At 72.4% G+C, this 56,393-nt stretch carries 53 protein-coding genes and 1 riboswitch (2 of these 54 only partly in view); of the genes, 37 read left to right on the top strand and 16 right to left on the bottom strand.

The genetic code is table 11. The annotated features are described in order from the left end of the window. From ACFYZS_RS31105 to ACFYZS_RS31005, 21 genes are all read left to right on the top strand, one after another. Positions 1 to 1,655, top strand: the 3' portion of a protein-coding gene (locus ACFYZS_RS31105; RefSeq protein ID WP_389019754.1) for an AGE family epimerase/isomerase. The gene continues 166 nt to the left of window position 1, outside the view; the window shows 1,655 of its 1,821 coding nt (coding positions 167–1,821); its start codon lies off the left edge, out of view; it ends in the stop codon at positions 1,653 to 1,655. 37 nt (positions 1,656 to 1,692) lie between these two features. Beyond that, complete coding sequence (locus ACFYZS_RS31100) at positions 1,693 to 2,055, top strand: STAS domain-containing protein (protein ID WP_389019751.1); 363 nt, start codon at positions 1,693 to 1,695, stop codon at positions 2,053 to 2,055. Continuing rightward, positions 2,052 to 4,187 carry a glycogen debranching protein GlgX gene (glgX, locus tag ACFYZS_RS31095; protein ID WP_389019748.1) on the top strand — a complete coding sequence of 712 codons (2,136 nt, stop codon included), beginning with the start codon at positions 2,052 to 2,054 and terminating at the stop codon, positions 4,185 to 4,187. Before ACFYZS_RS31100 ends, glgX begins: the two co-directional genes overlap by 4 nt. Before the next feature lie 65 nt (positions 4,188 to 4,252). Further along, positions 4,253 to 4,564 (top strand): STAS domain-containing protein, encoded by a 312-nt coding sequence (locus ACFYZS_RS31090; protein WP_030157520.1) that lies wholly within the window; start codon positions 4,253 to 4,255, stop codon positions 4,562 to 4,564. Between the two features lie 6 nt (positions 4,565 to 4,570). Continuing rightward, a complete protein-coding gene (locus tag ACFYZS_RS31085) occupies positions 4,571 to 5,035 on the top strand; it encodes an ATP-binding protein (RefSeq protein WP_389019745.1) in 465 nt (154 codons plus the stop codon). After that, a complete protein-coding gene (locus ACFYZS_RS31080) occupies positions 5,017 to 6,285 on the top strand; it encodes a PP2C family protein-serine/threonine phosphatase (protein ID WP_389019742.1) in 1,269 nt (422 codons plus the stop codon). The genes ACFYZS_RS31085 and ACFYZS_RS31080 overlap by 19 nt, the downstream gene beginning before the upstream one ends. After that, positions 6,285 to 7,028 (top strand): MinD/ParA family protein, encoded by a 744-nt coding sequence (locus ACFYZS_RS31075; protein ID WP_030157526.1) that lies wholly within the window; start codon positions 6,285 to 6,287, stop codon positions 7,026 to 7,028. The genes ACFYZS_RS31080 and ACFYZS_RS31075 overlap by 1 nt, the downstream gene beginning before the upstream one ends. Positions 7,029 to 7,097: 69 nt before the next feature. Beyond that, positions 7,098 to 7,838 carry a type 1 glutamine amidotransferase domain-containing protein gene (locus ACFYZS_RS31070; RefSeq protein ID WP_389019740.1) on the top strand — a complete coding sequence of 247 codons (741 nt, stop codon included), beginning with the start codon at positions 7,098 to 7,100 and terminating at the stop codon, positions 7,836 to 7,838. Between the two features lie 32 nt (positions 7,839 to 7,870). Further along, entirely contained in the window at positions 7,871 to 9,355 is a 1,485-nt protein-coding gene (locus tag ACFYZS_RS31065) for an aldehyde dehydrogenase family protein (RefSeq protein ID WP_389019737.1), read from the top strand. A 48-nt stretch (positions 9,356 to 9,403) separates the two neighbouring features. Continuing rightward, positions 9,404 to 10,018, top strand: a complete 615-nt coding sequence (locus ACFYZS_RS31060; RefSeq protein ID WP_389019734.1) for an NADPH-dependent F420 reductase — start codon at positions 9,404 to 9,406, stop codon at positions 10,016 to 10,018. After that, complete coding sequence (locus ACFYZS_RS31055) at positions 10,003 to 10,575, top strand: (2Fe-2S)-binding protein (RefSeq protein ID WP_389019733.1); 573 nt, start codon at positions 10,003 to 10,005, stop codon at positions 10,573 to 10,575. Before ACFYZS_RS31060 ends, ACFYZS_RS31055 begins: the two co-directional genes overlap by 16 nt. Before the next feature lie 5 nt (positions 10,576 to 10,580). Then, a complete protein-coding gene (locus ACFYZS_RS31050; RefSeq protein ID WP_389019731.1) occupies positions 10,581 to 12,986 on the top strand; it encodes a xanthine dehydrogenase family protein molybdopterin-binding subunit in 2,406 nt (801 codons plus the stop codon). Further along, the gene (locus ACFYZS_RS31045) at positions 12,983 to 13,807 is read left to right on the top strand and encodes an FAD binding domain-containing protein (RefSeq protein WP_389019728.1); all 825 of its coding nucleotides are present in this window, start codon (positions 12,983 to 12,985) and stop codon (positions 13,805 to 13,807) included. The genes ACFYZS_RS31050 and ACFYZS_RS31045 overlap by 4 nt, the downstream gene beginning before the upstream one ends. Positions 13,808 to 13,832: 25 nt before the next feature. Further along, positions 13,833 to 15,095: an MFS transporter gene (locus ACFYZS_RS31040; RefSeq protein WP_389019725.1), complete on the top strand. Its 1,263-nt coding sequence runs from the start codon at positions 13,833 to 13,835 to the stop codon at positions 15,093 to 15,095. Continuing rightward, on the top strand, positions 15,092 to 16,606 hold the full coding sequence (locus ACFYZS_RS31035) for an ATP-binding protein (RefSeq protein ID WP_389019723.1): 1,515 nt from the start codon (positions 15,092 to 15,094) through the stop codon (positions 16,604 to 16,606). The genes ACFYZS_RS31040 and ACFYZS_RS31035 overlap by 4 nt, the downstream gene beginning before the upstream one ends. 15 nt (positions 16,607 to 16,621) lie before the next feature. Continuing rightward, positions 16,622 to 16,963: a nuclear transport factor 2 family protein gene (locus ACFYZS_RS31030; protein ID WP_389019721.1), complete on the top strand. Its 342-nt coding sequence runs from the start codon at positions 16,622 to 16,624 to the stop codon at positions 16,961 to 16,963. 140 nt (positions 16,964 to 17,103) lie between these two features. Then, complete coding sequence (locus tag ACFYZS_RS31025) at positions 17,104 to 17,751, top strand: TMEM175 family protein (RefSeq protein ID WP_389019718.1); 648 nt, start codon at positions 17,104 to 17,106, stop codon at positions 17,749 to 17,751. A gap of 71 nt (positions 17,752 to 17,822) precedes the next feature. Then, positions 17,823 to 19,148 (top strand): IS701 family transposase, encoded by a 1,326-nt coding sequence (locus tag ACFYZS_RS31020; protein ID WP_389019716.1) that lies wholly within the window; start codon positions 17,823 to 17,825, stop codon positions 19,146 to 19,148. Further along, positions 19,148 to 20,308 (top strand): XdhC family protein, encoded by a 1,161-nt coding sequence (locus ACFYZS_RS31015; RefSeq protein ID WP_389019713.1) that lies wholly within the window; start codon positions 19,148 to 19,150, stop codon positions 20,306 to 20,308. The genes ACFYZS_RS31020 and ACFYZS_RS31015 overlap by 1 nt, the downstream gene beginning before the upstream one ends. A 145-nt stretch (positions 20,309 to 20,453) precedes the next feature. Then, a complete protein-coding gene (locus tag ACFYZS_RS31010) occupies positions 20,454 to 21,896 on the top strand; it encodes a GuaB1 family IMP dehydrogenase-related protein (protein ID WP_030871741.1) in 1,443 nt (480 codons plus the stop codon). A gap of 207 nt (positions 21,897 to 22,103) precedes the next feature. After that, the gene (locus ACFYZS_RS31005) at positions 22,104 to 22,685 is read left to right on the top strand and encodes a sigma-70 family RNA polymerase sigma factor (RefSeq protein ID WP_389019710.1); all 582 of its coding nucleotides are present in this window, start codon (positions 22,104 to 22,106) and stop codon (positions 22,683 to 22,685) included. Here the strand turns inward: ACFYZS_RS31005 and ACFYZS_RS31000 are convergent. From ACFYZS_RS31000 to ACFYZS_RS30970, 7 genes are all read right to left on the bottom strand, one after another. Then, positions 22,619 to 25,429, bottom strand: coding sequence for an ATP-binding protein (locus ACFYZS_RS31000; RefSeq protein WP_389019707.1), 2,811 nt, complete (start codon positions 25,427 to 25,429; stop codon positions 22,619 to 22,621). The two genes, ACFYZS_RS31005 and ACFYZS_RS31000, sit on opposite strands and share 67 nt — an antisense overlap. A 77-nt stretch (positions 25,430 to 25,506) precedes the next feature. After that, positions 25,507 to 26,742 carry a histidine kinase gene (locus ACFYZS_RS30995; protein ID WP_389019705.1) on the bottom strand — a complete coding sequence of 412 codons (1,236 nt, stop codon included), beginning with the start codon at positions 26,740 to 26,742 and terminating at the stop codon, positions 25,507 to 25,509. Next, positions 26,739 to 28,523 (bottom strand): cation acetate symporter, encoded by a 1,785-nt coding sequence (locus tag ACFYZS_RS30990; protein ID WP_389019702.1) that lies wholly within the window; start codon positions 28,521 to 28,523, stop codon positions 26,739 to 26,741. Before ACFYZS_RS30990 ends, ACFYZS_RS30995 begins: the two co-directional genes overlap by 4 nt. A gap of 115 nt (positions 28,524 to 28,638) precedes the next feature. Beyond that, complete coding sequence (locus ACFYZS_RS30985) at positions 28,639 to 28,914, bottom strand: hypothetical protein (RefSeq protein WP_389019699.1); 276 nt, start codon at positions 28,912 to 28,914, stop codon at positions 28,639 to 28,641. A 163-nt stretch (positions 28,915 to 29,077) separates the two neighbouring features. Beyond that, positions 29,078 to 29,923, bottom strand: coding sequence for a LytR/AlgR family response regulator transcription factor (locus ACFYZS_RS30980; RefSeq protein WP_389019697.1), 846 nt, complete (start codon positions 29,921 to 29,923; stop codon positions 29,078 to 29,080). Positions 29,924 to 30,066: 143 nt separating this feature from the next. Further along, positions 30,067 to 31,020 (bottom strand): SCO0930 family lipoprotein, encoded by a 954-nt coding sequence (locus tag ACFYZS_RS30975; protein ID WP_389019938.1) that lies wholly within the window; start codon positions 31,018 to 31,020, stop codon positions 30,067 to 30,069. A gap of 124 nt (positions 31,021 to 31,144) precedes the next feature. Continuing rightward, a complete protein-coding gene (locus ACFYZS_RS30970) occupies positions 31,145 to 32,176 on the bottom strand; it encodes a GDSL-type esterase/lipase family protein (RefSeq protein ID WP_389019694.1) in 1,032 nt (343 codons plus the stop codon). Between the two features lie 335 nt (positions 32,177 to 32,511). Here ACFYZS_RS30970 and ACFYZS_RS30965 point away from each other — a divergent pair, with 335 nt between their 5' ends. Both ACFYZS_RS30965 and ACFYZS_RS30960 read left to right on the top strand, forming a co-directional pair. Then, positions 32,512 to 33,984 carry an amino acid transporter gene (locus tag ACFYZS_RS30965; protein WP_389019691.1) on the top strand — a complete coding sequence of 491 codons (1,473 nt, stop codon included), beginning with the start codon at positions 32,512 to 32,514 and terminating at the stop codon, positions 33,982 to 33,984. Positions 33,985 to 33,994: 10 nt separating this feature from the next. Then, positions 33,995 to 34,450: an Lrp/AsnC family transcriptional regulator gene (locus tag ACFYZS_RS30960; protein ID WP_007262967.1), complete on the top strand. Its 456-nt coding sequence runs from the start codon at positions 33,995 to 33,997 to the stop codon at positions 34,448 to 34,450. 76 nt (positions 34,451 to 34,526) lie between these two features. Here the strand turns inward: ACFYZS_RS30960 and ACFYZS_RS30955 are convergent, their stop codons facing one another. Beyond that, positions 34,527 to 34,844, bottom strand: a complete 318-nt coding sequence (locus tag ACFYZS_RS30955; RefSeq protein WP_389019688.1) for a WhiB family transcriptional regulator — start codon at positions 34,842 to 34,844, stop codon at positions 34,527 to 34,529. A 113-nt stretch (positions 34,845 to 34,957) separates the two neighbouring features. Further along, the gene (locus ACFYZS_RS30950) at positions 34,958 to 35,674 is read right to left on the bottom strand and encodes a GNAT family N-acetyltransferase (RefSeq protein ID WP_389019685.1); all 717 of its coding nucleotides are present in this window, start codon (positions 35,672 to 35,674) and stop codon (positions 34,958 to 34,960) included. Positions 35,675 to 35,834: 160 nt separating this feature from the next. Between ACFYZS_RS30950 and ACFYZS_RS30945 the strand changes: the two genes are divergently transcribed. The 4 genes from ACFYZS_RS30945 to ACFYZS_RS30930 all read left to right on the top strand — a co-directional run bounded on the left by ACFYZS_RS30945 (position 35,835) and on the right by ACFYZS_RS30930 (position 39,212). Further along, positions 35,835 to 35,945, top strand: coding sequence for a putative leader peptide (locus ACFYZS_RS30945; RefSeq protein ID WP_389019682.1), 111 nt, complete (start codon positions 35,835 to 35,837; stop codon positions 35,943 to 35,945). Between the two features lie 176 nt (positions 35,946 to 36,121). After that, positions 36,122 to 36,496, top strand: coding sequence for a hypothetical protein (locus ACFYZS_RS30940; RefSeq protein ID WP_389019680.1), 375 nt, complete (start codon positions 36,122 to 36,124; stop codon positions 36,494 to 36,496). Positions 36,497 to 36,665: 169 nt separating this feature from the next. Next, complete coding sequence (locus ACFYZS_RS30935) at positions 36,666 to 37,466, top strand: carbon-nitrogen hydrolase family protein (protein WP_389019677.1); 801 nt, start codon at positions 36,666 to 36,668, stop codon at positions 37,464 to 37,466. A 48-nt stretch (positions 37,467 to 37,514) separates the two neighbouring features. Beyond that, a complete protein-coding gene (locus ACFYZS_RS30930) occupies positions 37,515 to 39,212 on the top strand; it encodes a flavin monoamine oxidase family protein (RefSeq protein ID WP_389019674.1) in 1,698 nt (565 codons plus the stop codon). A gap of 81 nt (positions 39,213 to 39,293) precedes the next feature. On the opposite strand, the gene ACFYZS_RS30925 is transcribed toward ACFYZS_RS30930, so the two are convergent. The 3 genes from ACFYZS_RS30925 to ACFYZS_RS30915 all read right to left on the bottom strand — a co-directional run bounded on the left by ACFYZS_RS30925 (position 39,294) and on the right by ACFYZS_RS30915 (position 42,713). Next, positions 39,294 to 39,935, bottom strand: a complete 642-nt coding sequence (locus tag ACFYZS_RS30925) for a DUF5995 family protein (RefSeq protein ID WP_053693960.1) — start codon at positions 39,933 to 39,935, stop codon at positions 39,294 to 39,296. Positions 39,936 to 40,027: 92 nt separating this feature from the next. Beyond that, a complete protein-coding gene (locus tag ACFYZS_RS30920) occupies positions 40,028 to 41,434 on the bottom strand; it encodes a uracil-xanthine permease family protein (protein ID WP_389019671.1) in 1,407 nt (468 codons plus the stop codon). Positions 41,435 to 41,498: 64 nt separating this feature from the next. Next, complete coding sequence (locus tag ACFYZS_RS30915; RefSeq protein WP_389019668.1) at positions 41,499 to 42,713, bottom strand: MFS transporter; 1,215 nt, start codon at positions 42,711 to 42,713, stop codon at positions 41,499 to 41,501. Between the two features lie 55 nt (positions 42,714 to 42,768). Between ACFYZS_RS30915 and ACFYZS_RS30910 the strand changes: the two genes are divergently transcribed. Beyond that, on the top strand, positions 42,769 to 43,926 hold the full coding sequence (locus ACFYZS_RS30910; RefSeq protein ID WP_389019666.1) for an ROK family protein: 1,158 nt from the start codon (positions 42,769 to 42,771) through the stop codon (positions 43,924 to 43,926). Between the two features lie 19 nt (positions 43,927 to 43,945). Here the strand turns inward: ACFYZS_RS30910 and ACFYZS_RS30905 are convergent, their stop codons facing one another. From ACFYZS_RS30905 to ACFYZS_RS30890, 4 genes are all read right to left on the bottom strand, one after another. Continuing rightward, positions 43,946 to 44,935 (bottom strand): CorA family divalent cation transporter, encoded by a 990-nt coding sequence (locus ACFYZS_RS30905; protein ID WP_389019663.1) that lies wholly within the window; start codon positions 44,933 to 44,935, stop codon positions 43,946 to 43,948. Then, positions 44,932 to 45,702 carry an SDR family oxidoreductase gene (locus tag ACFYZS_RS30900; RefSeq protein ID WP_389019661.1) on the bottom strand — a complete coding sequence of 257 codons (771 nt, stop codon included), beginning with the start codon at positions 45,700 to 45,702 and terminating at the stop codon, positions 44,932 to 44,934. Before ACFYZS_RS30900 ends, ACFYZS_RS30905 begins: the two co-directional genes overlap by 4 nt. A gap of 30 nt (positions 45,703 to 45,732) precedes the next feature. Further along, positions 45,733 to 46,716: a sigma-70 family RNA polymerase sigma factor gene (locus ACFYZS_RS30895; RefSeq protein WP_389019658.1), complete on the bottom strand. Its 984-nt coding sequence runs from the start codon at positions 46,714 to 46,716 to the stop codon at positions 45,733 to 45,735. A gap of 101 nt (positions 46,717 to 46,817) precedes the next feature. Further along, complete coding sequence (locus ACFYZS_RS30890) at positions 46,818 to 49,217, bottom strand: chitinase C-terminal domain-containing protein (RefSeq protein WP_389019655.1); 2,400 nt, start codon at positions 49,215 to 49,217, stop codon at positions 46,818 to 46,820. A gap of 277 nt (positions 49,218 to 49,494) precedes the next feature. Continuing rightward, positions 49,495 to 49,624: riboswitch (FMN riboswitch) on the top strand. 258 nt (positions 49,625 to 49,882) lie between these two features. Between ACFYZS_RS30890 and ribD the strand changes: the two genes are divergently transcribed. The 9 genes from ribD to ACFYZS_RS30845 form a co-directional block, all read left to right on the top strand. Next, the gene (ribD, locus tag ACFYZS_RS30885) at positions 49,883 to 50,971 is read left to right on the top strand and encodes a bifunctional diaminohydroxyphosphoribosylaminopyrimidine deaminase/5-amino-6-(5-phosphoribosylamino)uracil reductase RibD (RefSeq protein WP_389019935.1); all 1,089 of its coding nucleotides are present in this window, start codon (positions 49,883 to 49,885) and stop codon (positions 50,969 to 50,971) included. Further along, a complete protein-coding gene (locus tag ACFYZS_RS30880) occupies positions 50,972 to 51,595 on the top strand; it encodes a riboflavin synthase (RefSeq protein WP_389019652.1) in 624 nt (207 codons plus the stop codon). It abuts the gene before it with no gap. Further along, positions 51,592 to 52,245, top strand: a complete 654-nt coding sequence (locus ACFYZS_RS30875) for a nicotinamide mononucleotide transporter family protein (RefSeq protein WP_030157585.1) — start codon at positions 51,592 to 51,594, stop codon at positions 52,243 to 52,245. The genes ACFYZS_RS30880 and ACFYZS_RS30875 overlap by 4 nt, the downstream gene beginning before the upstream one ends. Continuing rightward, entirely contained in the window at positions 52,242 to 53,537 is a 1,296-nt protein-coding gene (locus ACFYZS_RS30870; protein ID WP_389019648.1) for a bifunctional 3,4-dihydroxy-2-butanone-4-phosphate synthase/GTP cyclohydrolase II, read from the top strand. The genes ACFYZS_RS30875 and ACFYZS_RS30870 overlap by 4 nt, the downstream gene beginning before the upstream one ends. 70 nt (positions 53,538 to 53,607) lie before the next feature. Continuing rightward, positions 53,608 to 54,093: a 6,7-dimethyl-8-ribityllumazine synthase gene (gene ribH, locus ACFYZS_RS30865; protein ID WP_030871826.1), complete on the top strand. Its 486-nt coding sequence runs from the start codon at positions 53,608 to 53,610 to the stop codon at positions 54,091 to 54,093. Between the two features lie 35 nt (positions 54,094 to 54,128). Beyond that, the gene (locus ACFYZS_RS30860; RefSeq protein WP_030157590.1) at positions 54,129 to 54,410 is read left to right on the top strand and encodes a phosphoribosyl-ATP diphosphatase; all 282 of its coding nucleotides are present in this window, start codon (positions 54,129 to 54,131) and stop codon (positions 54,408 to 54,410) included. A gap of 75 nt (positions 54,411 to 54,485) precedes the next feature. After that, positions 54,486 to 55,334, top strand: coding sequence for an ATP phosphoribosyltransferase (gene hisG, locus ACFYZS_RS30855; RefSeq protein ID WP_389019644.1), 849 nt, complete (start codon positions 54,486 to 54,488; stop codon positions 55,332 to 55,334). A gap of 52 nt (positions 55,335 to 55,386) precedes the next feature. After that, the gene (locus ACFYZS_RS30850; RefSeq protein ID WP_389019641.1) at positions 55,387 to 55,851 is read left to right on the top strand and encodes a PH domain-containing protein; all 465 of its coding nucleotides are present in this window, start codon (positions 55,387 to 55,389) and stop codon (positions 55,849 to 55,851) included. Between the two features lie 327 nt (positions 55,852 to 56,178). Then, positions 56,179 to 56,393: the 5' end (the start) of a hemolysin family protein gene (locus tag ACFYZS_RS30845; RefSeq protein WP_389019639.1), read on the top strand. Its footprint extends 1,255 nt past the window's final position; only the first 215 of its 1,470 coding nucleotides appear in the window; the start codon lies at positions 56,179 to 56,181; its stop codon lies off the right edge, out of view.

The following is a 56,393-nucleotide window of genomic DNA, read 5'->3' as shown; positions in this document are numbered from 1 at the left end:
CGTACATCGACGCCTCCGGGCACATCGACGAGATGCTCTCGCCCGGGCGGTTCCTCTTCGTCTACGGCGTCCACTACCCGGAGCACGGCGGGCGCTTCGACGCCAAGCGCCTGGTGTTCCTGGGCCGCGGCGCCGAGGACTACCGGTTCGAGGAGCCCAGCTGGTGGGTCAAGCAGATCGAGTCGCTGGCCGACTTCTACAAGCGGGCGCAGTTCGGCGAGGGCCCGGTGGACTTCACCGAGTACCGCACCGAGATCCGGCTCGGCGGCGACAAGACCGCCAGCCACGTCCAGGAGACCGACACGATCTCCCGCCTGGTCTACGGCATGGCCTCGGCCTACCTGCTGACCGGCAAGGACGAGTACCTGGAGGTCGCCGAGCGCGGCACCGAGTACCTGCGCAAGCACATGAGGGTCGTGGACAGCGAGGAGGACGTGGTCTTCTGGTACCACGGCATCAGCGTCGACGGGGACAGCGAGCGCAAGCTGTTCACCTCGGAGTTCTCCGACGACTACGACGCGATCCCGATGTACGAGCAGATCTACGCGCTGGCCGGCCCGATCCAGACGTACCGGGTCACCGGTGACATCCGGATCAAGAACGACGCGGACGCCACCATCCGGCTGTTCGACAAGTTCTTCCTGGACCGCGAGCAGGGCGGCTACTACTCGCACATCGACCCGATCCTGTTCAGCGCGGACCACGAGTCCCTCGGCGAGAACGCCGAGCGCAAGAACTGGAACTCGGTCGGCGACCACGCGCCCGCGTACCTGATCAACCTGTACCTGGCGACCGGCGAGCAGAGGTACGCCGACTTCCTCGAGTACACCTTCGACACCATCGCGGACAAGTTCCCGGACTACAAGAACAGCCCGTTCGTCCAGGAGCGCTTCTTCCGCGACTGGTCGCACGACACCGCGCACAGCTGGCAGCAGAACCGCGCGGTCGTCGGGCACAACCTCAAGATCGCCTGGAACCTGATGCGGATGAACTCGCTGAAGGCCAAGCCGGCGTACGAGGACCTCGCCAAGAAGATCGGCGAGATCATGCCGGCCGTCGGCAGCGACGTCCAGCGCGGCGGCTGGTACGACGTCGTGGAGCGCGTGAAGGACGGGAACCAGGAGACGTATCGTTTCGCCTGGCACGACCGCAAGGCCTGGTGGCAGCAGGAGCAGGCGATCCTCGCCTACCTCATCCTGAACGGCACGGTCGGCGGCGACGCCTTCCTGCGCGAGGCCCGTCAGGCGGAGGCCTTCTACAACACGTTCTTCCTCGACCACGACGAGGGAGCCGTCTACTTCAACGTGCTCGCCAGCGGTACGCCGTACCTGCTCGGCACGGAGCGGCTCAAGGGCAGCCACTCGATGTCCATGTACCACTCGGCGGAGCTCTGCTACCTGTCCGCCGTCTACAACAACCTGCTGATCAACAAGCGGGAAATGGACTTCCACTTCAAGCCCGACCCGACCAACCTGCCCGACCGCGTGCTGCGGGTCTCTCCCGACCTGCTGCCCGCCGGCTCCGTGCAGATCGCGTCCGTCGAGATCGACGAGAAGCCGTACCGGGACTTCGACGCGGACGGTCTGACCGTCAAGCTGCCGGACGTCCAGGGGCGGGTCAAGGTCAAGGTCCGGCTGCGCCCGGTGACTTCATAGCGCTCAACGGGGGGCGCCCCGACTAGAGGGGAAAGCAATGTCTCTGAACGTCAAGGAACGCCGCAACAAGGGCGGTACCGTCCTCGTCGCCACCGGCGAGATCAACAGCGAGACCTCCGGACAGCTGCTGCAGGCCCTGCTGCCGCTGGTCCGCGAGGGCCGGCCGCTGCGCATCGACCTCACGGCCGTCACGTACGTGTCCAGCGCGGGCCTGCGCACCCTGCTCGTCGTCTACCGCGAGGCCCAGCACTCCGGTGTCGCCGTCACCCTGTACGGGGTGAGCGAGGAAGTCCGGTTCGTCATGTCGGCCACCGGCTTCCTCGACTTCTTCGAGACCGGCGAGGCCGCGGCCGCGCAGTCCAAGTCCAAGTCGGCCCTCAAGACAGCGGTCGCGCGATGACCGAGGCCCGGTCCGAGCAGGTGCTGCGCGTCGACGCGTACCCGACCCACGAAGTGGGCGGGTACCGCGTCCGCGCCGGCAAACCGTTCCCCTTCGGGGCCAACGTGGTCCCCGGCGGGGTCAGTTTCTCCGTCTACTCCGACCAGGCGACCTCCATGACCCTGGTCATCTTCAAGCGCGGAGAGCCCGAGCCGATGGCCGAGCTGGAATTCCCCGAGGAGTTCCGCACCGGCAGCGTCTTCGCCATGACGGTCTTCGGCCTCGACCACGAGAACATCGAGTACGGGTACCGGGCCGACGGCCCCTACGACCCGGTCTCCGGGCACCGCTTCGATGCCCGCCAGGTCCTCTCCGACCCCTACGCCCGGCTGATCTCCGGCCGCGACGTGTGGGGCGTGGAGCCGGACCGCAGCCGCGGCTACCAGTACCGCTCGCGGGTCTGCCTCCAGGACTTCGACTGGGGCGACGACACACCGCTGCGGCTGCCCGCCGAGGACCTCGTCGTGTACGAGACCCACGTGCGCGGCTTCACCCGCCACCCGTCCTCGCAGGTCACCGCCCCCGGCACGTTCGCGGGGCTGCGGGAGAAGATCCCGTACCTCAAGGAGCTCGGGGTCAACTGCATCGAACTGCTCCCGGTGTTCGAGTTCGACGAGAGCGACAACATGCGCTCCAACCCGGAGACGGGCGAGCACCTCTTCGACTACTGGGGCTACAACACCGTCTCGTTCTTCGCGCCGAAGGCGGGCTACGCGGCCACCGGACGCTACGGGATGCAGGGCGACGAGTTCCGCACCCTGATCAAGGACCTGCACGCGGCCGGCATCGAGGTCATCCTCGACGTCGTCTTCAACCACACCGCCGAGGGCAACGAGCAGGGGCCGACGATCTCCTTCAAGGGGCTCGACAACGCCACGTACTACATGCTCACGCCGGAGGGGTACTACTTCAACTTCAGCGGCACGGGCAACACGGTCAACTGCAACCACCCCGTCGTGCGCAACTTCGTGCTCGACTGCCTGCGCCACTGGGTCGCCGACTACCACATCGACGGCTTCCGCTTCGACCTCGCGGCCATCCTCGGCCGGGCCCTGGACGGCACTCCGCTGCCCAACCCGCCGCTGCTGGAGCTGCTCGCGTACGACCCCGTCCTGCGGCACACCAAGCTCATCGCCGAGGCCTGGGACGCGGGCGGCCTCTACGAGGTCGGCAACTTCCCGGCGTACGGGCGCTGGGCCGAGTGGAACGGGAAGTACCGCGACACCGTGCGCAGCTTCCTCAAGGGCGACCCCGGGGTGACCGGGGAGCTGGCCACCCGGATCGCCGGCTCGCCCGACCTGTACTCCACCCGCGGCACCTCCGCCTCGGTCAACTTCCTCACCGCCCACGACGGTTTCACCCTGGCCGACCTCGTCTCGTACAACGACAAGCACAACGAGGCGAACGGCGAGGGCAACAACGACGGGGCCAACGACAACAACAGCTGGAACTGCGGCGCCGAGGGGCCGACCGACGACCCCGAGATCAACCGGCTGCGCACGCGCCAGATGAAGAACGCGATCGCCATCCTCATGACCAGCCAGGGCATCCCGATGCTCCTGTCCGGCGACGAGGTGGCCCGCACCCAGCAGGGCAACAACAACACGTACTGCCAGGACAACGAGCTGTCCTGGTTCGACTGGGACCAGGTCGACGAGAACGCCGAACTGCTCCGGTTCACCCGGGAGATGATCGCCTTCCGCGGGCAGCACCGCGAACTGCGCTCCACCTCCCACCCCACCGGCCAGGTCCGCGAGAGCCTCGGACTGCCGGACATCAGCTGGCACGGCGAGCGGGCCTGGCAGCCCGACTGGTCGGCGGAGAGCCGGCTGCTGGCCGTGGCCCGCTGCGGCACCGGGGACGACGACGTGGTGTACGTGGCCATGAACTCGCACTGGGAGGCGCACGACCTGGAGCTGCCCGCGCTGCCGCACGGGCGCAGCTGGCACCTGTTCGCGGACACCGGGGCCGAGGCCCCGCACGACATCCGCACCCCGGGCGGCGAGCCCGAGCTGGAGAACGCCGGGAAGTACCTGATCGGTCCGCGCTCGGTCGTGATCCTGGTCGGCCGGACGCCCGATCCCGAGCTCTAGCCCCGGCCGCACCCGCGCCCTGATCCCACCGAACGCTCCAACCGCAGCGCCGAAGGAGACCTGACATGCCGCTTTCCGTGTCCCTGAGCATCGAGGGCGACACCACCGTGATCGAGCTGGCGGGCGAGCTGGACGCCAAGACCGCGCCGGACTTCCACCAGACCATCGAGAAGGCCGCCGGCCACGGCACCGGCACGGTCGAGATCAGGATGGCCGGTGTCGGCTACATGGCCAGCGCCGGACTGCGGTCCCTGGTCTTCGCCCAGCAGAAGGTGGCGAACCACGTGACCATCAAGGTGGTCGGCGCGATCGAGCCCGTGTCCCGGACCATCCGGACGGCCGGGCTGGACCGCAGCATCGTCCTCTCCGATGAGTGAAATCGCATGAGTGACATGGTCGAACTGGCGAGGACGCCCGCAGAGCTGGAGGTGCCCGCCACGCTGGGGGCACTGGGCGACATCGCCGCGTTCGTCCTGCGGCTGGCCGGCCGGGCGGGCCTGGGCAAGGGGCCCGCGTACCGGATCCGGCTGGCCGTGGACGAGCTGGCCACGAACATCGTGATGCACGGGTACCGGGGCGGCGACGGACGGATCACCGTCCGCGGCCGCTCCGGTCCCGGCCGGGTGCAGATCTCCCTGGCGGACTCGGCACCCGCGTTCGACCCCGTCGAGGGCTGTCTGCCCCCCGCCCCCGGGATTCCCCCCGAGCGGCGCAGGATCGGCGGACTCGGCATCCACCTGGCGCTGACCAGCGTGGACGAATTCAGCTACGTACGCAGGGACGGCCGCAACATCAGCACGCTGACTGTGAACGCTGAGGGGACGGACCCATGCCCTCCACGACCGTGATCATCCTCGACGAGTACCCGCCGCCTCCGCTCGAACTGCTCGACGCGCTCCGCTCGATGGACGCGGAGCTCGTCGCCCGCACGCTGACGGAGCTGCGGAACGGGCCACTGGACGAGCTGCCCGTCGCCGACGTGCTGCTCGCCCCGGCCGAGGCCGACGGCGAATCGGTGCGCCTCGCGGTACGGCGGCTGCGCCGCTGGGCCGGGGCGCCCATCGTGGTCGTCTGGACGGTGACGGAGTTCGCCGCCCTGGAGGAGCACGTCAGGCTCGGCCACGACTACCTCGTACCGCCCTTCCTGCCCGCCCTCGTGGGGGCCCGGCTGCACAGCTGCTCGGAGCGCGCCGGTCTCGGGCGCACCCTGCGCGAAGCCGACGCCCGCGCCGAACTCATGGGCTACGAGAAGGAGCTGGAGATCGGCCGGGAGATCCAGGCCGGCTTCCTGCCCGAATCGCTGCCGGTTCCGGAAGGCTGGGAGATCGACGTCCGCTTCCGGCCCGCGCGGCAGGTCGCCGGGGACTTCTACGACGTCTTCGAGATCTCCCGCGGCCGCCGCCTGGCCTTCGTCGTCGCCGACGTCTGCGACAAGGGCGTCGGCGCCGCGCTGTTCATGGCGCTGATCCGCTCGCTGCTGCGGCACACCGCGGAGAACAGCGGCCTGCAGCACCTGGTGGCCGCGGGGCGGGCCGGAGGCAGCCGGCGGATCCCGGTGGTCGGCGCGACACCGCTGCTCAACGCGGTCACCGCCACCAACGGCTACCTGACCCGCAACCACCTGAGACAGGGCTACTTCGCCACCCTGTTCTTCGGTGTGCTCGACCCGCTGACCGGCAGCCTCGTGTACATCAACGGGGGCCACAACGCGCCGCTCCTGCTGCGCGCCGAGGGCGGCGATCCCCTCGCCCTGGAGGTCACGGGACCCGCCGTCGGGGTGCTGCCGGACTGCGTGTACACACTCGGCTACGCCCAGCTGAACCCCGGCGACACCCTGTTCGTGTTCACCGACGGAGTGCCCGAGGCCCGCTGCCCCGACGGCAGCTTCCTCGGTGACGAGCGGATGCTGGAGCTGCTCGCCGGCCCCCCGGTGAGCGGCAGGGAGGTGGTCGACCTCATGGACACCGCGGTACGGGAGCACACCGGAACGGCCGAACAGCACGATGACGTCACCATGCTGGCCCTGCACCGGCCACGTGCGGCGCGGGGGCCGCACGCGGACCGGACCAAGGCCGCGGGCCGTACGGCGGTGGCCTGATGGCCCGGACCATCGTGGTGCACTCGCACCGCGGGGGTACCGGCAAGTCCTCGGTACTGGCGAACCTGGCCCTGCTCATCGCGGGCGAGGGGCGCCGGGTGGGGGTGGTCGACACGGACATCCAGTCGCCCACCCTGGACCTGCTCTTCCGGCTCGGCCCGGGTCCCTCCCTGGCCGACTACCTGCTCGGTCGCTGCGAGATCGAGTCCACCGCCCAGCAGGTCGGCGTGCCAGGGCTGTACGTCGTACCGGCACGGACCGGCACGGCGGCCCTGCGTGAACTCATGACCAGCGGATACGACGTGGGGCTGCTTCCGGAGGGCTTCGACCGGCTGGTGGAGTGCTACGCGCTCGACGTGCTGCTGCTCGACACCCACGCCGGGCTGAACAACGAGTCGGTCACCGCCATGGCGAGCGCCGACGTATTGATGATCATGGCCCGGGCCGATCGGATCGACCTCTCGGGGGTCGAGGAGACCATCGCCCTCGCCGGGCGACTGGCCTGCCGGCGGGCTCTGGTCATGAGCATGGCCCCCGAGGGCATCGACGGGGAGCGGATCCGCCGGCGTGCGGAGGAGGTGTACGGCGCCCCCCTGGCCGGAATCCTTCCCTATGTGCCGGAAATGGCCGCCCTGTACGGCGAGCGCATATTCGCAGAAGCCCATCCCGACCACCCCCTGGTCGGTGAATTCCGCACCATCATCTCCGCGTTGGACGCACCTCACGAAGTATCGCGCGCCTGACGCTCCCCCCTTACGCCCCCTGCGGGGGGCGTGTTGAATCGGCAGCGATTCCAGAACAAGGAGAGAGTCATGAAGATTCTCGTCGTCATGACGGCCAAGGCAACGCTCCACCTCTTGGACGGGGAACAGCACCCCTCGGGTTTCTGGGCCGAGGAATTCGTCGTTCCCTACACCCTCTTCAAGGCCGCAGGCCACACCGTGGACGTGGCGACGATCGGGGGCCAAGCCCCCACGGTCGACCAGACCAGCATCGACCCGCAGTTCCTCCAGTGGGTCCGCCCCGAGGGCTCGCCGAACGAGGACGCGGCCAACGCCGCCGAGTACGTGAGAGTCGTCGAGAGCACCCCCCAGCTCAAGAACCCCCTCGCTCTGGAATCCCTCGGAGAGAAGGACATCGCCGAGTACGACGGCATCTACGTCAGCGGAGGCCACGGCGCGATCGGAGACCTGCCCCACTCCGACGAGCTCGCCCAGATCCTGCGCTGGGCCCTCGCCCAGGACAAGCCGCTCGCCACGGTCTGCCACGGCCACACCTCGCTGCTCGCGCTGCGCGACGGCGAAGGCCGCTGGCCGTTCGAGGGCTACCGGATGACGGCCTTCTCGCACAGCGAGGAGATGGTCACCAACATGGCCGGCCGCCTGCCGCTGATCCTCGAGGCCGAGCTCACCCGGCTCGGCGCGCGCTACGAGAAGGCCGAGAAGATCTGGGACTCGCACGTGGTCGTGGACCGCAAGCTCACGACCGGCCAGAACCCGTACTCCTCCAAGGCCCTTGCCGAGACGTTCCTGCAGCAGCTCGCCAAGGGATAGATCGCCCCCGCATCCGACACCGGAAGGCAGCCATGACCAAGCGCGCGCTCAGCGACCAGCCCTTGGCCAACCCCGGGAAGCTGTTCATCGGCGGCACATGGGTACCGGCCCAGGACGGCCGTACCGAGCCGGACATCAGCCCCGTGGACGGCCAGGAGATCGTACCGGTGGCCCAGGCGGCCGCCGCCGACGCGGACGCGGCCGTGGCCGCCGCCCGCCAGGCGTACGAGGAAGGTCCGTGGAGCAGACTGTCCGCCCAGGAACGCGCGCTGCGGCTGAACCGGGTCGGCGAGCTCATCGAGCGCGACCTGGAGGAGATAGCCCTGCTGGAGACGGTGGACATGGGCAAGCCGTTCGCCTTCTCCAGCACGGTCGACGCGCCCATGGCCGCCCAGCTCATGCACTACTACGCCGGCGCCGTCACCCGGGTCGACGGCTCCTCGCGGGCCCCGGCCGGCGGGCAGCTCGCGTACACCCTGCGCGAGCCGCTGGGCGTGGTCTGCGCCATCACCCCGTTCAACTTCCCGCTGCTGCTGTCGATGACGAAGATCGCACCGGCCCTGGCGGCGGGGAACACGGTCGTCCACAAGCCCTCCCCGGCCACCCCGCTCACCGCCCTGAAGATCGCCGAGCTCTTCCAGGAGGCGGAGATCCCGGACGGCGTGCTGAACGTCATCACCGGGCCGGGCGTGGAACTGGGCGAGACCCTCACCGGCCACCCCGACATCGACAAGATCGCCTTCACCGGCTCCACCGCGGTCGGCCAGACGATCATCCGCAAATCGGCCGGCACCCTGAAGAAGGTGACGATGGAGCTCGGCGGCAAGTCCGCCAACATCGTCTTCGCCGACGCCGACCTGGACGCCGCCGAGGAGCTCGCCTTCTTCGGCATCTACTACAACAAGGGCGAGATCTGCACGGCCGGCTCGCGCCTGCTGCTGCAGCGCCCCATCCACGACGAACTGGTCGAACGCCTGGTGAGCCGGGCCGCCGCCCTCAAGCCGGGCGACCCGCGCGACCCGGAGACCCTGTTCGGCCCGCTGGCCCACCGCGGCCAGTTCGAGAAGGTCAGCTCGTACATCGAGGTCGGCGAGAAGGAAGGCGCGATCCTGCGCACCGGCGGGACCGGCTGGACCCCCGAAGGGGCCTCCAGCCAGGGCCTGTACTTCCTGCCGACGATCTTCACCGGTGTCGACAACGGCATGCGGATCGCCCAGGAGGAGATCTTCGGCCCGGTCCTGTCGATCATCCCCTTCGACACCGAGGAAGACGCGATCCGGATCGCCAACGACAGCGCGTACGGGCTCGCCGCGGGGGTCCACACCAAGGACCTGCGGCGCGCCCACCGGGTGGCCTCCCAGATCAAGGCCGGCACGGTCTGGGTGAATTGCTACAACCAGTACGACCCCTCCGTGCCGTACGGCGGCTACAAGGCCTCCGGATACGGGCGCGAGTGCGGACCGGAATCCCTCGAGAGCTACACGCAGACCAAGTCGGTCTGGATCGGCATGGACTGAGTGCCCGGCCGGCTGACCGACTGAGCGACCGACGGAGTAGGAGCGGCAATGCGCACAGGCATCATCGGCACCGGGCGGATCGGGTCCACCCTCGCGCGGATCCTGGTGGCGGCCGGGCACGAGGTCTTATTGGCCAACGCCCGCGGCCCCCGATCCATCGGCCCCTTACTGGCCGAACTGGGCCCGGCGGCCTCGGCGGCGCACCCCGCCGAGGCCGCCGACCAGGCCGAACTGCTGGTGCTGATGGTGCCGTACGCGAGCGTCCGGGGGCTCCTGCCGTCCGCGGCCGTACAGGACAAGGTGCTGGTGGACGCCACGAACGCGTTCGGCGGCGGCGGCAAGCCCGCGGACCTGGGCGGCCGCGCCTCCAGCGAACTGGTCGCCGAGTGGTATCCCGGTGCCCGGGTCGTGAAATCCCTGAACACCATGCATTTCGAGACACTCGCCGTCGCTGGCACAGTGGAGGGCGAACGCCTGGCCCATTTCACGGCGGGCGACGACGAGAAGGCGAAGGAAATCGTCGCGGGAATCATCGCGGATTTGGGATTCGCGCCCGTCGACACCGGCTCGCTGCACTCCGGAGGAATTCTCCAGCAGCCCGGCGGGCCCCTTTTCAACCGGCCGCTCACGGAAGCGCAGGCGCTGGCATGGATCTCTCACTGAACGTGAACGGAAGACCCGAGCAGTTCTCGGCCGAGCCGAACGAACTGCTCGTGGAACGGCTCCGCGACGGCCTCGGGCTGACCGGCACCAAGGTCGGCTGCGACACCGGCCAGTGCGGCACCTGCGTCGTCCAGCTCGACGGACGCTCCGTCAAGAGCTGCCTGATCCTCACCGCTTCGGCCGCCGGCTCCCGGGTGACCACCATCGAGGGGGTCACCACGCGCGGCGGCGAACTCAGCGGCCTCCAGGAGGCCCTGCGCCAGGAGCACGGGACCCAGTGCGGTTTCTGCACCCCCGGCATGGTGATGGCCCTCGGCGAGCTCGTCGAGAACACCGCGGACCGCGAGGCGCCCACCGAGCCCGAGATCCGCGAGTGGCTCACCGGCAACCTGTGCCGTTGCACCGGCTACCACAGCGTCGTACGGGGCGTGCAGCGCGCCTGCTCCGCCGCCCGGACCGAGATGCCCGAGGAGATCGGCGGGAGCGCCGCCGTCTCCGCGTCCGCCGGCCCCGAGCCGGCCTCCGTGTCCGCCTCCGCGTCCGGCCGGGAGGGGTGAGACGGATGACCGCAGTGACGGGGGAGACACCCCTGCAGGGATCGGGCCTGCTCGGGCAGCCGCTGGACGCCCGCGAGGATCCGCAGCTGCTGCGCGGCGAGGCGAAGTACGTGGCCGACATCGACCTGCCGGGCACCGCCCACATGGCGATCCTCGGCAGCCCGGTGGCCCACGCGAAGATCCTCTCGATCGAGACCAAGGCCGCGGAGCAGATGCCCGGCGTGCTGAAGGTGGCCACGGCGGCCGACTTCACCGACGTGATGCCGCTGCCCTGCATCTGGATCCCCGGCGGGGTCGAGAGCCACTTCCCGCCCCACCCCTACGGACTCCCCGGCGCCCGCCCGGTCCTGACCGGCGACGCGGTCCGGCACGTCGGCGACCCGATCGCCGTGGTCGTCGCCGAGACCCCGCGCCAGGCCGCCGCCGCGCTGGCCGCCATCGCCGTCGAGTACGAGCCGCTGCCCGTGGTCACCCGGGCCGACGCGGCGCTCGCCGAGGGCGCGCCCCAGCTGCACGAGGCCGTACCGGGCAACCTGAACGCGTACTGGACCTGCGGCGACAAGGAGCGCACCGAAGCGGCCCTGGCCGAGGCCGAGGTCACGGTGGAGCTGGACCTGGTCAACCAGCGCACGATCAACAGCCCCATCGAGCCGCGCGGCGCCGTCGGCGACTACAACGCCGCCACCGACGAGTACACGCTGTACGCCTCCACCCAGGGCCCGCACAACCACCGCTTCCTGCTCGCCGCGCTGGTCCTCGGCATCCCGTTCAACAAGCTCCGGGTGATCGCCCCGACCGTCGGCGGCAGCTTCGGCACCAAGGGGTACCTGTACCCCGACATGGCGCTGGTCCTGCTGCTCTCCAAGGCGCTCGGCCGCCCCGTGAAGTGGGTGGACACCCGCACCGGGCTGATGAACTCCACCGTCCAGGGCCGCGACCACCGCCAGCACGTGGTGCTCGCCGGCACCCGCGACGGCCGGATGACCGGCCTGTGGGCCACCAGCTACGCCAACCTCGGCGCGTACCCCTCCACCATCGGCCCCGGTGTCGCCACCGCCCTGATGGGCCGCTCGATCAGCGGCATGTACGACATCCCCGCCGCCTTCTGCGAGGTGTACGCCGCCTTCACCAACACCGTCTCGCTCGGCGCCCAGCGCGGCAGCGGGCGCGCCGAGGCGGCCTTCCTGATGGAGCGGCTCGTCGACCGGTTCGCCTCCGAGATCGGCATGGACCCGGCCGCCGTCCGGCGCAAGAACCTGGTGCCGAACGAGAAGTTCCCGTACGACAACGGCCTCGGCTGGACGTACGACTCCGGGGACTACCAGCTGAACTTCGACAAGGCGATGGAGCTGTCGGGCTACGCCGACATGCCCGCCCGCAAGGCCGAGGCCCGCACCCGCGGCAAGCGCCTCGGCGTGGGCATCGCCACCTACGTCGCGATCTGCGGGGTCGGCCCCTCCACCCGGATGTCCCAGGAGGGCATGCTCGGCGGCACCTGGGAGAGCGCGAACATCCGCGTCCACCCGACCGGCGAGGTCGCCGTCACCGTCGGCTCGGCCTCCACCGGCCAGAGCCACCACACGGTGTTCGCGCAGGTCGCCGCCGACGAGCTGGAGATCGACCCGGCCCTGGTCCAGGTGTACGAGGGGGACACGCTCAAGGCCCCGTACGGGCAGGGCACGTACGGCTCGCGCTCCTACAGCATGGCCGGGCCCGCCGTCGCCCTCACCGCCCGGAAGGTCAAGGCGAAGCTGGTCAAGGCCGGGGCCGTGTTCCTCGGCGTCCCCGAGGACAAGGTCGTCTACGCGGGCGGCAAGGTCTACGAGGAGGGCAACGAGGAGAACGCCAAGACCTTCTCCGAGATGGCGATGGCCATGTGGTACGGCTGGGGCCTGCCCCACGAGATCGAACCCGCCATCGACGAGACCACCCACTTCGACCCGCCGGACTTCAACTACCCCTTCGGCACGCACGTCGCCGTCGTCGAGGTGGACGAACTCACCGGCGAGACCGCGGTGGTGGCCTACACCGCCGTCGACGACGCCGGCCACATCGGCAACCCGAAGATCGTCCTCGGACAGATCGAGGGCAGCATCACGCACGGCCTGGGCCAGGCGCTGATGGAGGCCGCCGTATACGACGAACAGGGGCAGCTGCTCAGCTCCGACCTGACGAAGTACGCCCTGCCGCGCGCCGCGGACGTGCCGTTCTTCACGCTCGACAAGACCACCACGCCCACCCCGCACAACCCGCTGGGCGCCAAGGGCGCCGGCGAGATCGCCACCGTGCCGCCCGCCGCCGCCGTCGTCAACGCGGTCGTCGACGCCCTGTCCGACCTGGGCGTGCAGCACATCGACATGCCGCTCACCCCCGAGAAGGTCTGGCGCCGCCTGAGAGGGGAAGCCCAGTGATCCTCGCCGAGTTCGACTACGTCCGGCCCGTCGGCCTCGAAGAGGCCCTGACCCTGCTCTCCGGCACCCGGGGCGCCCGGGTGCTGGCCGGCGGCCAGAGCCTGCTGCCCGGGCTGCGCACCGGGGAGGACACCGCCCGGCTGCTCGTCGACGTACGCCACCTCGAAGAACTCCGCGGCATCGAGCGGACGGCCGACGGGATCCGGATCGGCGCGCTGACCACGCTCGCCGAGCTGGCCGCCCACCCGGTGGTCCTCGCCGAGGCCCCGGAGGTGGCGGCCGCCGCCCGGGCCAACGGGGACCCCCAGGTCCGCAACCTCGGCACCGCCGGCGGCAATCTCGCCGCCGGAGGGCGCGCCACCGATCTGCCGGTCGCGGCCATCGCCGCGGACGCGCTGGTCGAACTGGCCGGACCCGGCGGGCGCTGGACCGTGGCCGCAGAGGAGTTCGCCGTCTCCGGGACCCCGGCCGCGGCCGTGGTCACCGCACTGCTGGTGCCCGCCGCAGGGCGGGCCGCCGCCTTCGAGAAGACCGCCGACCGGGCCACCCGCTACCCGGTCTGCGCCACCGCCGTACGGATCACCCCCGAGGGGCCGCGCATCGCGGTCACCGGGGCCACCGCCCACCCGCTGCGGCTGCGGGGGGTCGAAGACCGGCTGCGCGGGGGCCCGTACACGACCGAGGCCGTGCTCGCGGCCTTCCGCGCCGAGCCCAGGGAGCTGTTCGTCCCCGGGCGCGGCACCTCGGCCGAATACCTCGGCCACCTCGCGGGGGTGCTCGCCGCCCGCGCGCTGCAGAGGGCAGACCAGGCCCTCGCCTGACCGCCCACCAGGGGGAGTTGACGCAGTGGCCGAATTGTCCAGGACGACCACGGGGGTTCCGGCCGGGCCGCCCGCCCAGGCGGCCGCGGCCCCCAGAGGCTCCGGCTTCTGGGTGGTCGGGGCGGTGCTCGTCCTGCTGATGCTCTCCTCGTCCGTGCCCTCCGCCCTCTACGTGCTCTACCAGCAGAGATGGGGGCTCTCCTCCGGCATGATCACGGTGGTCTTCGCCCTGTACGCCGTCACCGTGCTGATCGGGCTCCTGCTGTTCGGCTCCCTCTCGGACACCCTGGGCCGGCGCCCCGTACTGGGCGTCGGCCTGGTCCTGGCGATGGTCTCCATGGGGCTGTTCGCCGGGGCGCAGGGGCTCGGGCTGCTGCTCGCCGCCCGCGCCGTGCAGGGGCTCGCGGTGGGTCTGGCCACCGGGGCCATGGGCGCCGCCCTCCTCGAACTCGCCCCGCGCTCGCGGCCGGCGCTCGGCGCCCAGGTCAACAGCGCGGGGCCGACCGTGGGGATCGGGCTCGGCGGGATCGGGGCCGGGCTGCTCGTCCAGTACGCCCCCGCCCCGACCGTGCTCAGCTACCTGCTGCTGGTCGCCGCCTTCGCGGTGACGTTGGTGGGGGTGCTCAGGATGCGTGAGAGCGCTCCCGAGGCGCGCTCCGGCGGCCGGATGCGCATCAGCGCGCACCGGATCCACGTCCCGGCCGCCGTGCGGGGCCGGTTCGCGGTCCTCGTCCTGACCATCGTCGCCGTCTGGTCGGTCGGCGGCTTCTACCTCTCGCTCGGGCCGCACCTGGCCCTCTCGCTGCTCGGCAGCTCCAACTACCTGGTGGGCGGGGCCACCGTGGCGCTGCTCGCGGGCGCCGCCACCGCGGCGCAGCTCCTGCTGGGCCGCGTCGAGGCCCTGCGCACCGCGGTCCTCGGCCTGTGCGGGCTGCTGGCGGGGCTCGGCCTGGTCCTGCTCGCGCTGGGGCTGCGCTCGGCCCCCGTGTTCCTCGTGGGCACCGCCGTACTCGGCGGCGGCTGGGGCGCGGCCTTCCTCGGCTCCTTCCGGGCGCTGAGCACGCTCGCGGAGCCGGCGCACCGCGGCGAACTGACCGCCGCGGTCTACGTCTTCGCGTACCTCGCGATGAGCGTGCCGGCGGTGCTCGCCGGCATGCTCACCAACATCCACGGCCTGCACCGCACCTCGGTCGGCTTCATGGCCGCCGTCGCCGGGGTGTGCGCGCTGGCCCTGTTCGTCACGCTGCGGCTGGCCGCCCGCACCCGGGCCGAAGGGAGCACGGCATGAAGGCTGCCGACATGAGCACCGCGGAGCTGCGGTCGGCCCTGCTCGGGCTGGAGATCTTCGCCGGGCTCACCGAGGACCAGCTGGACTGGCTGGTCTCGGTGTCCGAGCCCCGGGTGCTCGCCGACGGGGAGGTCCTGTTCCGGGACGGCGAGGAGGCCTCCGGCTTCCACGTCCTGCTCGCGGGCGGGCTGGTCGTGACCAAGGTCGTGGACGGCCGGGAGGAGGTGCTGACCCGGCACTCCACCGAGGAGGAGAGCGCCGCCGCCGAGGAGCACGACGGAAAGCCCTCCGCCGCGCACCGCTTCACCGGTGAGCTGCCGCTGCTGACGGACGGGGCGTACGTGGCCACCGCCGCGGCGAGCGGGCCGGCGACCACCGTCGTCGCGTACCCGAAGCCGGTGTTCTTCGAGATGCTCACCCGCTGCCACGGGGTGGCGGCCGTCCTGATTCCGGTACTGGCCTGGCGGATCAAGTCCTCGGAGGTGCAGGCCCGCAAGCGGGCCACCGTCGAGGCGCTGGGCACCCTGGCCGCCGGCCTCGCGCACGAGCTGAACAACCCGGCGGCCGCCGTGGCCCGGGCCGCGCAGGAGCTGGCGCCCGCCCTGGAGGGCCTCACCCGGACCGCCCAGGCCTGGGGGGCCGCGGCCACGGGCCCGGAGCGCTCCGTGTTCGACCGGCTGGCCGAGGAGCTCGACAAGCTTCCGCCGCCGGCCACCACCGACCCCTTCGCCCAGGCCGACGCCGAGGAGGAGATCGCCGACTGGGCCGAGGAGGCGGGCACCGAGCGGCCCGGGCTGCTCGGCTCGGGGATCTCGGACCTCGGGCTGGAACTGGGCTGGCTGCTGGAGCGGCTGGAGGGGGTCGGGGAGCCGGCCCTGCCCGCCGCCCTGGACCACCTGGCGGCGCTGTTGGAGATCCGCTCGCTCGCCGCGGAGTTGCGCGCGGCGGGTCCCAGGATCTCCCAACTCGTCGCCGCCACCCGGGATTACGCCAATCTCGACCGGGCACCCGAACAGCGCTTCGCGGTGGCCGACGGGATCGAGAACACGCTGGTCGTCCTGCGTGCCAAGCTCTCCGGGATCACCATCGTGCGCGCGTACGAACCGGATCTGCCCGAACTGACGGGCTATCCGAGCGAGTTGAACCAGGTGTGGACCAACCTGGTCGACAACGCCGCCGAGGCCATGGAGGGCGCCGGCACCCTCACCCTGCGGGTGCGCGCCGAAGGCGTCTGCCTGGTGGTCGAGATCGCCGACACCGGGCGGGGCATCCCGGAGGAATCCCTGCCGCGGATCTTCGAACCCTTCTACACGACCAAGGACGTGGGGAAGGGCACGGGCCTCGGGCTGCACCTCAGCTACCGCATCGTGACCCAGCGCCACCACGGCTCGATCACGGCCCGCTCGCGTCCCGGGGAGACCCGGATGGTCGTCCGGCTGCCGCTCACCACGGCCGCCGCCTGCGCCGAACCACCTGATGAAGCCACTTCCGACCGCTCCACCACCAGTTGAACGAATGGAGTCGACATGGCCAAGTACGACATCTCCAAGCTCCACCCGGTGTTCGTCCGTCAGATGGAGGCGCTGGCCGCCCTGGACATCGAGGCGGTCATGAAGAACTACACCGACGACGCCGTGCTGCTGCGCTTCGAGGGGGTCTCCGTCGGCATCGAGGCCGTGCGCGAGACGTTCACGGGCTACCTGACCGTGAAGCCGACCCTGGTGGAGCTCCAGGAGTACGTGGAGACCGAGGACACGATCTTCTACCGCGCGATCATGAACCTGAACGGCGAACCGGAGCACGCGTTCGGGACACTCGTGGTCCGCGATGGCCGGATCTGGCGCCAGACAGCCGGTTTCGGCGGCTGACCAACGATATCTGGGTAGCGTGTGCGGGGAGGGCGAAGGCAGCGCCCTCCCCGTACGCGCAAGTCCCGCCGCCGGCGACCGGGCAAGGGCTTGTGCGCGGTTCGGCTTGGCTTGGCTTGTGAAATGGCAAAGGGGAGGTCATGGAACGCGAAACCGGGCGTGTCGAGGCATTCAGTGACGGTGTATTCGCCATCGTCATCACGATTCTGGTCCTGGAACTCAAGGTTCCGGAAGAAAAGGGATCGGACTTCTGGCACGGGGTGTCGGAACAGTGGCCGCACTATGCCGCATACGTGGTGAGTTTCCTCATCATCGGCGTGATGTGGGTGAATCACCACACCATCTTCAGTCACCTGAAGCGGGTGGACCGGCCGCTGTTGTTCCTGAATCTCCTGGTGCTGATGGTGGTATCGGTGATTCCCTACACCACCACCGTGCTCGCCGAGCACCTCGTCGAGGAGGGCGGCTCCGCCAACGCCGCCGCGATCCTCTACAGTTCGGTCACCGTCGCCTACGCGCTGGCGTTCCTGGCCTTCTGGTGGTACGTCACACGGGTCGGCCACCTGTTCCACGAGCGGGTGGACAAGGACGGTGCCCGGGCCACGCGCGTGCGCTTCGGCCTCGGCGCCGTGGCCTACCCCTTGACCGTTCTCCTGTCCTTCTTCTCCGCTCCCCTCACTCTCGCCGCACACTTCCTGATCGCGCTCTACTATGCGGCGAACCAGATCCCCATCCCCCTCGTGGTAGAAGAAGAGCGGCTCGAAACTGCGAGCGACTTCAGGAAGTAGCCGCCGGGGCCTACGGCCGCTCAGCACGGTCAAGTAGGGTATTGGATCTAGTGGTCGCGGGGGAGGCCCAGATGGCTCGCGTAGTCCTGCCGGAGGAGTCCACCAAGGAAATCTCCGAATTGATCGACGTCCTGATCTCTCTTTTCTTCGAATCATTACCCCGGCGGGACCAGCGAAACTGGGCCCGCGTTTATCTCAACGGCCTCGTGCGGACCAGCGGGAAGAAAACAATCCGTAACATCGCCGGAACCGGGGCGAGTTCCGTCGAGCAGAGCCTCCAGCAGTTCATCAGCAAGTCCCCGTGGGACTGGACCCCGGTACGCCGCTCCCTCGCCCAGTACCTGGAGCGCACCGCCCAGCGCCCGCTGGCCTGGGTCGTCCAGCCCATGGTCATCGAGAAGGCCGGCGACCGCTCCGTGGGGGTCGGCCGGCAGTTCGTCCCCCAGCTGGGCCGCACCGCCAACTGTCAGCAGGCCGGCGGCATCTGGCTGGCCTCCAGCGAGGCCAGCTTCCCCGTCGAATGGACCCTCACCCTCCCGGGGCCCTGGACGAACGAGCTGATGCGCCGCCGGCGGGCCGGCATCCCCGACACCGCCCGCTCGCTCACCCCCGCCCAGGACGCCGTCCACGCCGTCCAGCGGATGGCCGCCACCTGGCAGCTCCAGCGCCGGCCCGTGGTGATGGAGGTCGCCAACACCGACATCCCGCAGAGCATCGAGTCCTTCGCCCTGCAGGACATCCCCTTCGTGTTCAAGGTCGACGGCTCGCTGCCCGTCTCCTTCGGCGGCGCCGGCCGGCACAAGCCCGGACCGCACACCGCACCCGCCCGCGAACTCATCGACTCCCTGCGCTCCCAGCGCCGCGTCGTCGAATGGACCCGGCACGGCCGCGCCGAAGGGGCAGTGACCCTGCTGACCTCGGCCGCCATCCTCGCGACCCCCGGCGAGGACCGCCCCGCACCGATGCCGCCCACCCCGCTGCTGCTCGTCGGCGCCTGGACCGAAGCCGCCCTGCTGCCCTCCGAGTTCTGGATCACCAACATCGGGGACCGGCCGCTGGCGCAGCTCTTCCTGCTCGCCAAACTCACCGACCGGGTGTCCCTCGACTTCACCGAGACCTGCGAACCCGTGGGCATCCGTGATTTCGAGGGCCGCTCCTTCCGCGGCTGGCACCACCACGCCACGCTCGCGAGCGTCGCTCACGCGTCGAAGCTGCTCAGCGCCCGCAGCCGGGTCCCCGACGGATTTCCCGGCCCCGGCCGGCCCGCGATGGGCGGGGCGCAGGCTCCCCGGCCGCGGACCGCGGGGCCCGGCCCCGTACCGCGGACCGGGCCGCCCGTGCTGCCGCCGCGGCCGCTGATCCCCGGCCAGAGCGCGAGACGCGAGTACATCCGCTGATGCTCGACATCGCCGAGGAGCTACGCGCGTGGTGCGCCGCGCACCGGGAATTCGCCCTGGCCACCGTGGTCGCCGTCACCGGGAGCGCGCCGCGCGGTCCGGGCGCCTCGCTCGCCGTCGACGCGGGCGGCACCGCCCTCGGCTCCATCTCCGGGGGCTGCGTGGAATCCGCCGTGCACGAGCTCTGCCTCGACGCCATCACCTCGGGCGAAGGCGGCGTGCACCGCTTCGGATACAGCGACGACGACGCCTTCGCCGTCGGCCTGACCTGCGGGGGAGTCCTGGACGTGCTGGTCACCCCGGTGCGCGGGCACGACCCGGTCCGGCCCGTCCTCGGCTCCGTCCTGGAGGCCGCCGCCGGCGGGGCCCGGGCCGCGCTGGCCCGGGTGGTCTCCGGCCCGCCGCCGCAGCTCGGCCGGGCCCTCGCCGTGCACCCGGACGGATCGTACGAGGGCTGCCTGGGAGGGGGCGCGGCCCTGGACCGGGCCGCCGCCGTGCACGTACGGGACCTGCTGCTGGCCGGGCGCACCGGAACCGCCGAACTCGGCACCGCGGGCGGGCTGTGCGGGCAGCCGCTGACGCTGCTGGTCGAATCCGCCGCCGAACCGCCCCGGCTGATCGTCTACGGGGCCATCGACTTCGCCGCCGCCCTCGCGCGGATCGGGGCCTTCCTGGGGCACCGGGTCACCGTCTGCGACGCCCGGCCCGTCTTCGCGACGCCGGCCCGCTTCCCCGACGCCGACGAGGTGGTCGTGGACTGGCCGCACCGGCACCTGGCCGCGGAATGGGAGGCGGGCCGGGTGGACTCCCGTACGGCGGTCTGCGTCCTGACCCACGACGCCAAGTTCGACGTACCGCTGCTGGCCCTCGCCCTGCGGCTGCCGCTCGGCTACGTCGGAGCCATGGGGTCGCGGCGCACCCACGCCGCCCGCGAGCAGCGGCTGCGCGAGGTGGGGGTGGCGCAGGCCGCGCTCGCCCGGCTGCGTTCGCCCATCGGACTGGACCTGGGCGGCGCCACGCCCGAGGAGACGGCCCTGTCGATCGCCGCCGAGTTCACGGCGGCCCGGTACGGGGGATCGGTCCTGCCCCTGGCGCACCGGCCCGGTCCGGTGCATCGTGAGAGGACCAAAGTCCCGCAGGGGCGGACACCCGTCCCGTAGGAACAGACCACAGGGCCCGGTATGTCCTGGACGATCAGCCGGGGCGGCATTAATCCCCGGCCATGGGAGAATGAAGTACGTGCGTTTCCCCGGCCGCCCGCCGGGGCCGCAGCCGGATCCTTCGATCGACTGGGATGTTCAGCACGTGCGTTTCCTCAATGACCAGAAGCCGCCGTACGACCTGACGTACGACGATGTGTTCATGGTGCCGAGCCGCTCCGCGGTCGGTTCCCGCCAGGGCGTGGACCTCTCCTCGCCCGACGGCACCGGCACCACCATTCCGCTCGTCGTGGCGAACATGACCGCCATCGCGGGCCGCCGCATGGCCGAGACGGTCGCCCGCCGCGGCGGCATCGTGGTCATCCCGCAGGACATCCCGATCGAGGTCGTCACCGACGTCATCTCCTGGGTGAAGACCCGCCACCACGTGCTCGACACCCCGATCACGCTGGCGCCCACCCAGACCGTCGCCGACGCCCTCTCCCTGCTGCCCAAGCGGGCCCACGGCGCGGGCGTCGTGGTCGACGCGGACGGCCGCCCGGTCGGCGTGGTCACCGACCACGACCTGACCGGCGTGGACCGCTTCACCCAGCTCTCCGAGGTCATGTCGAAGGAGCTCCTGCTCATCGACGCCGACATCGACCCCCGCGAGGCCTTCAACAAGCTCGACGCCGGCCACCGCAAGCTGGCCCCGGCCGTCGACAAGGACGGCAAGCTCGTCGGCCTCCTCACCCGCAAGGGCGCGCTGCGCGCGACCCTGTACACCCCGGCCACCGACGCCGACGGCAAGCTGCGCATCGCCGCGGCCGTCGGCATCAACGGCGACTTCGTGCAGAAGGCCAAGCAGCTGCTCGACGCGGGCGTGGACACGCTCGTCATCGACACGGCCCACGGCCACCAGGAGTCGATGATCAACGCGATCAAGGCCGTGCGCGCGCTGGACCCGCAGGTCCCGATCGTGGCGGGCAACATCGTGGCCGCCGAGGGCGTCAAGGACCTCATCGAGGCCGGCGCGGACATCATCAAGGTCGGTGTGGGCCCCGGCGCCATGTGCACCACCCGCATGATGACCGGTGTGGGCCGCCCGCAGTTCTCCGCGGTGCTGGAGTGCGCGGCGGAGGCGAAGAAGCACGGCAAGCACGTGTGGGCCGACGGCGGCGTCCGCCACCCGCGCGACGTGGCGATGGCGCTGGCCGCCGGCGCCTCGAACGTGATGATCGGCTCCTGGTTCGCGGGCACGTACGAGTCCCCGGGCGACCTCCAGCAGTCCGCCGACGGGCGCTTCTACAAGGAGTCGTTCGGCATGGCCTCGGCGCGCGCCGTGCAGAACCGCACCTCCGAGGAGTCGGCCTACGACCGTGCCCGCAAGGGCCTGTTCGAGGAGGGCATCTCCACCTCGCGCATGTTCCTCGACCCGGCCCGCCCGGGCGTCGAGGACCTGATCGACTCGATCATCGCGGGCGTCCGCTCGTCCTGCACCTACGCGGGCGCGGGCTCCCTCGCGGAGTTCGAGGAGAAGGCCGTGGTCGGCGTCCAGTCGGCGGCCGGCTACGCCGAGGGCAAGCCGCTGCACGCCAGCTGGAGCTAGTTCCCGCTTCCCTGCCCTCCCGGTGGCCCCGGGCCCGTCCCTCGCGGACGCGGCCCGGGGCCACCGGCGTTGCGGGGGACCGTTCGGCGAGCCGTTCGACCGGTCGGCGCAGGTGGCGGGCGGATACGCCATGCGGCGGATAACTCCGGGCGCCGGCTCCGTCACGCTCGGGTCATCCCACCCGGAACGACCTGGAAGGGGCACCCCGTGACCACGACCCTCTGCCGCCGCACCGACGCCCACGCCCTCGCGCGACTGCACAGCGAACACGGCAAAGCCCTCTACGGCTTCCTCCTCGGCCTCACCTTCGGTGACCGGCACCGCGCCGAGGACCTCCTCCAGGAGACCCTCTTCCGCGCCTGGAAACACCCCGAGGTGCTGGAGAGCGGCCACGCCTCCCTGCGGCCCTGGCTCTACACCGTCGGCCGGCGCCTCGCCATCGACGCCCGGCGGGCCCGCCAGGTCCGGCCGGCCGAGGTGGGACCGGACGCCCTCGACAGCCACGCACCCGTGGCCGACGACGGCACCGAGCAGGCCGTCACCGTCCTCGACGTCCGCGACGCGCTGAGATTACTCAGCCACGAGCACCGCGCGGTGCTCGTGCAGATCTACTTCCGCGGGGCGTCGGTCTGCGAGGCCGCCGAGGCGCTCGGAGTCCCCGCCGGGACCGTCAAGTCCCGTACGTACTACGCCCTGCGGGCCCTGCGCGAAGCCATGCCCGGCTACGGCCCGGGCCCCGGCACCGGGCCCGGCGCCTCCTGCGGCCCGGACCGCCGCGCCGCCGCCTGAGCCGCCACCGCCGCCCGCGAGCGGACCTGGAGCTTCGCCAGGATGTGCGAGACGTGCGTCTGGACCGTCCGCGCGGACAGGAACAGGGCGCTCGCTATCTCCGGGTTCGAGCGGCCCTGTGCGACGAGCAGGGCCACCTTCAACTCCGCCGGGGTCAGCGCCTCCCACCCGTTGGCCGCCCGCCGCCGCGCCGAGCGGCTGCCGCGCCGCACCCCCAGGCTCCGCAGCCGGGCGTCGGCCCGCGCGATGTCCCACCGCGCGCCCGGCTCCTCGTACGCGGCCACCGCACGCGTCAGCGCCGACCGCGCCGCCGCCAGCTCGCCGTGCCAGGCCCGGGCCACCGCCAGGTCCTCCCACGCGTGACCGAGCACCAGCGGCCGGCCGCCGCGCTCGGCCCGCTCCAGCACCCGCGCCAGCACCCGCGGGTCCTGCGCGAACAGGCCCTCGCAGCGCAGCAGCGCCAGCGCCGGGCCCGGGTACTCGGCCAGCGCCGCCGCCGTCCGCCCGCAGGCGGCCACCGCCGCACGGGCCGTCGCCGTGTCCCCGCACTCCAGCGCCAGCCGGACGATCTCCGACAGCATCCAGGGGCGCTCGTACGCCCTCGCCTCGTCCGGGCCGTCCGCCAGCGCCGGCAGCAGCTCGCGCACCGCGTCGGCCGGGCGGCCCGCCCGCTCCGCCAGCAGCGCCCGGGCCAGCAGGACGTGCCCGCTGTAGCGGCGGGCCGCCGGGGCCGCGAAGGCCTCCCGCGGGAGCCGGGCGAGCTCGGCCTGCGCGGCCTCGCGCTCGTCGCGGTGGCCGTGTACGAGCGCCCGCAGTCCGTGCACCACCACCGGAAGCCAGCCGTCCGAGACCGGCAGCCCGTCCGCCCGGGCGATCCCGGCGAGCGCCGCGTCCCAGTCGCCGAGCCGGTAGTGGAACTCGGCCTGCAGGGCCTCGGTCACCACCAGCCGCCCCGTCGAGCGGGTGGCGAGCGCCAGCTCCCGCGCCTCGCGCAACGCCGCCGCTACGGGCTCCGGCTCGTCGAACCGCTCATGGCCCTCGGCCTGGTTGGCGAGGAGCAGCAGTCGCATGTCGTTGGCCTCGGGGCCGCGCCGGGCCCAGGCGATCCCCTCGGCGACGTGGCGCAGGGACTCCCGGCCGCGGCCCAGGTGGAACAGGGCGAAGGCCATCGCGTGGTGGGCCTCCGCCCCGCACAGCGGATCGCCCAGCCGGGCCGCCTCCGCCACCACCGGCACGGCCAGGGTGCGGGCTTGGGCCGGGCAGCCCCGCTCGGCCAGGGCCAGGACCCGGCAGGCCTCCAGCCGCAGCCGGAGCGCGGGGGAGAGGACCGGCTCCGCCAGCGCGTCCTCGGTGACGGCCAGCGCCCGGACCATGTCCCCCTCGATCATCAGCGCCGACACCAGCTTGAAGGCCAGCTCCGCCCGGGCCCCGGGATCCGCGGCCCGCCCGTGCAGGGTGGCCAGCAGCTGCGCCGACTCGGGGCGGCGCAGCATCAGCGCGGCGTCCGCGAGGCTGCCCTCCAGGGCCTCCCGGTCCGCGCGGTCGGCCTGGCCGACGGCCCGCTCCAGCAGTTCGGCGGCGGCTCCGGGCGCCGCCGCGATCAGGGCCTGCGCCGAGTCGGCCAGCCAGTGCACCGCCCGGCGGTCCAACGTCCCGCCCGCCAGCAGCTGTTCGGCGGTCCGCCCCGGATCGTGCCCGGCCTCGGCGAGGGCCAGGGCGGCCTCCTGGTGCAGGGCGGTGCGCCCGGGGCCGGGCAGCTCGGCGTACAGGGCCCGGCGCAGCGCGGGCTGCCGGAAACGCAGCTGCCCGCCGGTGTCCTCCAGCAGCCCGGCCAGCAGCGGCTCCTCCAGTTCGGCCAGCACCTCGCGGGCGGGCCTGGCCTGTACGAGGGCCAGCTCGCGCGGCGTGAAGGCCGGCCCGAGCAGCGCGGCGTGCCGCAGGGTGGCGCGGGAGGCGGCGGAGAGGTAATCGAGGCTGCGGCCAAGGGAGTCGGGCGGCTCGGGCAACTCCTCCTCGGGGACGGTCAGTTCGGCAGCGGCCGCGGTGATCTCGACGACCGGTGACCAGTGCGCGGCCAGCAGGCGCAGGAGGCGCGGATTGCCGCCCGCCTGCTCGGCGGCCCGGCGCAGCCGCGGGCCGGGCGGCGCGCCCAGCAGTCCGTGCAGGAGCCCGGCCGACTCGGACTCCGTCAGCGGCTCCAGCCGTACGGTGTGCACGCCCGGCCCGGCGCACAGCTGCTCCACCTCGGGGCGCCGGGGCAGCGGTCTCCGGGTCGCCGCGAGCAGCAGCGGCAGCCGGTCCACCGACCGGCCCAGGCGCCGCCACAGCAGCAGGCTGGCCGGATCCGCCCAGTGCAGGTCGTCCAGGACCAGGAGCAGCGGACCCCGCGCACACCACTCCTCGACCCCGGAGACCAGCAGGTCCATGGCCGCCAGCCACGATCCGCCGGGCTGCTCCGCCTGCCGGGCCTCGCGGAGCAGGGCGATCGCGGCCGCCCGGCCGGCGCCGTCGGGGTGCAGGCAGTCCAGGGCGGCCCGGAGCGGCAGCTCCGCCGTGAAGGGGTCGGCGGCCCCGTGGCGCACCCGCAGGCCCAGCGAGGCCGCCTCGGCCAGCGCCTCGCGGACGTGGGCGGTCCGGCCCGCGCCCGGCTCGCCCTCCACGATCAGGCGGCCGCCGCGGCCCCGCGCGCCGGCGCGCACCCAGTCCCGCAACTCCTCGCGCTGCTGTTCCCGCCCGACCCGCACGTCGGCGAACCTCCCAGACTGGGTGCGCGGCGGCAGTCGGTCCGCGCCGCTGCCAGGATGGCACGCCCCGGGCCCGGTCAGTAGCGGGGCGGCTGCCGTCCCGGCCCCGAACTGTGCACGCCCGCACGGTATTTGGGAATGCGCAGGGAGATCTTCATGCCCGCGCCGACCCCCGTCTCGATCACGGGGCCGTACGCGTCCCCGTACACCTGGCGGATCCGCTCGTCCACGTTCGTCAGTCCGATGCCCGACGAGGAGCCGCCGCGCTCCCCGGCCAGGATCCGGCGCAGCACGGCCGGGTCCATGCCGACCCCGTTGTCCTCGATCGTGATCATCGCCTCCGCGCCCGCGTCCCGGGCGGTGATGGTGATCAGGCACTCCTCGGTGGAGTCCTCCAGCCCGTGTTTGACGGCGTTCTCCACCAGCGGCTGCAGGCACAGGAACGGCAGCGCCACCGGCAGCACCTCGGGCGCCACCTGGAGGGTCACCTTGAGCCGGTCCCCGAACCGGGCCCCGGCCAGGGCCAGGTACTGCTCGATGGAGCGCAGCTCCTCGGCGAGCGTGGTGAACTCGCCGTGCCGCCGGAAGGAGTAGCGCGTGAAGTCGGCGAACTCCAGCAGCAGGTCCCGGGCCCGCTCGGGGTCGGTGCGGACGAACGAGGCGATCGCGGCGAGGGAGTTGAAGATGAAGTGCGGGGAGATCTGCGCGCGCAGCGCCTTGATCTCGGCCTCCATCAGCCGGGTGCGGGAGCGGTCCAGCTCGGAGAGCTCCAGCTGGACGGAGACCCAGCGGGCCACCTCCGTCGCGGCCCGTACGAGCACCGCCGACTCCCGCGAACCGTAGGCGACGAGCGCGCCGAGCACCCCGTCCTCGCCGGTGAGCGGGGCGAACACCGCCCATTTCAGCGGGCAGTCGGGGCGGGTGCACTCGGTCCGCACGCTCATGCTGCGGCCGGAGTCCAGCATGACGGCGACCCGGGCCATCGCCCGCCGCTCGTGGTGGTCGGCGCCCGGCCCGTCCCAGGCCAGCACGGACGTCCGGTCGGTCAGGCACAGGGCCTCGGTGCCCAGCAGCGAGCGCAGCCGCTTGGCCGCCTTGCGGGCGGCGTCCTCGGTGAGTCCGGCGCGCAGCGGGGGAGCGGCCAGCGAGGCCGTGTGCAGGGTGTGGAAGGTGGCCCGCTCGACCGGGGTCCCGAGGTCCAGGCCCGCGGCCCGTTCGCCGCGCCGGGCGTGCCACCGGCCGCCGGCCCAGCCCAGGCCCAGCAGCAGCGCCGCGCCGGCCGCGGCCAAGGCCGTGAGCACCGCTCCGGTCACGGAGCACCGCCCGCGCGGGCGCTGCCGCCGGGGCCGGTCGGGGACGCGGCGCCCGCCCCCGAATCCGCCCCGGCCCCGGTCACGCCCTCCGGCAGGTGCAGCCGGGCCAGCGTCGCCGCCGTCCCGGCCGGGATCCGCGACCGGGTGGCCAGCGACACGAGCACCATCGTCAGGAAGCCCAGCGGCACCGACCACGCCGCCGGCCACGCCATCAGCGTGTGCACCCACCCCGCCGGGGGCAGCCCCGCCCGCGTCGCCAGCACCGCGCCCAGCGCCGCCCCGCCCCCGGTCACCAGCCCGGCCACCGCACCCGGCGGGGTCAGCCGGCGCCACCAGATCCCCAGCACCAGCAGCGGGCAGAAGGAGGAGGCCGAGACCGCGAAGGCCAGCCCCACCGCGTCCGCCACCGGCACGTCCGTCAGCAGCACGCTCCCGCCCAGCGGCACCAGCATCGCCACCAGCACCGCGATCCGGAACGTCCGCACCCCGCGCCTCGCGAGGACGTCCTGGTGCAGCACCCCGGCCACCGCCATGGTCAGCCCCGAGGCCGTCGACAGGAACGCCGCGAAAGCGCCCCCGGCCACCAGCGCGCCCAGCAGATCGCCGAGCAACCCGCCCACCATCCGGTCCGGCAGGACCAGCACCGCGGCGTCCGCGTCCCCGGTGAGGGCGAGCTCCGGGGCGTAGGTCCGGCCGAGCACCCCGTACACCGGAGGCAGCAGGTAGAAGAAGCCGAGCAGCCCGAGCACGGCCAGCGTGGTGCGCCGCGCGTCGCGGCCGTTCGGGCTCGTGTAGAAGCGCACCGCCACATGGGGCAGGCCCATCGTGCCGAGGAAGGTGGCCAGCACCAGCCCGTACGTCGCGTACAGCCCCAGCGCGGGCCGGTCCCCGTCCATCGGCTCGGACCAGCGCGCGGTGTCCCGCCCGGATGTCGCCCGGGTCTGCGGAACCCGGGTGTCCGGGGCGAACTCCAGCCGCGCCCCCGCCCGTACGGAGTGCTCCCCGGGCTCCAGCGTCAGCGCGGCCGCCGTGTGGCCGCGCCCGTCGACCTGCCCGGTGACCTTCAGCGCCAGCGGCGCGTCCAGGGACAGCCGTACGTCCTCGGCGAGCGTGACGGCGGTGTGCTCGCGGAAGACCGCCGGGGCGTCGAAGGAGGCGCGCGGGGCCCCGTCCCCGGCCCAGGCGGCCAGCAGGAAGAAGGCGGGCACCAGCAGCGCGGTGAGCTTGAGCCAGTACTGGAACGCCTGCACGAAGGTGATGCTGCGCATCCCGCCGGCCGCGACGGCCGCGGTCACCACGAACGCGACGACCACCCCGCCCACCCAGTGCGGGGCCCCGGTCAGGATCTCCAGGGTCAGCCCGGCGCCCTGGAGCTGCGGCAGCAGGTACAGCCAGCCCACCCCGACCACGAACAGCACCGCGACCCGGCGCACCGCCTGCGACTCCAGCCGGGCCTCGGCGAAGTCGGGCAGGGTGTACGCCCCGGAGCGCCGCAGCGGGGCCGCCACCAGCGCCAGCAGCACCAGATAGCCGGCGGTGTAGCCGACCGGGTACCAGAGCATCTCGGGCCCCTGCAGCATCACCAGCCCGGCCACCCCGAGGAAGGAGGCCGCGGAGAGGTACTCCCCGCTGATCGCCGCCGCGTTGAGCCGGGGCCCCACCGTCCGCGAGGCGACGTAGAAGTCGGAGGTGGTCCGCGATATCCGCAGGCCCAGCGCGCCGACCAGCACCGTGACCAGGACGACTACGGTGACCGCGGTCAGCGCGTACGTCTGGTTCACGGCGCGGTCCTTGTCGCCCGGGGGAGGGGGTACCGGAGTCTACGCACGGCCCCGGACTCCGCAACAGACGCGAACCGGGCCGATCCCCACCCCTCCCACCGGCCGAAAAGGGGTGTCAGCGTGCGGGATCGCGGTGTTCGGCGCAGTCGCGCAGGGCGATCTCCAGTTCCACGTACGAGGCTTCGGCGCGGCGGAAGGCCAGGGTCAGCGCGGCCTCCGCGCGGGGCGGGAGCTGCCGGCGGGCGCCCTCGTTGGCCTCGTACAGGACCTCGGCCCAGCGGGCGGCGGCGCTGCGGAGCCGGGCGAGCAGCAGCTCGGCCTCGGCGGGGCCGGCGGGCGGGGTCCGGGGCAGTACGGCCAGCGCGTCGAGCAGCGCCTGGATCTCGGCCATGCGCATCCCCCCGCTCGTTCCCGGCGGCTCCACCATAGGTCCGGGGCCGGTCGGCTGCGGGTGGCGGGGGCCGCCCTGCGACCGACGGCAGCAGTGGGGCGCCGTACGTGCGGTCCGGTGGGACGAACGGCCGCCCGCGCACGCCGGACGGTCGGCGGCCCGGCTACCCGGTCGCCTGGCGCATCAGCAGGTCCCGCAGCTGGCGCGAGTGGCGGCGGCTGACCTGGAGCTCGGCGGATCCGACGCGGACGCTGGTGGTGCCCGCGTCCAGCCGGAGCTCGTCGATCCGGGCGAGGGCCACCAGGTGGCGGCGGTGGATGCGGACGAACCCGCGGGCCGCCCAGCGCTCCTCCAGCGTGGAGAGCGGGATGCGGACCAGGTGGCTGCCCTCGTCGGTGTGGAGGCGGGCGTAGTCGCCCTGGGCCTCGACGTAGGCGATGTCGGCGATCGCGACGAACCGGGTGACCCCGCCCAGCTCGACGGCGATCTGCTCCGCGGTGCGGTCGGCGACGGTGACCTCGGGGGCGGGGCGGCGCTGCGGCGGGACGGAGTGACCGGCCGGGGCGAGCGGGCCGGTCGCGGGTTCCGCGTGCTCCGGCGGCCGCGTGCCGCCGGCCCGGTCCAGCTGGGCGCAGGCCCGCCGGACGGCCTCGGCCAGCCGCTCCGGGCGGACGGGCTTGAGCACGTAGTCCACGGCCTTGAGGTCGAAGGCCTGGACGGCGAAGCCCTCGTGGGCGGTGACGAACACGATCAGCGGCGGCCGCGCGAACCCGGCCAGCAGCCGGGCGATGTCGAGGCCGGTCAGCCCCGCCATGTGGATGTCGAGGAAGACGACGTCGATGCCGTCGGGCCCCTCCGGGCCGCTCTCCAGGGCCCGGGTGATGCGCCGCAGGGCCTCCGTGGCGTCCGAGGCGCCTTCGGCGCCGAGTACCCGGGGGTCGGAGCGCAGCAGGTAGAGGAGCTCCTCGAGGAGCGGCTTCTCGTCGTCGACGGCCAGTACGCGCAGCATGCGGTGGAGTGTATGGACGAGTGCGCCGGGGCGGAACGGTGCGGGTGGCGGCGGCCGCGGGCGCAGCGGTGCGCGGCCCGCCTGCCGGGGGGAGTGGGCAGGGGGCCGCGCGGTTCCGGATGTGGGGGAGGGGGAGGGGGCGGTCAGGAGGTGGTGATCAGCTTGCCGTCGGGGGCCACCGCGTACCAAGTGCCGCCGACGCCCTGGCCGTTGATGTCGCCGGCCTTCTTGTCACCCGTGAAGGTGTAGACGGGCCAGCAGTCGATGGCCTGCTGCTTCTTGCCGTCGGGGCGGTCCAGGACCGAGTAGCCCTTCTCCACGATGCCCTTGGCGTTGGCCTTGTCCACCGGGGGCACCACCGGCCACTTGGCCACGCAGTCGCCCGTGCAGTTGGAGGCCATCGGCCAGGCGGTGTCCTTCTTGAAGCGGTAGACGGTCATCCCGTTGCCGTCGACGATGTGCTCGCCGAGCTTGGGGTCCTTCGCCACCGTCAGGGCGCCCGTGGCCTGGCCCGCACCGGCGGGTGCGGCGGGCGCGGCGGCCGCCTTCGCGGCCTTCTTGCCGTCGGGGGCGAAGGCGAACCAGGTGCCGCCGACGCCCTGGCCGTTGGTCTCGCCGGCCTTGGTGTCCTTGCTGTAGCGGTACACGGGCCAGCCGGCGACCGTCAGCTGCTTGCTGCCGTCGCTGCGCTCGACCTCGCCCAGCAGCGCCGCGTCCATGCCCGCGGCGGCCGTGGCGTCGCCGGCCTGGACGACCGGCCAGGTCTTCGCGCAGTCGCCCTCGCAGTTGGACTTCGGCGGCTTGGCGGTGTCCTTGTCGAAGCGGTAGAGGGTGAGGCCGGCGCTGTCGGTGAGGACGGCTCCGATCTGCTCGTTCTGGGCGACCGCCAGCTGGCCGGCACCCTTGGCGTCCGCGCCGGCGGCGGCGGTTCCCGCGCCGTAGTCGGAGCCGTAGTCGCCGGCGCCGGAAGCGGGAGCCTGGGACGCGGCCCCGGCCGGCTTCGCGTCGCCCGCCTTGTCGTCCCCGCCGCAGGCGGTGGCCGTCAGGGCGACGACGACTGCGACGGCGGCCAGGGTGGTTCCGCGCTTGATGCCCATCTTGATCTCTCCCACGTGTGGTGTCTCCGTGTCCGCCGCCCGTCTCCGGTGCGTCGGCAACTGTGCTCAGGACACGCCTTGTCGGGGTCGATCTGTTCAAGCGGATTCCTGTGGGCTGTTTCACTCACCCGGGACCGAACCCGGAGCGCCGCAGAGCCGTGACCACAGCGAGGCCGAGGACCTGGTGTCCGCTGTCGTTGGGGTGCAGTCCGTCCGCCAGGTGCTCCGGACCCAGCAGGTCACGGCCCGGGAGCAGGGCGAGGCGGTCGTCCCCGGCGGCGATCCGGTCGCGGGCCGCCCGCTCCATCGCGTCGCGCAGCGCGCCCAGGGTGGCGCCGAGCCGGTTCGGGGTGCGCTCGGCGTCGGGCCGCAGCACGGGGGAGACCAGCAGCAGCGGGGTCCGCGGATGCCCCTGGCGGACCAGGTCGAGGAACGCGCGGGTGGTCTCGTACAGCAGCGGCGCCGAAAAGGGCACGCGGGACCAGCAGTTGGTGCCGAACGCGAGGGTGAGCACATCGGCGGGCAGCCCGGCGATCTGCTCGGCGGTGGCGAGTTCCCCGCGGGCGGCGCCCGCGTACCCGAGGTTGACCGTGTCCCAGCCCAGCGCCCGCCCGGCGACCGCGGGCCAGCCGTGGGCGGGGCGGGTCGACCACCAGCCCTCGGTGATCGAATCGCCGTGCACCACCCAGCGCGGACCGGCCGGAGCCGGGACCACGGCGCCGCCGATCCCGCGCAGGCCGAGGATCAGCGGGGACTGCCCCTCCGGCGGATGGAGGGTGAACGGGCCGCTCCCGCCCGGCAGTTCGATCCGTACGACCGCCTCCGCGGCCGGCTCGGTCCAGACCTCGCGGACCACCCCGTGCCGGTCCCACAGCGCGAAGCCGTGCGCGAGGTCGCGCAGCGCGTCGGTGGGGCCGGGCACGGTCGCCCGGTAGCGGATCTCCACGGCGTGCGCCGCGTGCGCCGTGAACTCCAGACGCACCCCTATCGGCAGGGTGGCCCGCTCCCCGGTGTCCCACGGCAGCCGCATGCCGTCCCGGGGGTCGGCCCTGACCGGGCGCCCCTGGTCCAGCCAGGCGACCCCGCGCAGGAAGGGGCCCGGGTCCAGCCAGTGCGTGGCGGTGCTCTCGGTGCTTTCGGCGTTCACGGCGTTCACGGCGCGCCTCCGGTCGTCGGTCCCGGCCGGGCATGCTCCGGGAGATCTGATGAGGTGTCAACGATGGAGACAAAGGGGGCGTACGCACTGATCGATCATCCGCGCGCAACAAAGGACCATCCAGGACAGATCCGCGCAACGATCGTGCGGCAATGTGCAAGGATGGTGCATTATGGGCGGTATCACTCAGCTCGTAGGCTCACTCGCTGTACGTGGAGTGGCGCGGACCGCCTGCTCGGCGGTCCCCCATGCCCAGGCTTCCTTGTCTGTGTCCTGCCCCGGACCGCTGCGGTCGATGCCTCAGTCCCCATCCGCAGTGTCAAAGGAGTCCCCTCGTGCTCGAAACCGGCCAGGCGCCACCGCTCACCTCCGAGCCCCGCAAGCCTGTGAACCCGCTGCTGCGCCGCAAGCCGGTCGAGCAGATGGTCGCCGAGGGCGGCCAGGGCGAGGGCGGGAACCTGCGCCGCTCGCTCACCATGTGGCAGCTGACCATGATCAGCATCGGCGCCACCCTGGGCACCGGCATCTTCGTCGTCCTCGGCGAGGCGGCCCCCAAGGCCGGCCCGGCCGTCACGATCTCCTTCATCATCGCGGGCCTGACCGCGCTCTTCTCTGCCCTCTCCTACGCGGAGCTGGCCGGATCGGTGCCGGTCTCCGGCTCCTCGTACTCGTACTCGTACGTCACCATGGGCGAGTTCATCGCCTGGATCTGCGGCTGGTGCCTGGTCCTGGAGTACGCCGTCTCCGTCTCGGCCGTGGCCGTCGGCTGGGGCCAGTACCTCAACGAGCTCCTCGACGGGACCATAGGCGTCACGCTCCCCGAGAAGTTCTCCGCCGCCCCGCTGGGCGACGGCGGCTGGATCAACCTGCCGTCGCTGGTCGTCGTCCTGCTCGCCATGGTCTTCCTGATGCGCGGCGCCAAGGAGAGCGCGCGCATCAACACGATCATGGTCGTGGTCAAGATCGTCACCCTGGTGCTCTTCATCGGCATCGGCGTCATGGGCATCAAGTCCGGCAACTACGCCCCGCTGGCCCCGCTCGGCATCACCGGCATCAGCGCCGCCGCTTCCACCCTCTTCTTCTCGTACATCGGCTTCGACGCCGCCTCCACCGCCGGTGAGGAAGCCAAGAACCCGAAGAAGGACCTGCCCCGCGCGATCATGCTCTCGCTGGGCATCGTCACCGTCCTGTACTGCCTCGTCGCCTTCGTCGCCGTCGGCGCCCTGCCCTGGAAGGACTTCGAGGGCACCGAGGCCGCGCTGGCCCAGATCATGACCAACGTCACCGGTGACAGCTTCTGGGGCGTCGTCCTCGCCGCCGGCGCCGTCGTCGCCATCGCCTCCGTCGTCTTCGCCGTCCTCTACGGCCAGACCCGCATCCTCTTCGCGATGTCCCGCGACGGCCTCGTCCCCAAGGTCTTCGCCAAGGTCGACGCCAAGACCGGCGCCCCCCGCGCCAACGTGGTGATCGTCTCCCTCTTCTGCGGCGCGCTCGCGGCGTTCATCCCCCTGGGTGAGCTGGCCAACGCGACCAGCATCGGCACCCTCTTCGCCTTCGCCCTCGTCAACATCGCGGTCGTGATCCTGCGCCGCACCAAGCCCGACATGCCGCGCACCTTCAAGGTGGCGCTGTTCCCGGTCACGCCGATCCTCGGCTTCCTCGCCTGCGGCTACATGATGTACAGCCTGCCGACGGCGACGTGGATCGCTTTCGGTGTCTGGATGGCCGTCGGCCTCGTGGTCTACTTCCTGTACGGCATTCGCCGCTCCCGACTGGCCACGGCAGAAGTGGCCACAGCAGAAAAGTGATCCACCCGCAGTGCGACTGAACGATCTCGACGAACGCATCGTGCACGCCCTCGCCGAGGATGCCCGCCGCTCCTACGCCGACATCGGCTCCGAGGTCGGACTCTCGGCCCCGGCCGTGAAGCGGCGCGTGGACCGGCTGCGGGCCGAGGGGGCCATCACCGGCTTCACCGTCCGCGTCGACCCCGCCGCCATGGGCTGGGAGACCGAGGGCTTCATCGAGATCTACTGCCGCCACAACACCTCCCCGGACGACATCCGGCGAGGGCTGGAGCGGTACCCCGAGGTGGTGTCCGCGTCGACCGTCACCGGCGACGCGGACGCCCTCGTCCAGGTCTTCGCCTCCGACATGCGGCACTTCGAGCGCGTACTGGAGCGCATCGCGGGCGAGCCGTTCGTGGAGCGCACCAAGTCGGTGCTCGTCCTCTCGCCGCTGCTGCGCCGCTTCACCTCGGGCGCCCCGGCCTGATGCGCCCCCGGACACCACTGCGCCCCGGCATCCCGATGCCGGGGCGCAGTCGCGTCCGGGGTCCCGCGGGCGGCGTTCAGCGGTGCCCGGCGTTCACGCGGGCCGCACCGGCGCGGCGGCGGGCCGGCTCCAGCAGGGCCCGGCGCTCCTCCTCCGTCAGCCCGCCCCAGACCCCGAAGGGCTCCCGGGTCCGCAGCGCGTGCTCCAGGCACGCGGTGCGCACCGGGCAGACGGCGCAGACCCGCTTCGCGGCCTCGTCCCGGTCCTCGCGCTCCTCGCCCCGCTCACCGGCCGGGTGGTAGAACCGGCCCGGCCCCAGATTCCGGCAGGCGGCCCGCAGCTGCCACTGCCAGTGATGGTGTGCGGTGCCGGGCAGCCTTGAGACGTCGGTCATGGCAGTTCCTTTCCGTGGATTCCCCACGCGTCTGGCCACTCCCCGCCGCGCGAAACCTGCCGGCCCCGGCCCGGTCCCGCCTCGGCCCCGGTCCGACCCCGCGAAGTCCCGTGTCAGGCCCGCTCGTCCGGGGTGCGGACCCCGATGAAGAGCGGGCGCCTGCGCAGCGTGAACCCCATCGACTCGTAGAGGGCGATCGCCCCGGTGTTGTCCGCCGCCGCGTGCAGGAACGGGCGGTCGCCGCGCCCGCGGATCTCGGCGGCCACCGCGCGGATCAGGCGGCCGGCCAGGCCGCGGCCGCGGTGGTCCGGGTGCGTGCACACCGCGCTGATCTCCGACCAGCCCGGCGGCCGCATCCGTTCCCCCGCCATCGCGACGAGCCGGCCCTCGTGCCGGATCCCGAGGTACGTGCCCAGCTCGACGGTGCGCCGGGCGAACGGCCCCGGCTTCGTGAGGCCGACCAGCTCCAGCATCTCCGGCACGTCGGCCGGCCCCAGCAGGACCGCCTCGGGCGCCGCCTCGGCCTGTACCGCCCCGCCGTCCAGCTGCACGCCCGGTATCGAGTCCTCCGTCGTCCACCCCGGGGGCGGGGTCGGCAGGCCGGTGATCCACACCGTCGTGCCCGGGCCGGCCAGCTCGGCCAGATCCGCCCAGGCGTCCGGGTCCTGCGGGTCCGCGAGCGCGACGAACGGCGAGGTGTCGCGGACGTACCGGGCCGCGAGCCCCCGGGGCCCGGTCTCGGCGAAGGCACTGCTCGGGCCGCTCAGCGCGGCCCAGACCGGGTTGTCGAGGACGTGCACGGGCGTGGCCGTATCGGTGTCGGGCGCCATGGGGTGGGGAACTCCTTCCCTCGGGAACGGCCGCAGGACCGCCCACCACCTTCTTGACGGCCCCGCACACCGCCACGAGACTGCTGGTGACGACGGTCACGAGAGTCAGCGTCCGTCGCGGGCGGGTTTATGCCCCAGGGGCGGGACGGAGTCGGTGGACATGGCCAGGACGGTGGGCGCACGCGTGCGGATCCTCCGTCGCTGCTGGCTGACCCGGCGCCTGCACATCGACCTGCTGCGGGTGAGCAGCGCCTTCCGCGCGAGCGCCTGACCCCCTCCTCCCGTACGCCGCGCACGGCCCCCCGGCGGTCCCGCCCGACCCGCGGGGCCCGGGCGTTCCACGCGCCGCCGCGCCGCGTACGCACCCCCGCACCGCCTCCGTGAACCCGGCGCGCACCGCGCCGCCGGGAGGTCCGCCACGCCCTCGCGCCGTCCTCAAGGAGAGTCATGCTGCCCTTGGTCCTGCCCCGAACCGGTCCGGCCCTCGTCCTGCGCGGCCGCATCGGCGCCGGCTTCTCGCCCGTACCGCACCGCTACCGCCTGTACCTGCGCGCCGACTGTCCGAGCTCCCTGCGCGTGGCGGCCGCGCTCGCCCGGCTGGGCCTGCAGGACTCCGTCGCCACCACCCTGCTCTCCACGCCCGCCTCGTACGAGGCGCTGCGCCGGGCCTACGAGGCCGCCGGACACCACTACGACGGCGCGCTGGCCGTCCCCGCCCTGTGCGACACCTGGAGCGGCCGCGTCATCGGCAACGACACGGACGATATCCTCGACGACCTGTGGCGACTGCACGGCCACCCGGCCTTCCGCGCCGACACGTAGCCGCCGGCGGGAGGGGAACCCGAAGGGTCCCGCGCAACGAATCGCCGCATGCCCCGCAAAACGCGCAACGAATCGATGCGCGGAGCGCAACAGTCATGGCTTGTCGGCGTCGAACGGGTGAACGTACCTTCAATAGGACCCACTCCCCTCCTGCCACAGAGGTACGCCCATGCCCCCGCTGCGCACCGCCCTCCTCCAGAGCTCCGGACGGCTCGGCGACACCGCCGAGAACCTGAAGGCGCTCGACGGGGCCGCGGAGCGCGCCGCACAGGCGGGTGCGGGGCTCCTCGTGACCTCGGAGATGTTCCTGACCGGCTACGCGCTGGAGGTCGAGGACGTCGCCGCCCTCGCCGAGGCCGCCGACGGCATGTCGGCCCGCGCCATCGGCGAGATCGCCCGCCGCCACGGCGTCGCCGTCCTGTACGGCTACCCGGAGCGCGACGGGGACACCGTCTACAACTCGGCCCAGCTCATCGGCCCCGACGGGGTCCGGCTCGCGAACTACCGCAAGACCCACCTCTTCGGCTGCTTCGAACAGGAAGCCTTCACCCCCGGCGACACCCCCGTCGTCCAGGCGGACCTGAACGGCCTCCGCGTCGGCATCATGATCTGCTACGACGTGGAGTTCCCCGAGAACGTCCGGGCGCACGCCCTGGCCGGCACCGACCTCCTCCTGGTGCCGACCGCGCAGATGCACCCGTTCCAGTTCGTCGCCGAACAGCTCGTCCCCGTACGGGCCTTCGAGAACCAGATGTACATCGCGTACGTCAACCGCACCGGTCCGGAAGGCGAGTTCGAGTTCGTCGGACTCAGCTGCCTGGCGAGCCCCGACGGGGTGACCCGCACCCGGGCCGGGCGCGGCGAGGAGCTGGTGATCGGCGAGGCCGATCCCGAGCTGCTGCGCGCGTCGCGCGAGACCAACCCGTACCTGCGCGACCGCCGCCCCGGGCTCTACGCCTCCCTCGTCTGAGCCCCAGCGCCCTCCCCCCTGCCCCACCCCCGCAAGGAGCCGTACCCCATGACGTCCACGGTGCCCACCACCGCCGTCCCGCACAGCGACGGACAGCCGCCGATCACCATGTTCGGCCCGGACTTCCCGTACGCGTACGACGACTTCCTCGCCCACCCCGCGGGCCTGGGCCAGATCCCGGCGACCGAGTTCGGCACCGAGGTCGCCGTCATCGGCGGCGGACTGTCCGGCATCATCTCCGCGTACGAGCTGATGAAGATGGGCCTCAAGCCCGTCGTCTACGAGGCGGACCAGATCGGCGGCCGACTGCGCACCGTCGGCTTCGAGGGCGCCGGCACCGAGGGCCTGACCGCGGAGATGGGCGCCATGCGCTTCCCGCCGTCCTCCACCGCGCTCCAGCACTACATCGACCTGGTGGGCCTGGTCACCGAGCCCTTCCCGAACCCGCTCGCCGAGGCCACCCCCTCGACGGTCGTGGACCTCAAGGGCGAGACCCACTACGCGGAGACGATCGCCGACCTCCCGCAGATCTACCGCGACGTCGCCGAGGCGTGGAACGCCTGCCTCGACGAGGGCGCCGACTTCTCCGACATGAACCAGGCGATGCGCGAGCGCGACGTCCCGCGCATCCGCGAGATCTGGGCGAAGCTCGTCGAGAAGCTCGACGACGAGACCTTCTACGGCTTCCTCTGCAAGTCCGAGGCCTTCCAGTCCTTCCGCAAGCGCGAGATCTTCGGCCAGGTCGGCTTCGGCACGGGCGGCTGGGACACCGACTTCCCGAACTCCATCCTGGAGATCCTGCGCGTCGTCTACACCGAGGCCGACGACCACCACCGCGGCATCGTGGGCGGCTCGCAGCAGCTGCCGATGCGGCTGTGGGAGCGCGAGCCCGAGAAGATCGTCCACTGGGCGCAGGGCACCTCGCTGTCCTCCCTGCACGAGGGCACCCCGCGCCCTGCGGTGACCCGCCTGCACCGCACCGCCGGCAACCGGATCACGGTCACCGACTCCTCGGGCGACATCCGCACGTACCGCGCCGCGATCTTCACGGCGCAGTCCTGGATGCTGCTGTCCAAGATCGCCTGCGACGACTCGCTGTTCCCGATCGACCACTGGACGGCGATGGAGCGCACCCACTACATGGAGAGCTCGAAGCTCTTCGTGCCGGTGGACCGCCCGTTCTGGCTGGACAAGGACGAGGAGACGGGCCGCGACGTCATGTCGATGACCCTGACGGACCGCATGACCCGCGGTACCTACCTCCTGGACGACGGCCCGGACAAGCCGGCCGTGATCTGCCTGTCGTACACCTGGTGCGACGACAGCCTCAAGTGGCTCCCGCTGTCCGCCAACGAGCGGATGGAGGTCATGCTGAAGTCCCTCGGCGAGATCTACCCGAAGGTCGACATCCGCCGCCACATCATCGGCAACCCGGTGACCGTGTCCTGGGAGAACGAGCCCTACTTCATGGGCGCGTTCAAGGCCAACCTGCCGGGCCACTACCGCTACCAGCGCCGCCTGTTCACCCACTTCATGCAGGACCGCCTCCCCGAGGACAAGCGCGGCATCTTCCTCGCGGGCGACGACATCTCCTGGACGGCGGGCTGGGCCGAGGGCGCGGTCCAGACGGCGCTGAACGCGGTCTGGGGCGTCATGCACCACCTCGGCGGCTCCACGGACGCCACCAACCCCGGCCCGGGCGACGTCTACGACGAGATAGCCCCGGTCGAGCTCCCGGAGGACTGACCCACCCGGTCGCCGCCTCCCCATGACCACGGGCCGCCCCCGCGCCACGAGCGCGGCGGCGGCCCGTTTTCACACCCCCGCTCAGGAGGTCGGGGTGAGGAGGCAGCGGCCCACCAGGCCGACGCCCGCGTCCAGCGAGTCCGTGAACTCCTCCGCCAGGTCGGGGGAGCGGCGCAGGGTCCACAGGAGGCGGGCCGCCGACCAGGCCGCGCCGCGGGCGCGGTCCAGGCTCCAGGATCCGAGCAGGTGCGTCAGCGGGTCGGCGATCTCCAGCAGGTCCGGGCCCGGCATGAGGTCCTCCCGGATGTGCTCCTCCAGGGAGACCAGGGTGTCGCCGACCCGGTCGAAGTCCGCCTCCAGGGCGCGCGGTTCGCAGTCCAGGGCCCGGCAGGTGGCGACCACCGCCAGCGCCAGGTCGTGCCCGATGTGGGCGTTGATCCCGGCCAGGGCGTGCTGGAGCGGCCGGACGCCCGGATGGCGCCGGTACTGGAGCAGCGGGCGCCAGCAGGCCGGGGCCCGGTCCGCCTCCACCGCCGTCAGGTACCGCTCCGCGAACCGCACGCTCAGCGCCTCCGCCCGCCGGGGCGCCGGGAACTCCCCGTGGGAGATGCGCGCGTGCAGGGTCTCCGTCACCGTCAGGTACACCCGGTTGAAGACGGCGACACCGTCCTGCGCGGGGAGCCGCTCGTCCAGGGCGCGCATCCGCGCGAGTACCGCTTCCATGGGTGGCAGCGTCGCAGCCGGCGGTGCGGATCCGGGGAACTTGGCCGTGTGCTTCGCCGGTTCGGGCGAACCGGGCCCCTTCGGCGGCTCGGTCAGGGGCGGGTGTCCCGGTCCGCTCCGCCGTCGGCCGTGCCCGCGTCGTAGGCCGACGTGCCCGCGTCGAGCAGCGGCTGCTGCTTCAGGTGCGCGGGCGCGAAGTACCGCAGCGCGTGGTAGCCGGTGATCACCACGATGGTGCCGAGCGCGATGCCGCCCAGCTCGAAGCTGTCCGTGAGGTGCAGCTTCACCCCGCCGATGCCGATGATGATGCCCGCCGCGGCCGGCACCAGGTTCAGCGGATTGCGCAGGTCCACCCCGCCGTTGATCCAGATCTGCGCGCCGAGCAGGCCGATCATCCCGTACAGGATCACGGTGATCCCGCCGAGCACCCCGCCCGGGATCGCGGCGACGACCGCGCCGAACTTGGGGCACAGGCCGAAGAGCAGGGCGAAGCCGGCGGCCGCCCAGTAGGCCGCCGTCGAGTAGACGCGGGTGGCCGCCATCACGCCGATGTTCTCGGAGTACGTGGTGTTCGGCGGGCCGCCCACCGCCGTGGAGAGCATCGACGCGGCGCCGTCCGCCGCGATCGCCGTGCCGAGCTCGTCGTCGAGCGGGTCGCCGGTCATCTCGCCGACCGCCTTGATGTGCCCGGCGTTCTCGGCGATCAGCGCGATCACCACCGGCAGCGCGATCAGGATCGCCGACCACTCGAACTGCGGGGCGTGGAAGCTCGGCAGCCCGATCCAGTCCGCCGAGGCGACCCCGGAGAGGTCGAGCCGCCAGTGGTCCACGGCCTCCTGCCCGCCGACCGTCGAGTGGATCTTGCCGAAGAGCAGGTCGAGGACCCAGGAGAGGCCGTACCCGAAGAGCAGCCCGAGGAAGATCGCGATGCGCGACCAAAAGCCGCGCAGGCAGACCACGGCCGCTCCGGTGACCAGCATGGTCAGCAGCGCCGTCCACTGGTCCTGCGGCCAGTACGTCGAGGCCGTCACCGGCGCCAGGTTGAAGCCGATCAGCATCACCACCGCGCCCGTCACCACCGGCGGCATCGCCGTGTGGATGACCCGTGCCCCGAAGCGCCGCACGGCGAGCCCCGCCAGGAACAGCGCCGCGCCGACCACGAACACCGCGCCCGTGACGACCGCGCTGTCCCCGCCGCCCGCCCGGATCGCCGCGGCGACGCCCACGAAGGAGAGGGAGCAGCCCAGGTAGGAGGGCACCCGCCCGCGCGTCGCCAGCAGGAAGATGGCCGTCGCGACACCCGACATCATGATCGCCAGGTTCGGGTCGAGGCCCATCAGGACGGGCGCGACGAAACTCGCCCCGAACATCGCCACGACGTGCTGGGCGCCGAGCCCGGCGGTCCGCGGCCACGACAGCCGCTCGTCCGGGCGTACCACCGCGCCGGGGGCGGGGGTCCGCCCGTCTCCGTGCAGGGTCCAGCCCACGCCGAGGCCCATGTTCCCACCACTCCCGTCGAACCGATCGATCAAGCATCCGGGCCGCAGAGCAGCCTGCGCAATATTACGGCCGGATAGCTGCCGGTTCGTCCAGGTCCGCGGGTGCGGCCCCGGCCGACACGGGCTTCTGCCGCAGTACGGCGGCCCCCGCCACCAGCGCGAACGCGAGCAGCGTGACCAGCCCGAAGGACACCACGAGCGAGGTCGCGTCCGCCACCGCGCCGATCGCCGACGGCGCGATCAGCCCCGAGGTGTACGTGATCGTCGCGACGCCCGCTATGGCCTGCGCCGGGGCCGGCCCGCTGCGCGCGGCGGCCGCGAAGGCCAGCGGCACCACCACCGCGATGCCGAGCCCGATCAGCCCGAAGCCCGCGATCGCCGCGGCAGGGTTCCCGGCCGCCACCACGAGCCCCCCGCCCGCGGTGGCCACCACCCCGCTCGCCCGGACGGTGCGCACCGCCCCGAACCGGTCCACCACCCGGTCCCCGACGAGCCGGGCGAGGGCCATGGTGAGCGCGAACGCGGTGGTGCAGGCGGCCGCGAGGCCGGCGTCCGTGTCCAGTACGTCGCGCAGGTAGACCGCCGACCAGTCCATGCTCGCGCCCTCCGCGAAGACCGCGCAGAAGCCGATCGCGCCGATCAGCAGCGCGGACTTCGGGGGCAGTGCGAAGTGCGGCGGGGCCTCGGCCCCCGCGGCGCTGCGCAGGTCGAGCACCCCTCGTACGGCGGCCAGCCCGGCCGCGGTCAGGGCGAGCGCGGCGAACAGGTGGTGCAGCCGGGCGTCGGCCCCGGCGTGCGCGGCGACGGTGCCGGCCGCCGAGCCGATCAGCGCCCCCACGCTCCACATGCCGTGCAGCGAGGACATGATCGAGCGGCCGAGCCGGTTCTCGGTCTCCACGCCCAGCGCGTTCATGGCCACGTCCGCCATGCCGGCGGTCGCCCCGTAGACGAACAGGGCGAAGCAGAGGGTCGCCAGGTTGGGGGCGAGGCTCGGCAGGATCAGGGACAGGGTCCACAGCACCAGCAGCCGGCGCAGCGCGGGGCGGGCCCCGAAGCGGTGGTTGATCCGGCCGGCCAGCGGCATCGCGACCGCGGCGCCCAGCGCGGGGAAGGCGAGGGCGAGGCCCAGGGTGCCCGCGCCGAGCTGGGCGTGGTCCTGGATCCAGGGGATGCGGGTGGCGAAGGAGCCCGTGACGGCCCCGTGGGTGCAGAAGACGGCGGCGATGGCGTGGCGGGCATGGCGCAGGCGCGCCGGGCTGAGGTCTGTTTCCCCTGTCATGGAATTAAACTATCAGGGACCCTGCCTGATAGTTAGTGCCGTGGAGCTACCTAAGATGAGCGCCGTGACTCCTGCCAAGGCCTTGACCCCCGCCGCTCCCTCGCCCGCGTCGCCGAGCACGGCCCGGGCCATCAACGACCGCCTGGCCCTGCGACTCCTGCAGGAGGAGGGGCCGCTGACCGCCACTCAGCTCAAGGCGATGACCGGCCTGTCCCGCCCGTCGGTCGCCGATCTCGTCGAGCGGCTCACCGAAGCCGGCCTGATCGAGGTGGTGGGGGAGTCGGGCGAGCAGCGCCGCGGCCCCAACGCCCGGGTGTACGGGATCGTCGCCCGCCGCGCCTACCTGGCGGCCCTGGACGTACGGACGGACAGCGCGACGGCGGTCGTCGCGGACCTGCTCGGCCGCCCGCTCGCCCAGGCCGCGCTCCCGGTGGACGCGGTGGACGAGGCGGTGGACGTACTGGAGGCCCTCGGGCGGCAGGCGGGGGCGGACGGGCTGCACACGGTGGTGGTCGGCGCCCCGGGTCTGGTGGCCCCGTCCGGGGACCTGCGCAGCACCGTCGGACTGCCCGCCTGGCACCGGGACCTGGTCGAGGCGCTGCAGCGGCGGCTGCCGGCCGCGGTGGCCGTGGAGAACGAGACCAACCTGGCGGCCCTTGCCGAACAGCGCGTCGGCGCGGCCCGGGACCTGGACTCCTTCGTCCTGCTGTGGCTCGGCGCGGGCGTGGGCGCGGCGGTGGTCCTGGACGGGCGGCTCCGCCGGGGTGCCTCCGGCGGAGCGGGCGAGATCGGCTTCCTGCCGGTGCCGGGCACGGGACGGCTGCCCTCGGCCACGGACTGCGGGGGCGGGTTCCACGCGCTGGTCGGCAGGGACGCGGTGGCGGCGCTGGCGGCGGAGCACGGCTGGACGGGCCCGGTGGAGGAAGCGGTGGCGGGGGCGGCGGGCGAACCCTTCCTCGACTCCCTGGCGGAGCGGCTGGCGCTGGGCGCGGCGGCGGTCGCGGCGGTCCTGGACCCGGGGTGCCTGGTCCTGGCGGGGGAGCTCGGCCACGCGGGCGGCCCCGCCCTCGCGTCGGCGGTGGCCCGCCGCCTGACGACACTGACCCCGGTCCCGATGGAGGTTCGCTCCACCACCCTCGGGGATTCGGCGGTCCTGACGGGAGCGAGACTGGCCGCCCGCGAAGCCGTGCAGGCGGACCTCTTCGCCTCCTGAGCCGCACCGGCCGGACGGGCTACTCCTCGTCGACGGTCTCGTCGTCGTGGAGCCGGCGCCAGATGCGGGTGCGGTGCAGCACGTAGAGGGCGCCGGCCAGGAAGACCACCTGGAGGCCCACGGCGAGCACCCAGAAGATCACCCGGCTCTCCAGCTCGTCCGTCAGGTAGGCGAAGTTCATGCCGAAGAACCCCGTCAGGAAGGTCAGCGGCAGGAAGATCGTGGAAACGATCGCCAGCCGGTTGATCACACCGTTCTGCTCGCCGGACACCAGCGAGGTGTAGGTGCCGAAGCCCCGCCGGGCGGCTTCCTGGAGCGCCTCGATGTCCGTCAGCACCAGCCTCGACATCCGCTGGTACTCGCGGGCCAGCCGCTGGCGCTCCGCCGGGAAGTTCGGGTTCAGCACCCGGCGCGTGATGGCCTCCTCCGCCGCCTGGTGGTAGGGGAGCAGCGTGTGGTGCAGCAGCGCCGCGGTCCGGCGCAGCCGCGCCAGGCTGTAGAGCTGCTCGGGCTTGCGCCGCCGGAACATCTCGTCCTCCAGGTCCTCCACCTCCAGCAGGGCCTGGACGGCCGACCGCCGGTAGGTCTCCAGAGCCTCGCCCAGCAGCAGGAACAGCACGGCCACGGCGTCGGGGGGCCGTTCGCGCGGGAACCGGGCGACGAGCTCCTCCACCAGCCCGGCCGGCCCCCGGTGCACCGTGACCAGGTACCGCTCGGTGGCCACGACGTGGAGGTGCACGACCCGGCCCGCCTCGATCGCGGGGACGACGAACGCGGCGGCGTCCCCGAGGAACTCGGCGCGGGCGGATTCCCTCTCCCGGCCGAACCACGGCAGCTCCTCGGCCTCCAGGCCGAGCAGGCGGGCGATCGGCTGCTCCCCGGGCGGTGCCCGCTCGGGCAGCTCCGCGTCCACGAACAGGAAGCGCGCCTGCGCCAGGCGCTCGCGGGCCTCGGACACCGGGGTGCGCCGCGCGACGCCCTCCGGCATGGACACGACCGAAACGATCATCGCCCCGCACCGTGGACCACGCCGTGGGGGCGGCGCGCCAGGAACTCCGCGAACGTGCCCTTGCCGGAGGCGTGGGACGGGGCCAGGTTTCCGCCGCGGCGGAAGGCCGCGTACGCCTTCCCCGCCAGCGGGAGCGCGAACACCCTGCGCCGGCTTCCCGCCGCCGCGAGGTACGCCCGGCCCAGTTCCACCAGCGTGTGGATCTCCGGGCCGCCCATGTCCGCGACCCGGCCCGCCGGGGCCGGCACGGCCAGTTCCGCCATCCGGTCCGCGACCTCCTCCACGGCGACCGGCTGCACCCGGACCCCCTTCGGCAGCGGCACCGGCACCGCCGGCACCTTCGTCAGCGCGTCCATCAGCATCGCCACCAGGTCGTGGAACTGCGTCGTGCGCAGGATCGTCACGCCCAGCCCCGAAGCCTCCAGCATCCGCTCGACCTTGTGCTTCACCGTGTAGTAGCCGAACGGGACCACGTCGACCCCGACGATCGAGATGTAGACGATGTTCGTGACCGTCCCGGCCCGCCGGGCCACCTCGATCAGGTGGCCGGCGGCCACGTCGTCACCGCCGCGCGGACTGCTCGCGCAGTGCACGACCACCTCCGCGCCGGCCATCGCCGCATCCAGCCCGGTACCGTCCCGCAGGTCGACCGGGTGGTCCTTCGAGCGGCGGCTCAGCACCCGTACGTCGTGGCCCGCCGCCCGCAGCCTGGTGACGACCAGCCCGCCGAGGTTTCCGGTGCCTCCGGTGACGAGAATCGTGCCCATGGTGTCCGTTCCTTCCCTGAAGGGTTCCGTTCACCGGACATGACCGGACAGCCCCCGGGAATGTGACAGCTGCCGCTGAAGGAATTCCAGCTTCTCCGGATTCGCCATGCTCCGCACCCCGCGGACCAGCCCGTCATCGACCTCCACCTGCAGGACCACCGCCGCGCCGAACAGCAGCGCGGGCTCGCCGTTGACCTCCGCGAGGGAGATCGGCAGACCGGCCCCGTACCGGCGCAGCGCACCCGCCAGGAACCGCGCCACCTTGTCCCGGCCCAGGATCGGCCGCCGGGCCGCGGACACGATCCCGCCGCCGTCCGCCACGTACCGCACGTCGGCGCTCAGCATGGACTCCAGCCGGGCCAGGTCCCCCTCGCGCGCCGCCGTCAGGAAGGCCTCCACGAGCCGGTGCCACTGCGCCGGATCCGGCTCGAAGCGCGGCCGCGCCGCGGCCGCCCGCCCCGATTCCGCCCGCCCCGATTCCGCCCGCCCCGATTCCGCCCGCCCGGACTGCGCCCGCGCCGCCTCCACCCGGCCCGCGGCCCGCCGGTAGAGCTGCCGGCAGTTGGGCTCGGCCAGGTCGAGCAGGGCGGCGATCTCCCGGTGGCCGTACGCGAAGGCCTCGCGCAGCACGTACACGGCCCGCTCCACCGGCGTCAGCCGCTCCAGCAGCACCAGCAGGGCGATGGAGACGCCCTCCCGCTGCTCGGCCGACTCCAGCGGGCCCAGTGCCCCGTCCCCGGTGAGGACCGGCTCCGGGAGCCAGGGGCCGGGGTACTCCTCGCGCCGGGCCCGCGCCGAGGCGAGGCGGTTCAGGCACAGGCGGGTGACGGCCTTGGCGAGCCAGGCCCCGGGGTGCCCGACGTCCTCGCGCCCGGCGGAGCTCCACCGCAGCCAGGCGTCCTGGACGGCGTCTTCCGCCTCGGCGGCCGAGCCGAGCATGCGGTAGGCGATCCCGAACATCCGCGGCCGGTGCTGCTCGAAGTCCGCGAGCGGCGCGGGGTCCTGTGCGATCACGGCAGCAGCCTACGAGGGGCCCGCGGCTGCACGTGCGAGGACCCGGTGGCCGCCGGGCCACCGGGTCCTCACGTCTGTCTACTCAGGGCGACTCCGCGGTGTCAGCAGGCGCCCTGGTCCTTCCAGACGCCCCACTCACCGGTGGTGCCGGGCTCCTCGTTCTGTGTCCACCACTGGGCCTTCCAGTTGTGGCCCTTGTGGGAGACGAGGTTCCCGCTGTTGTAGATCGTGCCCGCGACGTACGCCGGGTTCGTGCAGGTTCCGCCCGGCGGGGTCGTCGGCGGGGTGGTCGGCGGCGTCGTCGGGGGAGTGGTGGGCGGGGTCGTGGGCGGCGTGGTCGGCGGGATCGTCGGGCCCCCCGGCTCGACGAGCGTCGTACCGCGGGCCAGGTCCCCGGCGAGGGCGTAGGTGGTGCCGGAGATGTTCACCGTCCAGTTGGAGGGTGTGGAGACCGGCAGGTAGTAGTTGAACGCCAGGTCCACCGAGGCGCCGGGGGCCAGCGTCTGCCACGCCGGGAGCTTCAGCGAGACCCGCTGGAAGTCGCCCTTCAGCCCGCCGACGTTGGTGCCGGTGTGGCCGCTGCTGATCACCTTCGTGCCGAAGCCGGACTGGTCGGAGGCGTTGTCCGGGGCCGAGGTCCCGTAGTCGAACCGGAACTCCGTACCGCCGGGCAGCGTGGCCTTCGTGTTGTTGGTGATCTTGAGCTTCGGGGTGATCGGGTAGTTGGAGTCGCCCAGCTTGAACTCGCCGAACTCCGTCTTGATGTCCACGGCCTGGGTGGGCAGGGCGGTCGCGCCCGCCTTCTTGGCGCCGTACGGCGCGGCCGACTTGAACTTCTCGTACATCAGGGAGGTGAGCGTGTCGCCCATCTCGTACTGGCCCTTGGCGGCGTTGTACCCGTAGTCGCCCGCCAGCTCCCAGACCATCGTGCCGCCGATGCCCTTGTTCACCACGTAGTCGGCCTTGGCGGCGACGGACTGCTCGTCCTCCGTCGACAGGAAGACCTTCTTCTGGGCGTTCCACAGCCACGGCGCCACCAGGGTGGAGTCGTACTTGCGGGAGTAGGTGCCGGTCAGCGTGGTGTTCGCGGGGAAGCCGTACGTGGTGACGTAGTCGCCGACGACGCCCTTCTCCAGGTTCTTGGCGTGCCACATCGGGTTGGAGCCCGCCGGGGACTCGACCCCGTTGGTGTCCAGGTCGTGCCACAGGTTGTCGATGCCGACCGCGCCGTCACCGCACTTGGTCAGCCCCGCGCCGGCCGGGCAGGTGGTCGCGGGGGCCTTGCCCCACAGTCCGTCCGTGCCGCCCTGAACGTTCTTGAAGCCGCGGGTGTAGTACGGCAGGCCCATGTTGATGCGGCCGGCCGGCATCGAGCCGCGGAAGTAGTGGTAGGCCCAGTCGGAGTTCAGGTAGCCGATGCCGCCGTACTGGGAGGTGGAGTAGACCCCGGCGGCGGCGAGTTCGCCGTCCTTGCCGTCGTCGAAGAGCGAGGCGTTCGGGCCGACGTACTCGTTCCAGGCGCCGTGCAGGTCGTAGGACATGATGTTGACGTAGTCCAGGTACTTCTGCATCTGGAACGTCTCCATGCCCCGCAGCAGGTAGCCGGAGGAGGGGGCGGCGACGGAGAGCAGGTAGTGCTTGCCGTCGGCGGCGCCCGCGCGGTCGAGCTTCTCGCGCAGCGACTTCATCAGGGCGGCGTAGCCCTGGACGAGGCCGGCCCGGCGGGCGTTGGAAAGCTGCCAGTCCAGCGGGTTTCCCGCGTCCTTCATGGTGGTCGGGTACTCGTAGTCGATGTCGACGCCGTTGAAACCGTACTTCCGGATGAACGCGACCGAGGAGTCCGCGAAGGTGTCGATGCCCGCCTGGTTGACCGAGCCGTCGGCGTTGGTGGCCATCGAGTAGAAGCCGCCGGAGGCGACGCGGTTGCCGTCGTCGCCGAAGTAGCCGCCGGTCTCGGCCCAGCCGCCGACCGAGATCAGCGTCTTGACGTTCGGGTACTGCTTCTTGAATTTGTTCAGCAGGTTGAAGTGGCCCTTGTAGGGGAGGGCCGGGTCCATCTCGGCGCCCGCCACTCCCGGCCAGGTCATCCCGGTGGCGGCGTTGTTCGCGTTGTCGGCGCCGACCGAGATCTTGTTGTCGGAGCCGACGTGGGCGAAGGCGTAGTTCAGGTGGGTCACCTTGGACCACGGGACGTTGTTGGCGAGGTAGGCGGGGGTGCCGTCCTTGCCCGTACGCCAGCCGGTGAAGTATCCGATGACGCGGCGCTGGTGGTCGGCGCCCATCTTCTCGCGGCCCTCGGAGTCGTAGACCGAGCAGTACGGGACGTCGACGCCGGCCGTCTTGTACAGCCCGTCCGGGCGACAGCTCTCTCCCCCGGACTCCGCCTGGGGGGACCCCCAGGCGGCGTGCGAAAAGGCCGTCGACACTGCGGGTAGTAGCAGTCCGGCGATCGCCGCGCCGGATGCCAGGAGCATCGCTCTCATACGTGTGGGGGACGGCATGGTGCCTCCTGGGGAGGGGAGGATGGCAGACACAAGGGACACAACAGGCGGAGATGTGGTGCGTGTTGGCCCGTGACGTGCGCACATCTGACGGGCTGTCTCCCGGGGAAGATGAAGGGAACGTTAAGAGGACTAGACCACCCCGTCAATAGGTCTGGACCAATCACGGCCGGACATGACGGACTCTCGCGCGGCCGCCCCCTTGTGACCCAGGCCACAGCGCCTCGCTCGCATGGCCGACGATCGACCGTGGCAAACTGGCAGCAGTACCAGTAAGCAGCGCACTCCGGGGTCGGTGTAATTCCGAACCGGCGGTATAGTCCGCGACCCGTCCGCAGCCAGCGGCCGGTTGACCAGGTGAAATTCCTGGACCGACGGTGAAAGTCCGGATGGGAGGCAGTGCGCGGCGGGCCAGTCACCGGTACGCCGCCGTCGGCGGTTCATCGGCGTATCCCTGCGGATGCGTCCGGACGGACCGTTTTTCGGCCTCGGCGTCCCCGCGTGTGCTGTACCGCTTCATCTGTCGTATCCCGACAGGCCCCGGAGTCCGTGCCCGATCGAGGCAGGAGGACCCGGTGGCGAACCACGCCGCGCACGCACCGCACGACGCCCTCGGCGAGACCGAGACCGATGCCGCCGCCGGCGCTCTGACCGACGCCCCGGCCATGCGCCGCGCCATCGCGCTCGCCGCCCGCGGCCTCGGCTCCACCAGCCCCAACCCGGTCGTCGGCTGCGTCATCACCGACGCCGCGGGCACCGTCGTCGGCGAGGGCTGGCACGAGCGGGCCGGCGGCCCGCACGCCGAGGTCCACGCCCTGCGCGCCGCCGGCGAGGCGGCCCGCGGCGGCACCGCGTACGTCACCCTCGAACCCTGCAACCACACCGGTCGTACGGGCCCCTGCGCCCGGGCCCTCGTCGAGGCGGGCGTCACCCGCGTGGTCTACGCCGTCCCCGACCCGAACCCGCAGGCCAGCGGCGGCGCCGCCACCCTGCGCGCCGCCGGGATCACGGCCGAGGGCGGGTTCCTGGAGACCGAGGCCGCGGCCGGCAACGCCGCCTGGCTCACCTCCGTACGCCTGGGCCGCCCGCACGTGACCTGGAAGTACGCCGCCACCCTCGACGGCCGCAGCGCCGCCGCGGACGGCAGCAGCCGCTGGATCACCGGCCCGGAATCCCGCGCCGACGTCCACCGGCTGCGCGCCGAGGCCGACGCCGTCCTCGTCGGCGGCGGCACCCTGCGCACCGACGACCCCCACCTGGCCGTACGCGGCGTCGAAGGGGCCACCCAGCCCCTGCGCGTCGCCCTCGACACCCGCGCCGGCCTGCCGGCGACCGCCCGCATCCTCGACGACGCCGCGCCCACGCTGCTCGTCGTCGGCGAGGACGCCGACACCCGGCACCTGCCGGACGGCGTCGACCTGCTCCGGCTGCCCCTGCACGACGGCCGCATCGCCGTCCACGACCTGCTCGCGCGGCTGTACGCCCGCGGTGTGCGCTCCGTGTTCCTGGAAGGCGGCCCCACCCTCGCGGGCGCCTTCCTCGAAGCCGGGGCCGTCGACCGCGTCATCGGCTACCTCGCCCCGGCCCTCCTCGGCTCCGGCCCCGCCGCCCTCGCCGACGCAGGCATCACCACCATCGCCCGCGCGGTGCGCCTCGACATCACCGAGGCCGTCCGCGTCGGCACCGATCTGCGCATCACCGCCGTACCCGTACCCGAAGCCGTCCCCACCCCCACCGCCCCCAAGGAGCACTGAGTGTTCACCGGAATCGTCGAAGAACTGGGCGAGGTCACCGCCGTCGAGCAGCTCTCGGAGGCCTCCCGCTTCCGCCTGCGCGGACCCGTCGTCACCGACGGCGCCAAGCACGGCGACTCCATCGCCGTCAACGGCGTCTGCCTGACCGTCGTGGAGACGGGCGACGGCGAGTTCACCGCCGACGTCATGCAGGAGACCCTCAAGCGGTCCAGCCTCGGCGTCCTCCACGCGGGCTCCCGGGTCAACCTGGAGCGGCCGATGGCCCTCGGCGGACGGCTCGGCGGACACCTGGTCCAAGGGCACGTGGACGGCACCGGCGAGATCCTGTCCAGGACGCCCTCCGAGCACTGGGAGATCGTCAAGGTCTCGCTCCCGCGGAACCTGTCCCGGTACGTCGTGGAGAAGGGCTCCATCACGGTGGACGGAGTCAGCCTCACCGTGGTCGAGGCCGCCGCGGACTGGTTCACCATCAGCCTCATCCCCACCACCCTCGCGCTGACCACCCTCGGCCTCAAGCAGCCCGGCGACCCGGTCAACCTCGAGGTCGACGTCCTCGCGAAGTACGTCGAGCGCCTGCTCGCCGCCGGGGTGGACCCGCTGACCGCCAAGGAGGAGCAGCAGTGACCGCCCTGACCTGGCTCAACGCGGAGGCCTTCACGGTCTTCGGCCAGAAGGTCATCTGGTCCGACATGATCGGCAACCTGATGGGCCTGGCCGCCCTCGCCCTCGGCTGGCGCCGCTCCATATGGACCTGGCCCGCCCAGCTCCTGTCCGGCCTGATCCTCATAGCCGCCTACGCCTCCGCCCACCTCGCCGGCGGCGTCGGCAAGCAGCTCCTCGTCATCGGCGTGGCCGCCTGGGGATGGCGCGCCTGGCAGCGCGGACGGCAGCAGGCCCAGGACGGCACCCTCGCGGTGCGCACCGCCACCTGGACGGAGCGCGGACTGCTCCTCGCCGGGGCGGCGCTGGGCACCCTCGCCGTGGGCGGACTGTTCACGCTCTTCCCGAACCTGTCCTGGAGCCCGTGGGCCGACGCCTACATCTTCGTCGGCACGATCGTCGCGATGGTCGCCCAGGCCCGCGGACTCGTCGAGTTCTGGTTCGCCTGGCTCCTCGTCGACCTGGTCGGCGTCCCGCTCGCCTTCACCAACGGACTGGCCTTCTCCGGCCTCGTCTACGTCGTCTACTTCGCGCTCGTCCTCTGGGGCGCCCACGACTGGTACCAGCGTTCGCGCACCACCCCCGCCCCGGCCCTGGAAGGAGCAACGGCATGACCCTCAAGCCCGTGCCCGACATCGACGCCGTCCTCGACGCCGTCTTCCGGCTCGACCCCGTCGAGCAGGCCATCCGCGACATCGCGGCCGGCCGGCCGGTCGTCGTCGTCGACGACGAGGACCGCGAGAACGAGGGCGACCTCGTCATCGCCGCCGAGAAGGCCACCCCCGAGATCGTCGCGTTCATGATGAGCGAGTGCCGCGGCCTGATCTGCGCCCCCATGGAAGGCCCCGAGCTGGAGCGGCTCGAGCTGCCCCAGATGGTCCAGAACAACACCGAGTCGATGAAGACCGCCTTCACGGTCTCCGTCGACGCCAGTGCCGCCCACGGCGTCACCACCGGCATCTCGGCCGCCGACCGCTCCACCACCCTGCGGATGCTCGCCGACGGCATCTCCGAGCCCTCGGACTTCGTCCGCCCCGGCCACGTCTTCCCGCTGCGCGCCAAGCCCGGCGGCGTCCTGGTCCGCAACGGCCACACCGAGGCCGCCGTCGACCTCGCCCGCCTCGCGGGCCTGCGCCCCGTCGGCGCGATCGTGGAGATCGCCGGCGAGGACGGCGTCATGCTGCGCCTGCCCGAGCTGATCCCCTTCGCCCGCAAGCACGGCCTGACGATCATCTCCATCGAGGACCTGATCGCCTACCGCCGCTCCGCCGAGCCCACCGTGCGACGCGAGGCCACGGTCGCCCTGCCGACCGCCCACGGCGACTTCACGGCGTACGGCTACCGCTCCGCCGTCGACGGAGTCGAGCACGTCGCCCTCGTCCACGGCGAGATCGGCGACGGCCAGGACGTCGTGGTCCGGGTCCACTCCGAGTGCCTGACCGGCGACATCTTCCACTCCCTGCGCTGCGACTGCGGCCCCCAGCTGCACGCCTCCATGGCCCGCATCAAGGACGAGGGCCGCGGCGTGGTCGTCTACCTGCGCGGTCACGAGGGCCGCGGCATCGGACTGGTGTCCAAGCTGCGCGCGTACGAACTCCAGGAGCGCGGCCGCGACACCCTGGACGCCAACCTGGAGCTCGGCCTGCCCGCCGACGCCCGCGACTACGCCGCCGGCGCGCAGATCCTCGCCGACCTCGGCGTCAAGAGCGTCCGGCTGCTGACCAACAACCCCGACAAGTCCGCCGCCCTCGTACGGCACGGCATCGCGGTCAACGACCGGGTGGCCATGCCCACGGAGGCCGGGGAGCACAATCTGCGGTACCTGCGCACGAAGCGGGACCGAATGGGCCACGACCTGCCCTGGCTGGACCGGGCCGTGACCGCCACCACCTGCGGCAACCAGTAAGCACGTACGCACCACCCGCGTACGCACACCACCACGAACCACGAACCACGAAGAACCGAGGAGCACAGCTGTGAGCGGCAAGGGCGCACCCGAACTGAGTGTCAGGAACTGCGGAGACCTCCGGGTCGCCGTCATCGCGGCCCAGTGGCACGAGAAGGTCATGGACGGGCTCGTCGACGGCGCCCTGCGCGCCCTGCACGAACTGGGCATCGACGAGCCGACCCTGCTCCGCGTCCCGGGCAGCTTCGAGCTCCCGGTCGCGGCGAAGGTGCTGGCCGGCCGCGGCTACAATGCCATCGTCGCCCTCGGAGTCGTCATCCGCGGCGGCACCCCGCACTTCGAATACGTCTGCCAGGGCGTCACCCAAGGCCTGGTGCAGGTGTCGATCGACACCGGAGTCCCCGTCGGCTTCGGCGTACTGACCTGCGACAACGACGAGCAGGCGCTGGACCGCGCCGGGCTCGAGGGGTCGAACGAGGACAAGGGACACGAAGCGGTCATCGCCGCCGTCTCGACCGCCGTCACCCTGCGGTCCGTCAGCGAACCCTGGCACTGAGCGGCGGCGGGGGACCCCGTATTCTGAGGACCATCATGGCGAACACACCCTCCAAGAGTTTCGAAGAGCTCTTCACCGAGCTTCAGCTCAAGGCCGCCACCGGCGACCCCGGCTCCTCCCGCACTGCCGAGCTCGTCGGCAAGGGCGTCCATGCGATCGGCAAGAAGATCGTCGAGGAGGCCGCGGAAGTCTGGATGGCCGCCGAGTACGAGGGCAAGGAAGCCGCCGCCGAGGAGATCTCCCAGCTGCTGTACCACGTCCAGGTGATGATGGTCGCGCGCGGGATCTCCCTCGACGACGTCTACGCGCACCTCTAGGCCGGAGCCCGTCCCGCGGGTCCCCCGCCCGCCGTTCACCCACACGTTTCGCAATCACGCACTGAAGGAAGCCCCATGCTGCGCATCGCCGTCCCCAACAAGGGTTCACTCTCCGGAGCGGCGTCGGCGATGCTCCATGAGGCCGGCTACCGCCAGCGCAAGGAGTCCAAGGAGCTCGTGGTCCTCGACCCCGAGAACGGCGTGGAGTTCTTCTACCTCCGCCCCAAGGACATCGCGATCTACGTCGCCTCGGGCAAGCTCGACATCGGCATCACCGGCCGTGACCTGCTGCTCGACTCCGGCGCCAGCGCGGAGGAGATCCTCGCGCTGAACTTCGGCCGCTCGACCTTCCGCTACGCCACCAGGCCCGGCACCGCGAAGGGCCCCGAGGACTTCACCGGGATGACGATCGCGACCTCGTACGAGGGAATCGTCGCCAAGCACCTCGCCGAGCAGGGCATCGACGCCTCCGTCGTACACCTGGACGGCGCGGTCGAGACCGCCATCCAGCTCGGCGTCGCCCAGATCATCGCGGACGTCGTCGAGACCGGCACCAGCCTGCGCAACGCCGGCCTGGAGGTCATCGGCGAGCCGATCCTCACCTCCGAGGCCGTGGTCATCCGCCGCAACGGCGCCGACGCCGAGAACCCGCAGGCCCAGCAGTTCCTGCGGCGCCTCCAGGGCGTCCTGGTGGCCCGCAGCTACGTGATGATGGACTACGACTGCCGCGCCGAGCACCTCGAGCGGGCCGTGGCCCTCACCCCGGGCCTGGAGTCGCCGACCATCTCCCCGCTGCACAACGAGGGCTGGGTCGCCGTCCGCGCGATGGTCCCGGCCAAGGAAGCGCAGCGGATCATGGACGACCTGTACGAGCTGGGCGCGCGCGCGATCCTCACCACCTCGATCCACGCCTGCCGTCTCTGACCCGTACGTCCTTCCGATCCGTACGCCCCCTCCCGAAGGCATCTCCCGCATCATGGCCGAGTCCGCCGCCCAGCCCGCCCTGCCCGCCCTGCCGGTCACCTTCCGGCCGACCCGTACCCGGGCCGTCCTGCTGGGCGTCGGGCTCGCCATGTTCGCCACCATCACGGCGATCGCCCTGCTGCTGGAGAACCTCGGCCCGGGCGAGCGGCTCAGCTTCATCTTCACCGCCGTCCTGCTGTCGTCCGTACTCGTCCTGCTCAGCCGCCCCAAGGTGGTCGCGGACGAGGCGGGCGTCACCGTCGTGAACCTGACCAACACCCGCCGCCTGGAGTGGGCGCAGATCCTGCGCGTCAACCTCCGCCCCGGCGACCCGTGGGTGTTCCTGGACCTCAGCGACGGTACGAGCCTGCCCGCCCTCGGCATCCAGCCGGGCGTGGCCAAGCAGCAGGCCATCGGCGACGCCCGCGCGCTGCGCGCGCTCGCCGAGGCCCGGGGAACCGGGCCGCACCACCACTGAGCCGCCCGCCGCGCGCACGTCCGAACGGCGCATCCCGGCCGACGCTGCCCGAACAAGCGGCGAACAGCCGTGGAACGGGCCTCGAACAGGGCTCGTGCGGGCCTTGAGCGGCTCTCGGACGAAGCACCGGAGCCGCAGCCGACCGCTGCGTCCCATTGCGGCGGCGATCTCAGTGACTACCCTGGTGGCGGGGCGCACCCGTACGCCCTCCCACCGGCCCCGGGACCCCGAGGCCCGCGGGCACCTGCGACTTGAGGAGTGACTCCCTCCAGCAATGGACGGATCGTCCGGTAGTACCCGCGCCGCCCTCCCCACGGAGGCGGCGGCATGACCATCCCGCTACTTCTGCTCGGGGCGGCATTCGCCCTGATCCTCGCCAACGGCTTCTTCGTGGCGGCCGAATTCGGCCTCGTCACCGTGGAACGGCCCGAGGCCGAACGCGCCGCAGCCGAAGGCGACCGCCGTGCCCGCACGGTGGTCGAGGCCCTGAAGGAGCTCTCCTTCCAGCTCTCGGGCACCCAGCTCGGCATCACCATCACCTC

This window comes from Streptomyces sp. NPDC001903 (genome assembly GCF_042891345.1).
GTDB lineage: Bacteria > Actinomycetota > Actinomycetes > Streptomycetales > Streptomycetaceae > Streptomyces.
Note: the sequence above shows the minus strand (reverse complement) of the source record. Positions and strands in the feature narration are given on the sequence as shown.

Coding starts and splice junctions, on each gene's coding strand:
- ACFYZS_RS31100 (WP_389019751.1), top strand. CDS start 1,693: ATGTCTCTGAACGTCAAGGAACGCCGCAACAAGGGCGGTACCGTCCTC.
- glgX (WP_389019748.1), top strand. CDS start 2,052: ATGACCGAGGCCCGGTCCGAGCAGGTGCTGCGCGTCGACGCGTACCCG.
- ACFYZS_RS31090 (WP_030157520.1), top strand. CDS start 4,253: ATGCCGCTTTCCGTGTCCCTGAGCATCGAGGGCGACACCACCGTGATC.
- ACFYZS_RS31085 (WP_389019745.1), top strand. CDS start 4,571: ATGAGTGACATGGTCGAACTGGCGAGGACGCCCGCAGAGCTGGAGGTG.
- ACFYZS_RS31080 (WP_389019742.1), top strand. CDS start 5,017: ATGCCCTCCACGACCGTGATCATCCTCGACGAGTACCCGCCGCCTCCG.
- ACFYZS_RS31075 (WP_030157526.1), top strand. CDS start 6,285: ATGGCCCGGACCATCGTGGTGCACTCGCACCGCGGGGGTACCGGCAAG.
- ACFYZS_RS31070 (WP_389019740.1), top strand. CDS start 7,098: ATGAAGATTCTCGTCGTCATGACGGCCAAGGCAACGCTCCACCTCTTG.
- ACFYZS_RS31065 (WP_389019737.1), top strand. CDS start 7,871: ATGACCAAGCGCGCGCTCAGCGACCAGCCCTTGGCCAACCCCGGGAAG.
- ACFYZS_RS31060 (WP_389019734.1), top strand. CDS start 9,404: ATGCGCACAGGCATCATCGGCACCGGGCGGATCGGGTCCACCCTCGCG.
- ACFYZS_RS31055 (WP_389019733.1), top strand. CDS start 10,003: ATGGATCTCTCACTGAACGTGAACGGAAGACCCGAGCAGTTCTCGGCC.
- ACFYZS_RS31050 (WP_389019731.1), top strand. CDS start 10,581: ATGACCGCAGTGACGGGGGAGACACCCCTGCAGGGATCGGGCCTGCTC.
- ACFYZS_RS31035 (WP_389019723.1), top strand. CDS start 15,092: ATGAAGGCTGCCGACATGAGCACCGCGGAGCTGCGGTCGGCCCTGCTC.
- ACFYZS_RS31030 (WP_389019721.1), top strand. CDS start 16,622: ATGGCCAAGTACGACATCTCCAAGCTCCACCCGGTGTTCGTCCGTCAG.
- ACFYZS_RS31025 (WP_389019718.1), top strand. CDS start 17,104: ATGGAACGCGAAACCGGGCGTGTCGAGGCATTCAGTGACGGTGTATTC.
- ACFYZS_RS31020 (WP_389019716.1), top strand. CDS start 17,823: ATGGCTCGCGTAGTCCTGCCGGAGGAGTCCACCAAGGAAATCTCCGAA.
- ACFYZS_RS31015 (WP_389019713.1), top strand. CDS start 19,148: ATGCTCGACATCGCCGAGGAGCTACGCGCGTGGTGCGCCGCGCACCGG.
- ACFYZS_RS30985 (WP_389019699.1), bottom strand. CDS start 28,914: ATGGCCGAGATCCAGGCGCTGCTCGACGCGCTGGCCGTACTGCCCCGG.
- ACFYZS_RS30980 (WP_389019697.1), bottom strand. CDS start 29,923: ATGCTGCGCGTACTGGCCGTCGACGACGAGAAGCCGCTCCTCGAGGAG.
- ACFYZS_RS30975 (WP_389019938.1), bottom strand. CDS start 31,020: ATGGGCATCAAGCGCGGAACCACCCTGGCCGCCGTCGCAGTCGTCGTC.
- ACFYZS_RS30955 (WP_389019688.1), bottom strand. CDS start 34,844: ATGACCGACGTCTCAAGGCTGCCCGGCACCGCACACCATCACTGGCAG.
- ACFYZS_RS30950 (WP_389019685.1), bottom strand. CDS start 35,674: ATGGCGCCCGACACCGATACGGCCACGCCCGTGCACGTCCTCGACAAC.
- ACFYZS_RS30945 (WP_389019682.1), top strand. CDS start 35,835: ATGGCCAGGACGGTGGGCGCACGCGTGCGGATCCTCCGTCGCTGCTGG.
- ACFYZS_RS30940 (WP_389019680.1), top strand. CDS start 36,122: ATGCTGCCCTTGGTCCTGCCCCGAACCGGTCCGGCCCTCGTCCTGCGC.
- ACFYZS_RS30935 (WP_389019677.1), top strand. CDS start 36,666: ATGCCCCCGCTGCGCACCGCCCTCCTCCAGAGCTCCGGACGGCTCGGC.
- ACFYZS_RS30930 (WP_389019674.1), top strand. CDS start 37,515: ATGACGTCCACGGTGCCCACCACCGCCGTCCCGCACAGCGACGGACAG.
- ACFYZS_RS30925 (WP_053693960.1), bottom strand. CDS start 39,935: ATGGAAGCGGTACTCGCGCGGATGCGCGCCCTGGACGAGCGGCTCCCC.
- ACFYZS_RS30920 (WP_389019671.1), bottom strand. CDS start 41,434: ATGGGCCTCGGCGTGGGCTGGACCCTGCACGGAGACGGGCGGACCCCC.
- ACFYZS_RS30915 (WP_389019668.1), bottom strand. CDS start 42,713: ATGACAGGGGAAACAGACCTCAGCCCGGCGCGCCTGCGCCATGCCCGC.
- ACFYZS_RS30910 (WP_389019666.1), top strand. CDS start 42,769: ATGAGCGCCGTGACTCCTGCCAAGGCCTTGACCCCCGCCGCTCCCTCG.
- ACFYZS_RS30905 (WP_389019663.1), bottom strand. CDS start 44,935: ATGATCGTTTCGGTCGTGTCCATGCCGGAGGGCGTCGCGCGGCGCACC.
- ACFYZS_RS30900 (WP_389019661.1), bottom strand. CDS start 45,702: ATGGGCACGATTCTCGTCACCGGAGGCACCGGAAACCTCGGCGGGCTG.
- ACFYZS_RS30890 (WP_389019655.1), bottom strand. CDS start 49,217: ATGCCGTCCCCCACACGTATGAGAGCGATGCTCCTGGCATCCGGCGCG.
- ribD (WP_389019935.1), top strand. CDS start 49,883: ATGCGCCGCGCCATCGCGCTCGCCGCCCGCGGCCTCGGCTCCACCAGC.
- ACFYZS_RS30870 (WP_389019648.1), top strand. CDS start 52,242: ATGACCCTCAAGCCCGTGCCCGACATCGACGCCGTCCTCGACGCCGTC.
- ACFYZS_RS30860 (WP_030157590.1), top strand. CDS start 54,129: ATGGCGAACACACCCTCCAAGAGTTTCGAAGAGCTCTTCACCGAGCTT.
- hisG (WP_389019644.1), top strand. CDS start 54,486: ATGCTGCGCATCGCCGTCCCCAACAAGGGTTCACTCTCCGGAGCGGCG.
- ACFYZS_RS30850 (WP_389019641.1), top strand. CDS start 55,387: ATGGCCGAGTCCGCCGCCCAGCCCGCCCTGCCCGCCCTGCCGGTCACC.